Genomic DNA, 51,407 nt, shown 5'->3' on the forward strand with positions numbered 1-51,407 from the left:
GTCTCTCCCGATCCTCCCCCCGGAAACAGTGCTCAAGAGCCTGGTACAAAACTTCCGGGTCGATAGGCTTGGACAAAAACAGATTCATCCCGGCCTCCCGGGACTTTTCCTCGTTCTCTTCAAAAACATTCGCACTCATGCCAAGGATCGGGACTGTCTGCGCCTTCTCTTTTTTCAACTGGCGGATGGCCCGCGCGGCAGTTAGCCCATCCATGACAGGCATCACAACGTCCATTAAAACCGCATCAAAAAATCCCGGCGGAGACAGAGTGATCGCCTCAATCGCCTCCACTCCGTTTTTTGCACGTTCCACCGTACAGCCCTTCATGGCCAAAAGGCGGCTGGCAACCTCTGCATTCAACGCATGATCCTCCACCAGCAGAATCCTGCGATCCCTGAAATCATACTTTCTGGGCCCACACTCCTGCCGCTCCCGCTCCTTTCGAAGGTAAAACTGTTCCAGCGCCATACCCAGTGTCGCCTTAAAGATCGGCTTGGTGATCACCTGATCGATTCCGGACTCCCAGCTCTCCTCCGCCAAATCGTCTCTATCGTACGCAGTCATCAAAAGAATGGCTGTCCCGGAGCCTGTGATCGGTCTAATCCGGCGAGCGGCTTCCTGCCCGTTCATCCCAGGCATTTGCCAGTCCATCAGGATGAGGTCATACGGCTTCCCCTGCCCCCCGCGGAGCTCTACTTTTTTCAGCGCATCAAAGCCGCTGGCCACACACTCTGTCTGAAAACCCAACTGGGAAAGGAGGCCTACGGCCTGCTCACAGATGACGGCCTCGTCATCGGCCACCAGAGCCGAAAAGCCATCCCAACATTTTTTTCCCGCCTGATTGGCCCGACGGAGTGCCTTCATGCCGGAACTCAGCGTGACCTCCACGGTAAATTTGCTTCCCACCCCTTCAATACTGCTGACTCCAATCGTCCCGTCCATCATTTCCACAAAACATTTGCAGATCGCCAGTCCCAGGCCGGTCCCACCGCAGGTCCCAGTCCGCTTGGGGCCCTCCTGTTCAAAGGGTTCGAAAAGCTTGGGGAGAAACGCCTCTTCTATCCCAACGCCGGTGTCGCTTACCGTAAAGCACATGCGGGCTTTCCCTTCTTTTTCGGCTTCCTTTTGAAAAACCAGAAGCTGTACTTTACCACCCTGCGGCGTAAACTTGATGGCGTTTGACAGCAGATTGAGCAGTATCTGCTGCAATTTGAGCACATCGCCCCCATATGTCTCTTCCAGAAACCCCACCTGAAGGCAGGTGTATGCCACGCCCTTCTCCTCTGCCAGCTCCAAAGCAATATCGTTGACCCCGCGCAGGAAAGACCTAAAGTTGAATTCCTCACTTTTCAACAGGACTTTCCCGCTTTCAATCCTGCTCATATCCAGAATGTCATTGATGAGGGCAAGCAGGAGATGCGCAGACATCTTCACCTTGTCCAGACAGGCTCCAGCCCGTTTGGGATCGTTGAGCGTATGAGCCGCCACCTCAGACATCCCGATGATGGTATTCATAGGCGTGCGCAGCTCGTGGCTCATGCGGGAAAGGAACTGGGTCTTTGCCCTGCTGGCCTGCTTTGCCTGGATCAGGGCTTCCCGCAGCGCCTGCTGCTGCCGTTCCTGTTCCAAAGTAATATCAGTAATATCGGTCCTTATCACCACGATCACCGTGCGGCTTTGATCTAAGTACATGTATTGCCACTTTTTAATTCTTCTTACACTTTGTTCGCAGGCAGGAAAGACGATACTGTGAGAATCTTGATCCGCCAGCGCCTGGCACAGCTGGGGAATGCTGAAAGCAGTGAATGCATCTTTTCGAAGTTCGGGCGGCAAAAACCGCTCTACAAAGTCGGAGACATCCTTGAAGTAATCGACGTCCCGGCTGCTCCCCAGCGGCGCTCCCAATTTTGAATGGTGATAATTGGTAATCTGCTGTGTGGACAGATCCAGCAGTCCCAGGAATTCGAAGTGCAGGTCCAGGATCCGATTGATGATCATCTCCATTTGCTTTTCCCCATTGATGTCACAGGTACTCATAAAACCCATGAGGTCGCCTGTCTCAGGGTCCTTTTCGCACCGCACTGTGGTTCTGACCCAGGAATATCGTCCATCCGCCATTTGGAGCCGGTATTCCGCCTGAAGCGGTCCTGCCCCCATCTCGTGCAGCCAGGTGAGGTTTTGCGGACTCAGCTTCCAGCGCAGCGCGTCCCGCATTTCCTGAGTCTCACCCCGAACTGCCGCCGACTCCACCCACTCGGTATAACCGTTTTCCGGGCGGAGGGGAATCAGCCGGTCGCTGTGCATGCAGTTTTCCAAAGTATTCTTCGTAAGATTGATCTTGTACTTGCTGAGCAGCGTGTCGCTTTGGAGCCCTTCCAGCTCCCGTTTCTCCCATTCGAACTTTCGGCGGGCACACATCAGTTCGGTGATATCTTCGCCCACAGCTACCCCCATCTCGACATGGCCCTTGCTGTCATAAATTGCGGAATAATTCAGTTTCAGCCACTCTATGCCGCTCGTCTTTGCAGGGTCGTAGTGGATCACGGCGGAAGCCGTCTTCTCCCCCCGTCCCAGCGCCTGATATAGATGGATATAGTCCTGGACACTGTCGGGCATCACATATCCTCTCTTCACCCGATCCATATATCCTTCTCCAGGCCGGGTCCCCAACCCGATCCGTTCCGCTCCGGGGCTGAAGCTGGTAAATACATCCCGCTTGACATTATAAGAGCACAGCACAATGGAAGTAAAGGAAAGCGCCATCTCCATCTGCTGCCGCTCCGCCTTGTTTCGCAGAACATCCGTAATGTTTTTCCCAACGCCGATCGAGAGGGAGCAGTTTCCCTTGTCGTCCAGCAGGTTCGTATACCAGATCCGTTCGCACCACCAGCCGCTGCCGTCACGCCGGGCGAACCAGATGTCCCCGGAGACCTCCGGCTCCCCCGCCTCGACCCGGCGGTACAATTCCCGAAACGCGTCCACGCTCTCCGCTTTGACGACGCCGCTCCGAATGGACTGCTCCACAAAATCCGGGGTCTCCATTGCTGTCCCCGGGTGCACCGCTCGGGAGCTCTCCGTCTCATACAGAGTGTGCGTAGCAGGATTGTACGTCCAGACAATCACATCCTCACTGTTCACCGCCAGGTCAAAGATCACCTGATGCGTCAAAATGTTCTGCTTCATTTTATTTGGCAGCGCAACATTTCGGAAGTTGAATTGAAGCAGCGGCGCCTTTCCGTCTGTTCCAATCACTCTTCCTCTGGCCTGAACCCAGACCGGCGTCCCATTCCGGTGCCGCAGCCAAAGCACGGCCCCCGTATGCGGAGGCTCTTCCCCACAAGCATCCATCAGGAAGCTCTCGGCCGTCTCCCGTTCTCCGGGCCAGCAGGAAAAAAGTGCATCCTCTTTTGCCAAGCACTGGTATTCCTTTGGCGTATGCCCGGTCAGCGCAGCCGCACCGGGAGAGATATAGATCAGCTCCGGCCGTTCCCCGACCCGATAGACCGCTGTACCTCCGTCCGCCGCGCCCGGCTGATTCTGATCCGGCTCCTCCCCGTCCACTTCCAGACAACACGCGCAGCTGCCCGGTGCAGGCTGGTAGCAGCGCATCCGCACCCGCTGTCCGGGCAGGATCGTATAGTCGGTCAGCCGCCCTTCTGTCCCCTCCGCCGCCGTCTTTCCGCACAGCTCCTGCCACGCAAGTCCGGCCGCAGGAAAAAAGGTACGGAAAAAACCACCGCAGAGCTGGGATGCAGGCAGGCCCGCCAAAGCCGCCATTGCCTGATTTGCGTACTGGATCCGAAGTTTTCCCTTTTCTCCGGGCTCTGGGATCAAAACACAAAACGCCCAGGGGCACTTACCGAAACACGCTTCATAATTTTTCCAGTTTTCTATTTTTTCCATATTTTTCACCCGTTGTACCCGATCCGGGTCCTGCGGATCAACCTTCTACCGTCTTTGCCAAAGACATCGTCCGTTCCTTTGAGCCCTCCGCTCTTGTGCAGAAATCTCCGGCAGCCCACAATGACTGTTGAATATTTAAAATAGACTTATGGATTCTCTTCTTCGAGCATGATTTCCCGGCCGTAGACCGCCACACGGTTTTTCCCCCGCCGCTTTGCATGATACAAAGCCTGATCTGCTTTTTGGTACAGCTTGTCAAAGCTGTTTTCTCCCTGACTGGAGAGCGCCGCCCCAACGGAGACGGTGATCGGCACGGGGAGCCCGTCAGCCGGTTCCGAGGCCAACATCCGGCAAAATGCGGCGCATTTTGCCGCGACCAGCTCCGGCGATGGAATTCCGACCATAAACACGCAGAATTCATCTCCGCCAAAGCGGCCGATAATGTCTCCCTTCCGGAAAAACGCGGTCAGTTTTCCAGCCAGATAAGACAGGGCTTCATCTCCACAGGCGTGGCCGTATGTGTCGTTGATGCTCTTAAAATTGTCAACATCCAGCATCAAAAGCGCATGGAGCTTCCCCGGCTGGTTGAAAAGGACGTGGCCAATCAGCTGCTCGGCAATGGTGCGATTGCTGATGCCGGTGAGTGGATCTGTCCGGGCCTGCTTGGCCACCGTGTCGTACTCCCGCAAAATTTCCCGAAACCTTCGGTTGGACTCCAGAACGTTGTTGACCCGGCGCACCACAATCTCCTCCACAAAGGGTTCAATGATGTAGTCGTTGGCGCCCAGAGCCAGCATATTTACCTGACGTTCCGCGGTCTCGTCGGCGGTAATAATAATGATTGGAATTTCTGAAAGCTCCGGGCTGACCCGTTTCACTTTTAAAAACTCCGTGCCGTCCATTACAGGCATCACCAGATTCAGAAGGATGATGTCCACATAATTTCCATTTTCCTTTAAAACGCTCAGTGCTTCCCTGCCATTTTCCGCTTCCAGAATCGTAAAACGCTCCTGAAAGATCATCCGCAGAATATCCCGGTTGATCTCCTTGCCATCCACGATCAGCATTTTCCCGGAATCACTGTAATTGGAGCGGACGATCATCCGATATTTCTGCAGCTCCAAATCGAGTTCCTTCTGTGTGCTGATATCTGAAAGGCTCCCAAAGAGGATATGCTTTTCCCCGACCCGGCTGATGTATTTCAGTTTAAGATCCACCCACATCGGTTTTTCCGCGGCGTTTTTCTGCAGGTATTCACACTCCGCGGCCCCCTTTGTGCCCACTGCCTGCCGGAAAGCCCCCATAACGTGATCCCGATATTCTCCGCGCACCAGACACAGGGGATCCCGGCTGTCCTCGGAAGGGCGTTCGGGTCCCATCAGCTCCTGATAGGCCCGGTTGCTCCGGAGCAACTCCGGCCCACGCTCGGAAAATTCATAGATGGCCACTGCCTGCAGCGCATTAAAAAACAGATCTTCCACCTGCGGATCCGGCTTCCAGAGCTCCTTCCCGGCAAAAACTTTCTTCTCTTCCATAGTCGGAAGCCGCATGCCCCCTTTAAGCAGGCTTTCATACTCCTCCACCGGCATCGGTCTGGCAAAATAGTAGCCCTGCACATAATCGCAGCCGATCTCCCGAAGAAATTCCACCTGCTCCCCCTTCTCCACTCCCTCGGCAACTACGGGGAGACACAGGCGCTTGGACATGCGGATCACCGAAGAGACGATGTCCTCCCCACGCCCCGGGATCTCCGCATCGGCCAAAAACTTCATGTCAAGCTTTAGAATATCAACATTCAGGTTCTTGAGCACATTGAGAGAGGAGTATCCGCTTCCAAAGTCGTCCATCAGGATCAAAAACCCCTGCTCCTGAAGACCTTTTATGGTATCCATCATGACTTCGGGATCATCGGTATAGGCGCTCTCCGTCAGCTCAAGCTGGAGAAGCCGGTTGGGAATCCCATACTTTTCCGTAAGCGCACAGATGCGCTCCACCAGATTTGGAGTATAGATATTCACCCGGGAGACATTGACCGAAATTGGGAGAGGCTGGATCCCCGCCTCGATCCACCTGCGCAGCAAAGCACAGACCTGTTCCCAGACATAAAAGTCCAGATGGGAAACAAACCCATTTCGCTCAAAAATCGGGATAAACACTCCGGGAAGCGTCTTGCCCTTCAGCGGATCCATCCAGCGAACCAACGCCTCGGCCCCCTCCGGACGGTTTGTGGTCAGATTGTATTTCGGCTGAAAATAGATTTGAAATTCTCCCCGGCTGAGTGCGGAGGCCATCTTGTTGGTGATCTCCTGCTCCTCCCGAATGGCACGGCTCATTTCCGGCTCATAAAAGGCGTAATTCTTGATGTAGTTGCCCTTGACCCGTTTGGCTGCCAGCCCGGCTTTATCCAGCATCATGCTGGGTTCTTCCCGGGGATCCCGGATCCAATAGATCCCGCAGGTAAGCATCAAATTGAAATCCAGCTCAAACTTTCTCAATTCCGTTTTGCACCGCTCAACAAACTCGATGGCCTCTCTTTCTCCGGGACATGAAATACACGCGGCAAACACATCCGCCTCCATTCTTCCGTAAGTCCCCTTTGTACTCCCGGAAACCGTCTCCCGCAGCCTTTGAGCCATAAATTTGAGCAGCCGGTTCCCTGTCTGCGTCCCATAAAATGAATTGACCAGTTGAAACCGCTCAATATCCATACGAAAAAAAGCAAAACGCTCCGCATGGCCCGCGCAAAGCATTGCACGGGTCATCGCAAAGAATTTTGCTTTCTGATAGATCCCAGTCATGGGATCAAACTCTGTTATGTACTTCAACTGGTGAAACAGAGCTATCTGGCTCCGCTCGATCGCATTTTTCAGCCGAAATTTCAAAATCTCCGGCTCGTAGGGCTTGGGCACAAAATCCCAGGCCCCCAGTTGAAGCGCACGCCTCTCCGCCTCGCCATCCTCCGCGCCGGTGGAGACAATGATTGGCAGGCTCCGCCCCTCCGCCTCTCCCCGAACCTCCGACAAAAAGGAGTATCCATCCATAATGGGCATCACAAGGTCCAGGACGACGGCTTTAACCCGATCACCCTGGTTCCTCAGACATTCCAGTCCTTCTCTGCCGTTTTCAGCCTCCAAAACATCGTAGTCGTCCTGCAAAATCTGTCTCAGGAGCCTGCGGCTGACCAGATTGTCCTCCACAATAAGGACTGTTTTTCTGGAAGTCATTTCCTCACCCGCAATCCAGGGATTCTCCCGGGCTCTGCCCCAGGCAAATTCCCAACTCTTTCTCTCTGGCGGTTTGCATGCTGAAAAACAGAAAATTTAGCAAGGTTAACATACCACATTTTGGTCAAAAAGGCAAGAAAAAGCCAGTTAAATTACATCTCTAGAGCGCTGTCATCCATTAAAAGGCACGGCCTGCGGCCTCCCGCACAAAACGGAAAGCCGCAGGCCGTGCCTTACGCCCCATACAAATCAGTCAGTTCTCAACGAGAATTCCGGTCAGATCCAGGGGAATCGCGTCGTTCCAAAGGCGCTCCAGATCGTAGAACTCCCGGGCTTCCTCGTTGAAAATGTGGACTACGACCGCGGAGAAATCCAGCAAAACCCAGGTGCCCCCGCGATGGCCTTCCACGTGATGAGGATCCTCCCCCGCCTGCTCCTTCATGGCCTTTTCACAGGCCCCTGCCAGAGCATTGATCTGCGTGGTGGAGGTGGCGGAGCAAATCACAAAATAGTCGGCCAGCGTGGTCAAACGGCCGGTCTCCAGGACTTTGATATCCATACCCTTTTTGCTGTCCAGAGCTTTCGCCAGGAGCAGGGCTGTTTCTTTCGGTGTCATACAGGCATTCTTCCTTTCTTCTTATGCGCCGGGCGGCAGAAGAGGTTCCTCCTCCGCAGGCGCGGTTGCCGGTGGCGCGGTGGGAGCAGCTGTGGGTGCAGCTGTGGGTGCAGCTGTGGGTGCCGGGGTAGTCGCCGCAGGCGCACTGACCTCCGGAGCCTGACTCTCCACCACCGGGTCCTGACTGGGTGAGACGCTGTGGCTGGCCTCCGGCGGGGCCACAGCTCCCCCATCCCCTGTCCCTGCGGAATGGACGGGCTTTTCCTCAGGCGTGGGGGTGGGCGTCACCACAATATCCTTTTCGTCCTCCACAGGCTTGGCCGAGCCGTCGCTGGGCGCGCGCTGGCCCCCGGAGTTGGCCTTGGCGTCCTCGACCTTTCCTGTGGTGGAGCCGATGGTACCGTCCTTATTCACATACATGATGTCCAATTCACTCTTCCGCAAGTCGTCCTCATAGGGATTAAAATGCTCGTTTACCAGCGCCACCAGCTCATCCGCGTTGGGCACCACATAGGACTGGTAGCTGTGATAGCTCCGGCTCCACACCATTTTCCCCGTGTTGGGCATGGTATAGAACTCCACATTGTCCATATCAAGCCCGGTGAGGGCGGATTTTCCGAAATAAGCCAGGTTGGAGATTGTCATGTTGGTCTTGACATTCTCCTGGAAAATAGTGATATACTCCCCCAGGTTGGTCAGGAGCTTGTCCATCTTCAGGCACTGCGCGATGACCGCCTTCATAAAGGCCTGTTGGGTCTCAATGCGCCCCAGATCTCCGTTGGCGTACCCGCCGGTGACATGGCCGGAGTCGTCGCTCTGCTTGCGGTACCGGATCAGGCCCATGGCCTGGTCGCCGTTGAGGAGCTGATAGCCCTTCTGAAGATCGATCTTCAGGTTTTGAGAGGGGTCGTTGTAGTACATGCGGAAAGGCACGTCAAAATTGACCCCGCCGATGGCATCCACCAGCTTGCCGAAGGCCTCCCATTCCACCACCACCTGGAAATCGGGCTGAAAGCCCACCAACTGGCTGATCTCCCGGTCCAGCGCCTCGATCCCCTTGTCGCCGCCGCCGGCGTAGTTGTATACGCCGTTGAGCCGCTTGATGTCATAGGGTATGTTCACCATGGTGTCCCGTGGGAGAGACAGCACGCTCAGTTTCTGGCTGGGCACGTCGTAAGCCACCAGCATCATGGTGTCCGTGTTGCCGCCGCCGCCCGTGTCACGTCCTACCAGAAGGAAGGTATAAAACTGCTTCTTCCGTCCGGCGGAAAGACCGGGGATCTCCACCTCGACCTCGTGTCCCTCCTCATCCACCATGGTGGTGGTCATGGGACGGCTGGGGGTGTTGACTTCGGGCGGCGTAAAGAAAATATTCCAAAGGACAAACCCCGCCACGATCACAGCCGCCGCGATGGTCAGCCCCACATAGACCCGGTGGAGGACCAGCTCCCTCCCCGTACGCTGCGGTTTCGCCTTTTTGGGGGCCGTTCCGTTGTCGCTTCCGCTTCCCGTCAGGCGTTTCCCGCCTTTGTTTTCTCTCTGTTGACTCATAGTCGGTCAATTATCCTTTCCGATGTTCCAGCAGCCACTCCAGTGCCCCCTGGGTGTTCCTGTGGATGGGTACGCCCCGCTCTCTGAGTTCCTCGATGCTCATCTCCAGCCCCATCTGCAGGGCGGCGTCCAAGTCCTCATAACAGAGCTTTCTCAGCTCCTCCACGCCGGGAAAATCCCGGTTGGGCTCCATGTAGTCGGCCAGATAAATAATTTTTTCCAGCCGGGTCATATCCGCTTTCCCGGTGGTATGCCAAAAAATGGCCTGGCAGATTTCTTCGGGCTGCCCGTAGAGATGCCTGGCCAGTGCCGCCCCGGTCTTGGAGTGGAGGAGCTTTACCGAGATCCGCTCCAAATCATCCAAAACAATACCATATTCGTCGCAGATTTGCAACTGCTGTTCCAGCTCCAGATACTTGGTGCAGTCGTGCAGAATGCCCGCACGGCGGGCCAGCTCCTCGTCGGCTCCCCAGCGCCGAGCCAGCCGGACCGCCTCCTCCTCCACCCCCAGGATGTGGGCGTGGCGCTTGGCGTAGACCATGGAGAGAGAGCAGGCGCGCAGTTCTGCATCGGTGAGGTGCCTCAGGTCCTTATGGGTGCCGTAAAGTCCCATGCGCAGAATGTATCCGTACACGGAGGGCGGCAGAAACTCCGCCCCTTCCCCCCCGGCCAGCTGCGCCCGGAGCCGGGTGGACGACACCTCCACCACCTCGGGCAGCCGCAGCACCGTCACCCTGGCCCCGTAGTCCGCCCGCAGCTGCTCCGCCTGTACCTCCATCCGCTCCGGTTCGTCTCCCTCCGACCGGGCAAAGGCTGCCAGGCCGGCCAAGGCACAGATCTCTTCCGGCAGGTGCCAGTCCGGCAGGGAAAAGAGCATGTCGGAGCCCATGAGGAACCAGAGCTCGTCGCCGGGGTACTCCTCCCGGAACTGGCGCAGGGTGTCCACCGTAAAGCTCTTTCCCTCCCGGCGCAGCTCCAGGTCGTCCACCGCAACCTTGTCCCGCAGCAGCAGACTGTCGGCGGCGATCACGGTCATCGCCAGCCGGTCCTCGGGGGAGGGCGATCCCTCCGGCAGCGCCTTGTGCGGCGGAATGGCCGCCGGAACAAACAGGAGCCGATCCAGGCCCAGCATCTCCATCGCCAGTCTGGCTGAAGTCATGTGCCCCAAATGGGGTGGATTGAAGGTTCCTCCGTAAATACCGATCTTCATTTCCGGCACTCCTCCCGTCCGATTTCAGTCCGCCCGTTTATTTACACAGCACGATCTTATCCTTTTTATCCTTTTTGTGACTTTGACGATACAGAACAAATTTTGTTCCGATCACCTGGACGACCTCACTGCGGGTGGCCCGGCCCAATGCCTCGGCAGCCTCCCGGGGTGAGAACCCCGAGGTCTCCAGCACCCGGCATTTGATGAGCTCCCTGGCCTCCAGGGCCTCATCGGTCTGGCGGATCAGGTTTTCTCCCAGATCCCCCTTGCCGATGTGGACCACAGCTTCCATGCTGTTGGCCATGCTCCTGAGCTGAGCGCGCTGTTTACTGGTCAGTTCCATGCAGATAATTCTCCAATTCTGTTTTGAATTTTGCGAGCGCCCGTCCCCGGTGGGATACGGCGTTCTTCTCCTCCGCCGTCATCTGGGCGAAGGTCTTTTTATACTCCGGCAGGAAGAAAACTGGGTCGTAGCCGAAGCCCTCCTCTCCCCGGGGGGCGTAGGTAATGACGCCGGGGCACTCCCCCCGGGCCGTGATCGTGTCCCCGCCGGGAAATGCGCAGCAGATGCAGGAGACGAACTTCGCGCTCCGGTCCAGCTCTCCCCGCAGGCCGTCCAGCACCAGCTGATAACGGTCCGCGTCGGTGAGCCCCTCGCCGCCGTAGCGGGCGGAGTAGACCCCCGGTCCGCCCCCCAGGGCGGCGACGCACAGGCCGGAATCATCGGCAATGGCGGGTAACCCCGTGGCCTCCATCACCGCCCTGGCCTTGAGGGCGGCGTTCTCCTCAAAGGTCTCCCCCGTCTCCTCCACGTCCACATCCACGCCCACGTCGGACTCCAGTACCACCTCGACCCCCAGCTGGCCGAGGATGGCTTTCATCTCCATCAGCTTATGGGTGTTCTTGCTGGCCAATACCATCTTCATGATCTCAACCTCCCAGGGCCGCTTTCTGAGCGGTCTGAAGCTCCCGGATCCCCTTGGCGCACAACTCCACAAGGGCCCGCTGCTCCTCCACGGTGAAGGCCCTGCCCTCACCCGTGCCCTGGAGCTCCACCAGCTTTCCCCCGCCGGTCATCACGCAGTTCAGGTCCACCTGGGCGGAGGAGTCCTCCTCATAACAGAGGTCCAGCAGCAGCTCGTCGTCCACGATGCCCGCCGAGACGGCGGTCACCGTACCCACCAGGGGGCTCTCCGTCAGCACGCCGTTCGCCACCAGCTTCCGGCAGGCCAGCGCCAGGGCCACATAACCGCCGGTGACGCTGGCGGTGCGGGTGCCGCCGTCACCCTGGAGCACGTCGCAGTCCACCGTGATGGACCGCTCCCCCAGCTTTTTCATGTCCACGCACGCCCGGAGAGAGCGCCCCACCAGCCGCTGGATCTCGGCGCTCCGCGGGGAGAGCTTCAGCTTGGCGATGTCCCGCTTGGAGCGCTCCCGGTTGGCCCGGGGCAGCATGGAGTACTCGGCGGTCACCCAGCCCTCCCCCTCGGGGACGTGGGGCGGCGTGCGCTCCTCCACGCTGGCGCAGCAGAGCACATGGGTGTTACCGCAGCGGATCAGGCAGGAGCCCTCCGCAAATTTGTTGATCCCCGGGGTGATCTCCACGGGGCGCAGCTCATCATTTTTTCTTCCGTCAATGCGGGACATGTCAAATTCCTCCTAACAGCCGGTTGCCCGGCACGGTGGTTTTGGTTCAGATCAGGGCCTCCACGAATTTCTCCGGCTCGAAGGGCATGAGATCATCCACGCTCTCCCCCACGCCGATGAACTTCACGGGCACCCCCAGCTCCCTGGCGATTGCCACCACGATGCCGCCCTTGGCGGTGCCGTCCAGCTTGGTGAGCACCACGCCGGTGAGCCCGGCGCTCTCCTGGAACTGGCGGGCCTGGATGAGACCGTTCTGCCCAGTGGTGGCGTCCAGCACCAGCAGCGTCTCCCGGCTGGCCCCCGGCAGCTCCCGGTCGATGACCCGGCTGATCTTGTTGAGCTCATTCATGAGGTTCTGCTTGTTGTGCAGCCGTCCGGCCGTGTCCACCAGCACCACGTCGGCGGAGCGGGCCTTGGCGGCGGTGAGGGCATCAAAGACTACGGCGGCGGGGTCGGCCCCCTCGTTTTGGCGGACGATTTCCACCCCCGCCCGCTGGGACCAGATCTCCAGCTGGTCGGCCGCTGCGGCACGGAAGGTGTCCCCCGCCGCCATGAGCACCCGCCTGCCGTCCCCCTTGAGCCGGGCGGCCAGCTTGCCGATGGTGGTGGTCTTTCCCACGCCGTTGACCCCGATGAAGAGGCAGACGGCAGGGGGCTTGTCCAGAGCCAGGTCTCCGTCTCCCACGGTGAGCAGGTCAGTGAGGATCTCCCGCAGGGCCCGCCGGGCCTCCTGGGCGGACTTGATCTTCTCCTCCTTCGCCCGGCGGCGAAGGGTCTCGCTGACCTCCAAAGCGGTATCCACCCCCATGTCGGAGAGGATCAGCGTCTCCTCCAGCTCGTCGTAAAAGTCATCGTTCAGCTCTCCGGCAAAAAGCTGATCGAAGGAGTGGCCGATGTTCTCTTTGGTGCGGGCCAGGCCCGCTTTGATCTTCTCAAAAAAACCCATTGATTGATTCCTTTCCCGGCTGAGCTCTGGTTTTCAGGGCTGATCCAGCTCTGCGCCGCAGTGAGGGCACTTCTGCCCCCCGCCGTAGCGATCGGTTGCCACGCCCCGGCCGCAGCGGGGACAGCGGAACCGGAATGCCTGAAGCACCAGCCCCGAAAAGCACACCAAAATTCCCGTCACCAGCAGCGGCCTGTGTTCAAAAAATCCGCCCGCCAGGCCCAGCATAATTCCCGCGCCCAGCATGATCCACCCAATTTTTTGATTGTTGCCCCATTTCATTTTCATACGCCTCTCTCATTGCGGCGTCTCTCTTTTTGGAAGGCCGCGCCGCTTCGGCCCGGATCGCGCTATTGAATTTCCAGTTCCTTCTCCATGCTGCCCAGGTCAATGGTGAGAATCCGGCTCACGCCCTGCTCCTGCATGGTGACCCCGTAGAGCACGTCGGACTCCTCCATAGTACCCCGGCGGTGGGTAATGACGATGAACTGGGTATGATCGCACATCTGCCGCAGATAGCGGGCAAAGCGCTCTACGTTGGCGTCGTCCAGCGCCGCTTCGATCTCGTCCATCACCACAAAGGGCGTGGGGCGGACCTTCAAAATGGCAAAGTACAGCGCAATGGCCACGAAGGCCTTCTCTCCGCCGGAAAGCAGGGTGATGACCTTCAGCGTCTTGCCCGGAGGCTGGACCCGGATCTCAATGCCGCAGTTGAGGAGATCCTCCGGATCGTCCAGCTCCAGCGCGGCCTTGCCGCCGCCGAAGAGCTCCTGGAAGGTCTGCTGAAAGGCCTCGTTGATTTTGGCAAACTGCTGGGCAAAGATCCGCTCCATCTCCCCGGTGAGCCCGGCAATGATCTTCTCCAGCTCAGTCTTGGCTTTGCGCACGTCGTCCCGCTGGTCGGTAAAGTAGGTGTATCGCTCGTTGACCCGGGCAAACTCCTCGATGGCGTCCAGATTGATGTTGCCCAGCGCGGAGATGGCCTTTTTCAGTTCCGCCACCCGGCGCTGTGCGCGGGCGACGCTCTCCAGCTCCACCTTTTGGGCCCGGGCAGCTTCGTGGGTCAGCTCGTAGCTCTCCCACAGCTTGTCCAGAAGTTGCTTTTCTTCCATTTCGGCCGCAGTCTTTTTCTGCTCGAGAACAGAGACCTCCCGCTCCATGGCCAGAAGCTCGCTGTTCTTGTCCCGGCTGGCCTTGTCCGCCTGGTTGCGCTGCCCCTCCAGTTCCAGTTTCTCCTGATTGAGCCGGGCGATCTCCGCCTGCTGGGCGTCGCTCTCGGCCCGGATGGACTGGAGCTGTTCCTCCCGATCCCGGATCTGGCCATTCAGCTCTTCGCTCCGGGCATTCAGCTCCTCGATCCGCCGGACGCGGTCGGCCCGGTCTCCGGCCAGATCGGCCCGCAGACCCTCCAGCTCCCCAAGGGCCTGCCCCAGCGCCTGCTCCTCCGCCTCCAGGGCCGCTTTGCGGGCGCTGAGTTCAGCCATGCGGGTCCCGATGGCCTCCCCCTTCTCCCGCAGCTCGCTCTGGCCTTTCGCCTTGCCCTCGGCCTCGGCCCGCAGGGCGGCGGCCAAGCCCTCCAGCTCTTCAATGCGCCGGCGGGCATTCGCCGTATCCTCCTCGGTGCGCTCTGCCCGGCGGGAGAGCTGCTCCAACTCCTCCTTCAGCCCGTCCCGGCGGAGCTGCTGGTCGGCCATCTGCCCGGTCAGGTGGCGCACCCGCTCCTCCAGCTTCAGGATGTCATCCTCATGCCGGCGCTGCTGGGCCCGGGCCGTATCCATCTCATACTGGGCTGCGGCAGCCTCCCGGCGCGCCTCCTCCAGCTTCTTCCCGGCGGATGCCAGCGCATCCCGCAGGAGCGTCTCCTGTTCCCGCTGGCGTTCCAGCTCGCCCTGGCGGCTCAGAATGCCCGCCGTGCGGGAGGCCGAACCGCCGGTCATGGAGCCGCCGGGATTCAGGACCTGCCCATCCAAGGTGACGATCTTCAGCCTGTGGTTGTATTTCCGCGCAATGGCGATGGCGGCGTCCATGTCCTGGGCCACCACCGTGCGGCCCAGCAGGGAGGAAACCACCGCCTCATAGCGGCGGTCAAATTCCACCAGCTCGCTGCCCATGCCCACAAAGCCGGGCTCCCGGGCCACGGCGGTGTCCCGAAACTCGGCGGGGCGGACGGCATTCAGCGGCAGGAAGGTACAGCGGCCCCCGTCCCGGCGCTTGAGATACTGGATGGCGGCCTTGCCGTCCTCCTCCCGATCCACCACGATATTCTGCATGGCGGTGCCCAGGGCGGTCTCGATGGCCACCGTGTAGGCGCTCTCCACCCGCACCAGTCCCGCCACCGGGCCCAAAATGCCCTTCAGCTGTCCCCGTCCGGATTCTCCCATCACCAGCTTGACGGCCTTGGAATAGCCCTCGTAGAGCTTTTCCATCTCGGCGAGCATGTGGATCCGGGACTGGAGGGCGTTTTCCTCCATCTGGAGTTTGACCTGCTGTTCCTCGGCCTCCTGAGCCTTCCGGTTCCGGCTCTCCAGGCGCATGGCATAGCCGCTGATGATGTTTTGCAGGGAGTCCCGGTCCTCCCGGGCCTGCTCCAGCTCCTTCTGAGCCCCGTCCCGCTCGGACTCGGCGGCGGTCAGACGCTCCTCGCCCGCGGCCAGTTCCTGCCGCACCGCCTCGTCCCGGTCCATGACTTCCTGGGCGGCGGCGGCCAGCGCGGAGAGCAGGGCCCTGGCCTCTGCGGCGGAGGCGGTCTCCACCGCCTCCTTCTGACGCAGGGCCTCCATCTCTCCGGCCAGCGTCCCCGCCGAACGACTCAGATCGTCGGACTCCTGCCGGAAACCCTCCAGCCGGGCGCCCAGCGCGGCCAGCTCCGTCCCGATCTCCTCCAGCCGGGCCTTGCGCTGGGCGATCTGCTGATCCACGGAGCCGGTCCGTCCCTCCTGGGCCTCCAGCTCCCGGCGGAGACGGTCCGCATTTTCCAGGTCGTTCTGAATGTTGGCCCTCAAAACGGCGATGGCGTTCTCACACTCGTTGGCGTCGGCCTGACGGCCCATCATGGTGAAGCGGACGCCCTCAGCGTCCACCTCCTTCTGGTGCATCCGGGCAGAGAGCTCCTCGGCGGCGGCGTAAAGCCGCTCTACCTCCGCCTGGGCCTCCCCCTTCTGGCGGACGGCGTTTTCATAGTCGGCGGAGAGCTTGATAGCTCCGGTGCGCACCCGCTCCAACTGCTCCAGCCAGAGGGAGATCTCCAGCCCCCGCAGCTCGTCTCGCAGGATGAGGAACTTTTTGGCCTTCTCGGCGGACGCCCGCAGCGGCTCCACCTGGAGCTCCAGTTCATCGATCTTGTCGTTGATGCGGGTGAGATTCTCCTCGGTGCGCTCCAACCTCCGCTCCGCGTCCTCCTTGCGGTGGCGGTAGCGGGAAATGCCCGCAGCTTCTTCAAAGATTTCCCGGCGGTCCCCGGACTTGACCGACAGGATCTCGTCGATCTTGCCCTGGCCGATGATAGAGTATCCCTCCCGGCCCAGGCCGGTATCCATAAACAGCTCATTGACATCCTTGAGACGGACCGAACGGCGGTTGATGTAGTACTCGCTTTCCCCAGAGCGGTAATAGCGCCGGGTGACCATGACCTCGCTCTCTTCCAGGTGGGGGAAGATATGCCCTGTGTTGTCCAGCACCAGTGAGACCTCGGCGAAACCCACCTGCTTGCGCCGGGCGGTGCCGCCGAAAATGACATCCTCCATCTTGCCGCCCCGGAGCGCCCGGGTGGACTGCTCCCCCATGACCCAGCGGATGGCGTCGGAGATATTTGATTTTCCGGAGCCGTTGGGGCCGACGATGGCGGTCACCGCCTCTCCGAAGGTCAGCACAGTCTTGTCCGGAAAGGATTTGAATCCCTGGATCTCCAGTGCTTTTAAGTACACGGTCCCACCTCGCTTCGTCAAAGGTTATGAATAAAATATTATATCAATTTTTCTCCGTCATTGCAAACTGTTTTCCCGGGTTTCTTGTCTTATTTCCATTCCTGTGGTATCATAGCCGTAAATCCACCCATTGCGGCGGGGAGGTTCGGACGTGTGACACGGTATCGGGAACAAATCTTTCCGGCGGCTGCCGAAGCTCTCTGGCTGGTCTTTCTCTTTCTGGATCTGACCCGAATGGCGGACAGCACCCCTGTCAAGTTCGCGGCCATCTGTCTTTGCCTGGCCACCGCCTGCACTGGAGCCGTCTCCTTGGACGGACGGCTGGTGGCCCTGGCCCTCGGCTTCACGGTTGGGTCAGACTGGTTTCTGCTGGTGCGGGACGACCACTACCTGCTGGGCCTGGCTCTCTTCTCCGTGGTCCAGCTTCTCTACGCTCTGCGCCTCTTACGCCTCCGTGGGAACCGTCTCTGCCCTTGGGGTCTGGCACTCCGCCTGGCCGCCTTGGCCGCTGGAGCACTGCCGGGCCGCCGGGATCCCGTGGTTGGCCTGTCCGTGTTCTACTTTGCCAACCTGGCAGTCAACACCGCCGAGGCCTTTTCCCTGCATCCCTTTGACCGCAAGCAGCGGCGCTTCGCCTTCGGCCTGCTGCTCTTTGTGGGGTGCGATCTGTGCGTGGGAGGCTGGAATTTGGGTCTTTTCCCCGCCTTCACCCGGGTGGGGATGTGGTTTTTTTACCTCCCCTCCCAAGTCCTCATCGTCCTCTCCCAGCGGCTGAAAGGAGAATCCCCATGAGACCGTCCAAATTCCTCTCCGCTCTCTGCTCCCTCCTGCTGGCTCTTTTTCTTCTGACGGCGGCCATCGCCGTCCCCATCCTCTGCCGCCCCCTCTACTACGCCCAGATCGACGCCTTGGATCTGACAGAGAACACCGGCTGGGACGAGGAGACCATCCGAGGGGCTTACGACCAGGTGATGGACTATCTGGTGGGAAATGCCCCCTTCGGCACCGGCAAATTGAAGTGGTCGGAGAGCGGAAGGGCCCACTTTGCCGACTGCCGGGTCCTGTTCCGGCTGGATTTCGCTCTTCTGGGCGTCTCCGCCGCTGGGCTGCTCCTGCTGGGTGCGCTCCGGTGGGGAAAGCGGATCTCCCTGCACCGCTTTTGCGGCCGCAGTCCCGCCTTCTGGGCCCTTGTCGGGATGACGGCGGTCCTTCTGGCCCTTCTCTGCTGGGCGCTTGTGGACTTTGAAAGCCTCTTCACCGCCTTCCACACGGTTTTTTTCCCGGGGAAGAGCAACTGGATCTTCGACTGGCGGACCGACGAGATCATCCTCATTCTCCCGGAGGCCTTTTGGGCCCGGTGCGGCGCAGTCGTCGCGGCCCTTGCCTTCGGCGAAGGCGCGCTTCTGACGGCGGTGTGCGAATGGCTCCACTGGCGGCGCTCGCCGAAATCGGTCTATGAATCGGCAAAACTCCTGTAAACACGCAGGAAGGGCCGGGGACACCGTGGTGTCCCCGGCCCTGTTATTATGCTCCCAAATGGGCGATGGCCGCCTTGGCCGCCATCTGCTCGGCCTCTTTCTTGCTGTGCCCCGAGCCCGCGCCCACAGCTTTTCCGTTGAGCTCCACCTCCACAGAAAAGGTCTTGGCGTGGTCTGGGCCGCTCTCGCCGGTGAGGCGGTAAGTCAGCACACGGCCGCTCTCCCGCTGTACCAGCTCCTGAAGCGCAGTCTTGTAGTCCCGGCTGGCGCTCTTCTCGCTCTCCTTGTCCAGGATAAAGCGCTGCACGATCTTCCGGGCCTCGGCCAGTCCCCCGTCCAGGTAGACGGCGGCCAGCACGGCCTCTACGGCGTCGGCGCGGATGGAGGGGCGCTCCCGGCCTCCGCCGGCCTCTTCCCCCCGGCCCAGCTTCAGGTAAGCCCCCAGATCCAGCAGGTCGGCCACCTCCACCAGGCTCTCCTCACACACCAGAGCAGCCCGGGTGCGGGTCAGATCTCCCTCCGGGAGATCCGGATGCTCTTTGTAAAGAAAATCAGCCGTCACCATGCCCAGCACGGAGTCGCCCAGAAACTCCAGGCGCTCATTGCTGCCCAGACTGCCCCGGTTCTCGTTGGCAAAGGAACTGTGGGTGAGGGCGTTTTCCAGCAGGGTGCGGTCCCGGAAGGAGTAGCCCAGCTTGGCCTCCAATGTCTTCATATTCACTCGTCCAGTTTGTTCCGGAGGTAATTCACCAAATCACCCACGGTGAGGATGGTGTTCAGGTCTTCCTCTCCCATCTCCTCGATGTCGAACTCCTCTTCCAGAGCCATGGACAGCTCCACGATATCCACAGAATCGGCGCCCAGATCCTCGAAGCTGGTCTCCTCAGTGATCTCGTCAGCCTCCAGGCCGAACTGTTCGGCCAAAAGTTTGGCCACTTTCTCAAAAATCATTGCAAATCGAACTCCCATCTTGTCGTACTGCTTCTAAGCATTATGATAATAGGCAATCTCTCCCTGCCTGTCAAGGGGAAAATCAAATTTTCTCGGTCACTTCGTCCGTCTTGTTCACCGGCAGGCGCATATACGCCACGTTTTCCGTAATATTTTCGATGGTGCCGGAGGCGGCAAATTTAGCCGCCTGCGCGATGGCGTTTTTAATGGCGTAGTCGTCGGAGGAACCGTGGGCCTTGATGACGGGCCGGGAGATCCCGATGAGCGGGGTACCTCCGACCTCTCGGGAGTCCATCAGCTTCTTGAAGTCCCGCAGGCCGCCGGAGACCAGTACCGCCCCCAGCTTGGTGCCCACGTTCTTCTTAAACATCTTTTTCAGCTCCCCGGACAGGAACAGCGCCGTCCCCTCCAGAGTCTTGAGGAAGATATTTCCGGAATAGCCGTCGCAGACGATGACGTCCGCCGCGCCCAGAACCGCGTCCCGGGCCTCCACATTGCCGATGAAGTGGATGCGGCCCTCATCCGCCGCCTTTTTCAGCAGGGCGTAGCTCTCCCGCTGAAGCGCACCCCCTTTGCTCTCCTCGGCGCCGATGTTCAGCAGACCCACCCGGGGCTCCGGGCGGCCCAGAATGTGCTCGGCGTAGTAAGAGCCCATGAAGGCAAACTGGAGCAGATACTCCGGCGTGCACTCGGCGGTCGCCCCGGCGTCGATGAGAAGGGCCCCGCCGCTGGGGGTGGGGATCTGGGGGGCCAGGGCGGCCCGGCGGATGCCCCGGATGCGTTTGGTCAACAGGGTGGCTCCCGACAGGAGCGCCCCGGTGGAACCAGCGGAGACAAAGGCGTCTCCCTTCCCGTCCTTCACCAGATTGAGTCCCACAGTGAGGGAGGAGTCCTTCTTCTCCTTGAAGGCAGTGGCGGGGTTGTCCTCCATCTCCACCACTTCGGAGGCGTGGACGATCTCAATGCCCGGGGGCGGGGCGTCGCACCCCAGGTCCTGGAGCACGGCGAGGATCTCATCTCCCCGGCCCACCAGAGCCACCTCCACTCCCAGCTCCCGGACGGCCTCCACGGCCCCCTTGACGTTGGATACAGGGGCGTTGTCGCCGCCCATAGCGTCTACAATGATCTTCATGCTTCTTTTCCTCCTTGGCGTTTTCCCGGTTCCCTCACTCTGTGTCCAGCCCGGCCAGCGCTTCCAGGGCCCGCTGGGAAATGGCGGCGTTCTTTTCCCGTTTGCCCTTGATGCGGATCTCCAGTGGGGGGATGATGCCGAAATTCACGTTCATGGGCTGAAAATCTGTGATGCTCTCATTGGAAACATAGAGGGCCAGGGCCCCGATGGCGGTCTCCCGTGGGAAGTCCACGGGGGCCTTCCCCGTCAGGCGGCGGGCCAGCTCGATGGCGCACAGCGCCCCGGAGGCGGTTGACTCCACATAGCCCTCCACGCCGGTGATCTGTCCGGCAAAGGCCAGCCTGGGCTCCTCCTTCACCCGGTAGTACCGGTCCAGGAACCCGGGGGAACGGAGATAGGTATTCCGGTGCATCACGCCGTAGCGCAGAAACTCGGCGTGGGACAGGGCTGGGATCATGGAAAAGACCCGCTTCTGCTCCGGCCACTTCAGATGGGTCTGGAAGCCCACCAGATTGTAGACGCTCCCCTCCGCGTTGTCCCGGCGCAGCTGGATCACGGCATAGGGCTCCCGCCCGGTGCGGGGGTCCCGCAGCCCCTTGGGCTTGAGCGGGCCATAGCGCAGCGTGTCCTCCCCACGCCGGGCCATGACCTCCACCGGCATACAGCCTTCAAAGACACTCTTGTCCTCAAAGCCGTGGACGTCGGCCTCCTCGGCCTCGGTCAAAGCCTTCCAGAAGTCAAAATACTCCTCCCGGGAGAGGGCGCAGTTGATGTAGTCCGCAGTCCCCTTGTCGTAGCGGGAGGCGAACCACGCCTGATCCATGTCCACGCTCTCAAAGGAGACGAGGGGCGCGGCGGCGTCAAAGAAATTCAGGGTCCCGCTGTCGGGGAACCGGCGGCGGATGGCATCGGTCAATCCCTCAGAAGCCAGGGGCCCTGCAGCGACGATCACCTGTCCCTCCTCCGGGAGCTCAGTGACCTCCTCTTCCCGGACCGTGATGAGGGGATGGCGGCGGATCTGTTCGGTGACGGCGGCGGAAAAGGCGTTGCGGTCTACCGCCAGCGCTCCGCCCGCCTCTACCCGATGGGCATCGGCACAGGCGAGGATGAGGCTGTCCAGGCGGCGCAGCTCCTCCTTCAGAAGGCCTGCCGCATTCTCCAGCTGGTCGGAACGCAGGGAGTTGGAGCAGACGAGCTCCGCAAAATCGGCGCTGTGATGGGCGGGGGTGCTCTGATGCGGCTTCATCTCCCGCAGCTCCACGGGGATGCCGCGTTTGGCCAGCTGCCAGGCGGCCTCGCAGCCGGCCAGGCCGGCGCCGATGATGATGACGGGATCCATAGCGCGCTCTCCTTTCAGGGGTCATTCACAGGCGCGGCGCGCCTGTGATTCAAGTCTCTTCCGCAGGCTTTTTCGCCGCGGATCTCCTCGCGGCCGGTTTTTGGGCCGCAGGCTTCTTTTCGGCGGCTTTCTTGGCCGGTGCCTTCTTCGCCGTTGGTTTCTTTTCAGCGGCTTTCTTAACGGGCATCTTTTTAGCAGCCGGTTTTTTCGCCGTTGTCTTCTTCCCGGCCGGCTTCTCTTCCGTAGGCGTCCCCTCCGCCGGGGCGGCAGTGTTCTCCCCTTCTCCGGCGGTCTTTTTCTTATAGTAGCCCCGCTGATCCTCCGGGAGAAACTCGGGACAGTCCGGGTTGGCGCAGAAGGGCTTGCGGGCCCCCCGTCCGGAGCGCTTGAACAGGGTCTTGCCGCAGGCGGCGCACACGTCCGCCGTGGGCACGTCCCAGGTCATAAAGTCGCATTTGGCATGGGGGTTCCCCTCCCGGACCACGTTGAACTCACAGCCGTAGTAGGGATATCCCCGCTTGGAGGTCTTTTTCAAAATGCGGCCGCCGCACTTGGGGCACTTGCCCGGCATCTCCACCACGATGGGCTGCGTATAGCCGCACTCCGGCCAGCCGGGGCAGGCCAGGAACCGGCCGAACCGGCCGGATTTAAACACCAGATTCCGTCCGCACAAGGGGCAGATCTCCTCGGAGACCTCGTCGGGAACCTTGATGCGCTCCCCGTCCAGATCGCTCTCCGCCCGCTCCAGCTCCTGGGAAAAATCCTCGTAAAAACGGCGGAGCAGCGCCTTCCAGTTCTCCTTTCCGTTCTCCACCCCATCCAGGTTTTCCTCCATCTGGGCGGTGAACGCATAGTCCACGATGTCGGGGAACTTGTCCTTCATCAGGCCGGTGACCACCTCGCCCAGGGGCGTGGTGCGCAGGTACTTGCCCTCCTTCACCACATACTCCCGGCCCTCGATGGTGGAGATGGTGGGGGCGTAGGTGGAGGGCCGGCCGATCCCCTTTTCCTCCAGGGCCTTGATGAGGCTGGCCTCGGTGTATCGTGCGGGGGGCTGGGTGAAGTGTTGCTCGGGCTTGAGCCCCTTGAGCTCCAGCGGCTCCCCCTCCTTCAGATCAGGCAGGGGGGACTGGTGGAGCTCCTCCTCCTCGTCCTTTCCCTCCACGTAGACCGCCGTGTAACCGGCGAACTTCAGCGCGGTGTGGTTGGCCCGGAAGCGGTACCCGGCGGAGGCCGCCTCGATGGTGACCGAGTCGTAGATGGCGGAAGCCATCTGGCAGGCCAGGAAGCGGCTCCAGATGAGCTTATAAAGGCGGAACTGCTCCGCAGTCAGGTCCTTTTTGATGTTCTCGGGGACCAACTCCACGCTGGAGGGGCGGATGGCCTCGTGGGCGTCCTGTGCGCCGGACTTGGTCTTATAGCGCCGGGTCTCCGGGGGATAGTAGTCCTTCCCGTAGCGGCCCAGGATAAACTGTTTGGCGGCATCCACCGCCTCGTCCGACAGGCGCAGGGAGTCGGTTCTCATGTAGGTGATGAGACCCACCGTGCCCTCTCCGGTAATGTCCACGCCCTCGTAGAGCTGCTGGGCGATGGCCATGGTCCGCCGGGGCGCCATACCCAGCTTCCGGCTGGCCTCCTGTTGGAGGGTAGAGGTGGTGAAGGGGGGCGCGGGATTGCGGGTCTTGTCCTGCCGTTTGACCCCTGTAACAGTAAAGGTACCCGCCTTTACCTCGGACATGACGGCATTTACCTCTTCCTCGCTGTGGAGCTCCTGCTTTTTCTCCTTGCCGTAAAAGCCTGCGGTGAATCGGCCCATGTTGGGGCGCACCCGCTCCAGATCGGCGTCCAGAGACCAGTACTCCTGGGGAACAAAGGCCCGGATCTCCTCCTCCCGCTCGCACACCAGCCGGGTGGCCACGGACTGGACCCGTCCGGCGGAGAGGCCCCGGCGGATCTTCCGCCACAGCAGCGGGGAGATCTGGTAGCCCACCACCCGGTCCAGCACCCGCCGGGCCTGCTGTGCGTCCACCAGATCCATATCCAGCTGCCGGGGGGCAGCAATGGACTCGTTGACCACCTTCCTGGTGATCTCATTGAAGGTGACCCGGAAGGTCCGGTCGTCCGGCAGCTCCAACATCTCCTTCAGGTGCCACGAAATGGCCTCTCCCTCTCGGTCAGGGTCGGTGGCGAGAAAGACTTTGTCACTTTTCCTGGCGGACTTTTTCAGGTCGGAGATGATCTCCTCCTTGCCCTTGATGGGCTGATAGTCCACGGCAAAGTCGTGTTCCACGTCCACGCCCAGCTTGCTCTTGGGCAGGTCCCGGACATGGCCCATGGACGCCACGACCTCATAGCCGGGGCCCAGATATTTGGTTATGGTCTTCGCCTTGGCAGGCGATTCCACAATCACCAGGTTGTTCTTTGTTTTGGAAGCCACAGTATCCCTCCGCGGTTCGTATTTAAGAAGTGAGAATGACACAAGCGGCGTACCGCTTCCCCGGGCGTTCCTCCACCATGCCCCGGATCTGGAGCATGGTCAAGGCGGAAAGCACTCTCCGGGCCGGAATTTGGGCCGCTTCGGACAGATCGTCGGCGGTCAGGATTCGGCGCTGAAGCGCCAAGAGGAGGTCTCGCTCGTCGTCCGTAAAGGCCTCAGGGTCGTCTGATAAAGAAATATATGCCCGCTGAGGCCCCTTGTCAACCTCTTTTTCCTCGGCTTTTTCCGCTTTGGGCGGTTCCGGAACCACTTCAAGCCGGCTTTGCGCCTCTTTTTCCGGGAGTGGCGGCCGGGGGTGGAGCCGCCCCGGGAAGAGGGGCGCGAACTCCTCCAGCACGTCGGCGGCCGAGAGAATGAGCTTGGCCTCTCCCCGCTGAATGAGCCGGTTGGCCCCCAGGCTGGCCGGGGCGTCTGCCGGACCCGGGAAGGCAAAAACCTCCCGATCCTGCTCCAGCGCCAGCCGAGCAGTGATGAGCGCGCCGCTCGGCTGTCCGGCCTCCACCACCGCCACTCCCATGGACAGTCCGCTGAGGATGCGGTTGCGGATGGGAAAATGAAACGCCTCATGCCGGGTCCCCGGGGGATACTCGCTCACCAGAGTTCCCGCGGCGGCCACATCCTCATAGAGCCATCGGTTACCGCTGGGATAAAAGACATCGATTCCCCCGCCCAGCACGCTGATGACGGTGCCGCCGCCCTGAAGCGCTCCCTTCAGTCCGGCAGTGTCGATGCCCTGGGCCATTCCGGAGACCAGAACGGCCCCCGACCGGGCCAGCTCCAGGCCCAGTTTCCCCGCCAGATTCGTCCCGTAGGGGGTACAGGAGCGGGTGCCCACCACGCCGACGGTCAGCGTCCCGTCCACCTGAAGTGATTTTCCACGCCAATAGAGGACACAGGGCGGATCGTAGATCTGGGCCAGCCGCTCAGGGTACTCGGCGTCTTGGATGGTGAGGATCCGGATGCCCAGACGATCGCAGTCGGCCAAGATTTTCTCGGCCCCTGACAGATCCTTGTCCTCCAGAACCTTGGCCTTGGCCGGAGAGAGCCCCGCCAGAGCGTATTCCTCCGGCGCGGCGAAGTAGATCGCCTCGGGCGTACCGAAGCGCTGAAGGAGCTTCCACGGATCTCCGGGCTGAAAGCCCTTGCGGGTGGTGAGCCACAGAAAATAGTTGAGGTTTGCCATGGCGGAAGCTCCTTCCTTAATTATAATAGGGACTGCGGCGCTTTGCGTCGAAAGCAGTCGGCAGCCCTATCTCATTCCCCGCCGTCCCTCCCAGAGGACTACGGCAGCCGCCACTGCGGCATTCAGAGACTCACAGCGGTCCTCCATGGGAATTCTCAAAGACTTTTGGCATAGGGAGAGCATCTTCTCCGAGATTCCCTTCCCCTCACTGCCGATCACCACCGCCGCCCCGGACAGATCCACGTCCCGGAGATCCTCGGTGTCCTCCCGCAAGGCGGTGGCGTAGAGTGGGATACCGGAGCGCTCCAGGAGCCGCTGGATCTCTTCCGGCTCTCCACGCCAGACAGGCAGCTCCCGGAAACAGGCTCCCATGGTAGAGCGCACCGCTTTGGGGGAATAGGGGTCTGCACAGGCTCCAGTGAGCAGGAGGCCGCCGGCGCCCATGGCATCAGCGGTCCTCCAGACGGTGCCCAGATTCCCCGGATCCTGCACGCCGTCCAAAATCAGATAGCGACCGGGCTCCAACCGCTGGGGCAGGACGGTGTCCGGCAGAGCGCAGACAAAGACCACGCCCTGGGGCGTCTCCGTGTCGGCCAGAGTCCCCAGCACATCCGCCGGAGTGGTCACCACACGTCCCGTGACCCCCGGAGGAAGCTCTCTCCCCTCGGCAGACACCACCGTTCGGATCTCTGCGCCCCACCTGAGCGCTTCCTCCAGCAGCTTGGGCCCCTCGCCCAGAAACTCCCCCGCCTGTCTGCGGTAGCCGCCGGAGTTGCGGAGCTTCCGGATGTGCTGAAAAAGCGGATTCTGGCGGCTGGTGATGAGCTCCATTACTTCACCTCATGGAGGTGGTTGATGTCCTCACTGCGGCCCAGCACCACCAAATTGTCCTTCTCCTCCAGCACATAGTCCGCTCCGGGGGCGACATCCAGATCCCGGTCGGCCTTGGCCTTCCGAACGGCGATGACATTGACGTGGTAGCGGTTGCGCACGTCCAGCTCCCGAATGGTGTGGTAGCGCCAGGATTTGGGCGCGGCCAGCTCCACGATCCCATAGTCGTCCGAGACCTCAATGAAGTTGAGCACGTTGGAAGAGGACAGGCCCTGGGCCAGTTTCACCCCCATCTCGTGTTCGGGGAACACCACCCGGTCGGCGCCGATCTTCTCCAGTACCTTCCGGTGGACGTGGCTCTGGGCCTTGCAGATGACCTCCCGCATGCCCAGCTCCTTCAAATTCAGAGTGATCAGGGCGGAATTTCCCACATCGTCTCCCACGGCCACGATGGCGCAGTCATAGTTGCGCACTCCCATGGCCCGCAGTACGGCGGGGTCCCGGGCGTCGCCGGTGACCGCATGGGTCACCTGGTCGGCAACCTTTTGAACGCTGTCCTCCCGGCCGTCGATGGCCAGCACCTCATGGCCCAGAGCGGACAACTCCGTGGCCACCGCCGTTCCAAAACGGCCCAGACCGATCACTACAAAAGTTTTCATACGCGCAGCAGACCTCCTTACCGGCGTCCCGGGCGGCAGCGCTGCCGGACGCTTCGGTCAAAAATCATCTCAAGATTTTCCCACTAACCGATCATAATGCTGAATTCCGGGTATTTGATATGGAGAGAACTTTTCCCGCCGATCAGGAAGGCGATGGAGACCGAGAGCACACCCACCCGCCCCGTGTACATGAGCGCAATGAGCAGCATTCGGGACAACGGGGAGAGCGTGGGGGTGATCCCGGTGGTCAGGCCCACGGTTCCCAGGGCCGATGCCGTTTCAAAGGCAGCGTGGAGGAAGGGCACTCCGTCGGCCAGAGACAGCACCATAGCGCCGCCCATCTGGAGAAGGAGCACCATGAGAAACATGGTCACCGCGTTCATGGCCCGCCGGGCCGGAAGGGTGCGGCCCAGGAAAGTGATAGATTCCCGCCCCCGCAGGTTGGTGAACAGCACCATGAACAGCACCCAGGCCGTCACAGTCTTGATACCGCCGGCGGTGGAGCCGGAAGAGCCGCCGATCAGCATGAGGATACATCCCATAACCTGGGAATTGTCCCGCATGGCCCCCTGGTCGATCACATTGAACCCCGCCGTGCGGAGCGTGACGGACTGAAAGACAGCGTTGAGCCACTTCTCCCCCGCAGGCATTTCCCCCAGGGTGGCCGGATTGTCCCCCTCTGTGGCCATAAAAAAGACTGCGCCAAAGAGAATGAGAAACGCGGTGAGCCCCAGCACCAGGCGGCTGTACAGCGTCAGCTTCCCCCAGCGCCGGTTCCTGGCCACATCCTCCCAGACGAAAAAGCCCAGACCGCCCATTACGATCAGCCCGGCAGTGGTGAGCAGCACCAGCGGGTCTGCATGGAAATCAGCCAGGCTGGAAAAAGCGCCGGTATCCCCGCCCTGGAGGTCAAAGCCCGCGTTACAAAAAGCGGATACCGAATGGAACAGGGCGTGCCAAAGCCCCCGGATCAGGCCGAACCGGGGGATCATGCGGATGGAGAGCAGCACAGTGCCCAGCAGTTCCAAAAAGGCGGTGCCCATCAGGGCCCGGCGCACCACCCGCACCACACCGTCCAGGTCGTTGAGGTTCAGCGTAGAGACCATAATGAGCCGCTCAGACAGGCCGATGTGCCGGTGGGCCACCAGGGAGATCAGGGTGATCACCGTCATAAAACCCAGTCCGCCCAGTTGAATGAGCAAAAGAATCACCGCCTGACCAAAAGGCGACCAGGTCAGCCAGGTATCCACTACGATCAGTCCCGTGACGCAGGTGGCGGAGGTGGCGGTAAACAGTGCGGAAAAAAAGCCGATACTCTCTCCGCTTCTGGTTGCAATGGGGAGAGTGAGCAGCAGTGCTCCCACCAGGATAATCATGCCGAAAGACTGCGCCACCAGCCGGGTGGAGTTGAGCCTCCGGCCACGAATAAAATGATCCTGGATAAAATGAGCCAAACGTTCCAGCAAACAGCCTTCTCCTTTCCGTTCAAACACAGCGCAAAAAGGGGGACTCCCCCCGGGGAACGCAGAAAGGCATACCGGCGAGGAAATGTCACCGGTATGCCCATCTGGGAGATCCGATCAAAGGGGCTTCATCGTGGGGAAGAGAATCACATCCCGAATGGTGTCCGCCCCGGTGAGGAGCATGACGGCCCGGTCCACCCCGATGCCCATGCCGCCCGTGGGGGGCATGCCGTAAGACAGTGCGTTGAGGAAGTCCTCATCCAGCATCTCGGCCTCGTCGTCTCCCCGATTCCGGAGCTCCACCTGCTTTTCAAAGCGCCGGCGTTGATCGATGGGATCGTTGAGTTCGGAATAGGCGTTGGCCAGCTCGGAGCGACAGACGAACAGCTCAAACCGCTCAGTCAGTCGGGGGTCGGCGGGACTCCGCTTGGTCAGCGTGGAAACCTCCACAGGATACATGGTAATAAAGGTGGGCTGGATCAGCTTCTCTTCCACCTTCTGGTCAAAGCAGGCATACAGGGCATTGCCCCAGGTCTTGTCGGCTGTCTCGGCCAGCTCTACGCCCTTGGCCTTGGCGGCGGCCACCGCCTCGGCGTCGTCAGAGATCGCGCCGAAGTCGATGCCCACATATTCCTTGACGGCATCGATCATGGTCAGGCGGCGCCAGCCGGGAGTCAGGTCCACCTGCTCCCCCATCCACTCCACTTGATAGCCGCCCAGGATCTCCTTGGCGGCGCCGGAGATGATGCCCTCGGCCACATCCATCATGTCGTGGAAGTCGGCGTAGGCCTGGTAGAGCTCCACGGAGGTGAACTCCGGATTGTGCTTGGGATCCATGCCCTCGTTGCGGAAAATGCGGCCGATCTCATACACCCGGTCCATGCCGCCCACGATGAGCCTCTTCAGGGGCAGCTCGGTGGCGATACGCATATACATGTCGATGTCCAGCGTATTGTGATGGGTCACGAAGGGCCGGGCGGAGGCGCCGCCGGAAATGGTGTTCAGGACCGGGGTCTCCACCTCGATATAGCCCCGCTCGTCCAGGTAGCGGCGCATAAACTGGATGAACTGGGAGCGGATGATAAAGTTGCGCTTGACCTCCGGGTTCATGATGAGGTCCACATACCGCTGCCGGTAGCGCAGTTCCTTGTCCTGAAGGCCGTGGAACTTCTCCGGCAGGGGGAGAAGCGACTTGCTGAGCAGCGTGATGTTCTTGGCCCGGACGCTCATCTCGCCCCGCTGGGTACGAAAGACCTCGCCATCCACGCCCACGATGTCGCCGATGTCGTACTTTTTAAACTTCTTATAGGCCGCCTCGTCCATCTCGTCCTGGCGGGCGTAGAGCTGGATGCGGCCATCCCGGTCCTGGAGGTCGCAGAAGCTGACCTTGCCCATGCCCCGCTTGGACATGAGCCGTCCGGCCACCTTGACTTCTTTACCCTCCATGGCGTCAAAATTGTCCTTGATCTGCTGAGACGTGGTATCCCAGGCAAAGCGGGTCTGCTGGAAGGGATCCTCCCCCGCCTCCTGCAACGCGGCGAGCTTTTCCCGCCGCAGGCGCAGCAGCTCGGAGAGCTCCTGCTCCCCAGTGCCGTTCTTCTGTTCCTCTGCCATTTTCCTCTCTCCTGTTCCCGGGGAGCTGAAGCCCCCTTCTTCTCTCCGTTACGCCTTCTGGATATCCAACAGTTTGTAGCGCAGAGTCCCCGCGGGGGCCTCCACCTCCACGTGGTCTCCCACCACCTTGCCCAGCAGGGCCCGGCCGAAGGGAGAATCCTCGGAGATCCGTCCGTTCATGGGGTCGGCCTCCTGGGAACCCACGATGCGGTAAGTCTCCTCCTCGTTGAACTCCTCATCCAGCACCTTTACCAGGCTGCCCAAACCGACGGCGTTGGCGTCGAAGTGCTGATCTTCAATGATCACATAGTTGGCGAGAACCGCCTCCACCTCCGCAATGCGGGAGTAAAGCTTGCCCTGCTCATTCTTGGCCTCGTCATATTCGCTGTTCTCGGACAGGTCGCCGAAAGACCGGGCCTCCTTGATCTGCTCGGCCACCTCGCGCTCCCGCACCGTCTTTAGATAGACCAGTTCCTCCTGCAGCTCCTGCAGGCGCTGCGGAGTCAGTTTATACTGTTTCGCCATAGCTGTAAATCACCTTTCGTTCTTATTCTATCGATGAGAAACAGACCGTTTCCAGCCCGATGGGTTTCAATACATACTCCTGCTTTTACATTATCCTGTATTATATGTATTTTCCATCGTCCTGTCAAGGACATTCCTCTGGCACACCACGCCGATGCCCTCCGCCTCGGCCCGTCCGGTCTCCCACAAAACCTCCAGCAGCATCAGGGGATCGACTCCCTCCGGCATCGGCGCTTTCTTCCACTGCAATTCCAGCCCCGCCAGATCAGGACTGCCCCAGAGCCGCAGTACTTCTCCCCCCAGGGTCTGACAGGGGGAAAGCTCTACTGTCACTTGGGGCCGCAGGCCTTGTCCCAGTCCCGGCGGCGCGGCTCCATAGGCCCGGCGCAGATGCCCGGCCAGCTCCTCCCCACCCTGGTGAAAATCCAAAAGCAACACCCCGGTCTGCGGACAAAGACTGTCGGCCAGCGCCCACGCTGTCCGGTCCGCCACTGCTCCGCAAAGCGCGGCGACCCGGTTCTTCAGAGGGTATTTTTCCAGCAGGGCCAGCGCAAGTTCCCCACCCTTGGCCTGACAGAGCGGCAGTGGATCCACCGGTGCGATCCCCCAGTGGGCCAGCTCGGGCCAGCCGTCAAAGGACACATCCGCCATGACCCGGCGAACTCCCATCCGCCCAAGGACCCTTCCCGCCTGGGCCAGACGCCGCCGCCTGTTTCCGGGGGGCAGCGTGACTGAGACCAGCGGCAACCCCAGCAGCCGGCACTCCTCTACCTCGGGACGCCAGTGCCATTGCCCGGAAGAAATAAGCCGTCCAACCATCTCCATTTTCCCCCCTTGGGGGATGGTATGCATATCCTGTCTCCGTCATACCCAAACCATCCAAACAGATTTTTCACCGCCATCTCCCCATCCGCCCCGGCAAAAAGCAGGCCGCAGGCGCCCGAGGGCATCCTGCGGCCAAATGAACTTACTGCCCCAGCAGTTCCAGCGCCTTTTGCAGCTGCTCATCATCGGCGTGGGCCAGGGTCCCGGCCCGGAGGGCCGCCTCCTTTTCCGCTGTGAGCGCCACTTCAGCATCCAGACTCACTCCGGTCCCGATGAGGGAAATACCGTTGCCCGTATAATACCGGGCAGTGGAAATATTCATGGCTCCGCCGCCCAGCAGCGGAATGGCCTGCTGAGAATACCCCTTTCCGGAGGTCTCCACCCCCACCACCGCGGCCCCGGCTGCTTCCCGAAGTTCGGCGGCGAAAAATTCCGCGGCAGAGTAGGTGTCCGCGTTCACCAGCACAGCCATGGGGATCTCCACACACTGCGCATCGGACTCCACGCGCTCCTCCGGCCCGTCCCGGCTTTGGGTCCGGAAGATGACCCCCTCGGGCAGCAGGCGGTCCAGCATATCCGTGAGTTCCCCCACATAGCCGCCGCCGTTGTCCCGCATGTCGAACACCAGGGCCTTCGCCCCCTGCCGCGTCAGATCGTCCACCGCCCCAATGAGCTTTTCGGCGCTGTGGCTGTAAAAGTTCTCCAGCTTTACATAGCCCACGCCGCCATCCAGCAACTCATAGTGCACCGGCTCGGTCTCCAAAGCGGCCCGGGTCAGGGATACCTCCCGTACCGCCCCCACGGGTGTTTCTACCGTGAGAGAGACAGGAGTCCCCTCCTCCCCCAGGATGGCCTGACCCCCTTCGTAGCGGTCCTCCCCCGCAATGGATTGCCCATCCACAGCGGTGATGATCTCCCCTGCCGCCAAGCCGGCCTCAGCGGCCGGAGAGGCCTCCAGCACCGCGAGAATGACCAACCCTTTTGGATCTTCATATCCCACGGTGACCCCGACCCCCACATAGGAGTTGGTCCGGCGCTGGTTCTGCGCCTCATACTCCTCCGCGGTCAGGTAGTGGCTCCACCGGTCGCCCAGTCCGTCCACCATGCCTGCCAGCGCGCTGTCCACGGCCGCCGCAGGGTCGTAATCCCCCACAAAGCGGGTACGAACCACTCCAAGCCCCTGAAGCAGCGTAAGGGCCTGAGGGCCTATAAGCAGATAGGCCGCCAGAGCGGCAGCAGCCAAAGCAGCCAGGGCTCCGCCCAGAACCGCCGCAATGAGCTGCCAGCGGGAAAATCGTTTTTCTCTCACGTCTTGGTGCCCCTTCCCAGAAAGACGGGCGGAGAATCTCTCTCCGCCCGTCTCCTGTCGCTTAATGGAAATTGACGCCGGGGAACATACTTCTGGGATCCTGGCGGACACCGTTGACCCGCAGTTCCAGATGAAGGTGGTTTCCGGTAGAGGAACCGGTGGTCCCCACGTAGCCGATGACCTGTCCCTGGCTCACCACCTGGCCCTCGCTCACCGCCCGGGAGCGCATGTGAGCATAGAGCGTGCTCCTCCCGTTTCCGTGGCTGATGACCACATAGTTGCCGTAGGAGCTGGGCGCATAACCAGAAATCGTAACTACGCCGCCCTGGACAGCATAGATGGAAGTTCCTCCAGGGGCAGGCAGATCGATGCCGGTGTGATTGTTCGGCTTTCCTGTAATGGGGTGGGTCCGCCAGCCAAAATAAGAAGTGATGTGGGTATAGCTGCTGGGCAGCGGATAAGCATACCCGGAGCCGGTATGAAAGGTGATCTTCTGGGAGGCAATGAGCTTCTCCAACTCCTTCTGCTTGGCGGCGATCTTGGCGGCGATCTTCTCCTCCTCCGCCTCCTCGGCCGCCACCAGCGCCTCAGCGGCGTCAGCCTGGCCCTTCAACTCATCAAAGAGGGCCTGGGCCTCCCGCACCTTTGCGGCCTGCTCAGTCCGCTTGGCGTCCAGCTGGGCCTTCTGCTCGTCCAGTCCAGCCTTGGACTCGTTGAGCCCGGCCAGAGTGTCCTCCACCTCTTTGCGAGCCGCCGCCAGCTCTTCCACCACACCGTTGTCGTACTCCATGATCTCATCCACCAGAGCCAGCCGGTCCAGAAGGTCAGAGTAGTCGCTGGCGTCAAAAAGGACCGACCAATAAGAGACGGTCCCCGCCTCCTCCATAGACCGGGCCCGCTGGCAGAATCGGTCGTACGCGGCGCTCTCCTTGGCCTGGGCCTCGGTCAGCGCCGTCTCCTGCGCTGCAATGAGCGCGGTATAGGTGTCGATCTGGCTCTGGGTGTTGGCCACCTCGGTGTCGATGGCGGCCAGCTCCTGATCCAGAAGTTTCTTCCGCTCCAGTGCCTTGGCCTTGTCGTTTTCGAGAGCCTTCAGCTGTGCCTGGAGCTCCTTCTTTCGAGCGCTGGCCTCGGCCGCGTCATCCTTCAGCCCGGAGATCTGATCCTTCAACTCACTCTGGCTGACGGCGTGGGCCGAGGTAAGCGCGCTGCCCAGCAGCGGCAGCAAAAGGGCCAGCACCATGACCAGTGCCAAAAGTGCAGTGACAATCCGCCGCCAGTCCGGCTTTTTCCCCTGTTTTTTCGTCTGTGCTTGCTGTTTCAATTTGATTCCCTCCGGATTCGTCGTCAAACCTGCAGGAACTTCCGAATGGCCAGCACGCTGCCCCCGGTACCCACCACCAGTCCGGTGACGGAGAAAATGCCCAGCACCCTGAGAGCGATGCTCTGGAACGGGATTATTGTCAGCAGCTGGATGGTCTGCCCGGTACTGATGGCCTGGGCAATCAGTGTGTAGATCCCCCACTGGAGGAAGAAAGCGCACACCGCGCCCGCCAGGCCCAGGATCATCCCCTCAAAGATAAAGGGGCCCCGGACGAAACCGTTGGTGGCGCCGCACATCTTCATGATGGCGATCTCCTCCCGGCGGGTGAAGGTACCCAGCTTGATGGTGTTATAGATGATGAACAAGGAGATGAGCAGCAGCAGCGCAATGAGGATCAACGCCACGCCGGTGGCCACATTCCGCACCATCACAAACCCCTGCGCCACCTCGGGGGCGGCCTGGAGATTGACGATTCCCGGCACGGCGGACACCCCGTCCATGGTCTCCTGGATCCGGCTGATGTCCGTCATATGGACAGAGTACCGATCCCGAAACACCTCGTCGGGCAGATCGGCGTACAGTCCGGCGTTCTTGTCCCCGGCAAACTGATCGGCGTAGTTGGCCTTGGCCTCCTCCTTGGTGGTGAAGGACACCGAGGCCACGTTGGGCAGGGCCTCCAGCTGGCTTTGCAGCGCCAGGGCCTGCTCCCGGGAATAGCTCTCATCCACAAAGGCCAGAAACTCATTGTCCCGCTCCAGGTCGCCCAGCTTGTTCTCCAGGTTGAGGGCCACCAGAGAAAAGGATCCCATAATGAGCAAGCAGGCCACGATCATGAACACGGCGGCAAAAGACATGAGGCCGTGGGTAAAAATGGAGTGAAACCCCTCCGAAAGGTAATAGCCCAGGTCAAATTGTTTCTTCATTGTTATAATACCCGCCTGTCTCGTCGCTGATGATCCGTCCGTTCTCAATGGCGATCACCCGCTTGGAAAAGCGGTTGACCAGTTCCTTCTCGTGGGTGACCACCAGCATGGTAGTGCCCAGCTCGTTGATTTTTTCCAGCAGCAGCATAATCTCCAGGGAACGCTGCGGGTCCAGGTTTCCCGTGGGCTCATCGGCGATGATCATCTGGGGGTTGTTCACCAAAGCCCGGGCAATGGCCACACGCTGCTGCTCTCCGCCGGAGAGCTGCGTGGGATAGCGGCTCCCCTTCCTGGCCAGGCCCACCAGATCCAGCACATAGGGGATGCGCTTGCGGACCTCCCTTGGAGAGGCTCCCACCGCCCGCATGGCGAAAGTGAGATTCTCCCACACTGTCTTTTTTTCGATCAGACGGAAATCCTGAAAGATGACCCCCAGCGTGCGGCGCATATAAGGCACCTGATTGGGGCGAATGCTCCCCAGATTGTACCCGTTGACCATGATGCGCCCGCCGGAGGGCTGGACTTCGCCGGTAATGAGCTTGATGATGGTGGATTTTCCGGAACCGGAAGGCCCCACCAAAAAGGCAAACTCCCCATCGTCAATGCGCATGGAGACCCCTTTCAGAGCCTTGGTGCCGTTATCGTATGTCTTTTGAATATCTAAGAGGCGTATCATTCCCTTGCTCCTCATAAAGCGATTGACAATCAGACACAGGCGGCGGACCGCTGGGTTCGATTGTCAATCACGTTTACTCTTTTATGTATGATGCGTAAGGATCTTCTATCAAAGTTCTCTTTGCCGGTTTCCCGTTTCGCGTCGGCTGTCCGCAGGCCCTTCTATCAAGGTTCTCTTTGCTGACTTTCTCTTGAAAGAGAAAGTCAGTTGTCGATCCCCCGGGAGACCAGGTATTTCTTGACCATCAGAGCCACCTTGAAGGTGATGGCGTCGTCAAACTCCCGCAGATCCAGCCCCGTGAGTTTTTTGATCTTCTCCAGCCGGTAAACCAGAGTGTTCCGGTGGACAAAGAGCTTTCGGGCGGTCTCGGACACATTCAGATTGTTCTCAAAGAATTTGTTGATGGTGAACAGCGTCTCCTGATCCAGCGCGTCGATTGGGTTTTTCTTAAAGACCTCTTGGAGGAACATCTCACACAGGGTGGTGGGCAGCTGATAGATCAGCCGGCCAATGCCCAGATTGTCGTAGTTGATGACGCTGCGCTCGGTATCAAAAACCTTTCCCACCTCAATGGCCATCTGGGCTTCCTTATAGGAGCGGGCCAGATCCCGGATGTTGGTGACCACCGTACCGATACCCACCACCGGCTTCAAATCCAGTTCGGACATAAGCCCATCCTCGATCTGGCGGGCGATTTTGTCCAGCCGCTTGCTCTCGGTCCCCTCCGGCATCTGCTTGATGACCGCCACATCGGTCTCACTGATGGAGAGGACGAAATCGATCTGCTTGTCGGGGAACATGGCCTGGATCGTGTCGATCATTGCAGGATCGGCAGGCTCCGGCTGCCGCACCAGAAAAACGCCCCGGGGCACGTCGCAGACAAAATGGAGCTCCTTGGCCCGAACGTAAATATCCCCCAGCAGAATGTTGTCTGAGATGATGTTCTTGACAAAAGTCCCCTTGTCGTGCTTTTCCTCATAGCTCTGCTTGGCCCCATTAAAAGCCACTGCCGACAGGCAGCACAGCCCCTTCGCCACGTCGTCCTCGCCCTGAACAAAACCCGCGTAGTCGAACTGGGTGCCCCAGCTTGCCAGAGCCTTAAAAGTGCGCCCCTCAAAGCGGACCATGCCGTTTTCCGCCGCATTGAGCTGCCCCACTACTTCGCCCCAACGCTCTCCGATCAAAGAGAGCTCATCGCAGGCCACCACGGTCCCCTCGGCGTCGATCACGCCGATCACCCGGTCAGTCCCTTCCTTCATCTGTAACACGACACTCTGAAAAATCCGATTGGACATCTGGAATGCCTCCTTACCTTAATTCCCATCCGGGTGGTCACGCGTACATTTTCAATGACCTGCGTCCATTTCTGCACAAAGTATACAATTTCGCACAGATAGATCCCCGTGGCGCAGGCGATTCACACGAATATTATTATAGCGGCTTTTTTCTCCCTTTTCAATAGCAAATTTCACTTTTTTTGTGGAAAATGCCGAATCCTCTCAGATCCCGTCGTTCCCGCCCGCCGCAGTGCCTCCAATTCAAGGTCCGACAGCGGCCTCCACGAACCGGGAACCAACTGTTCGTCCAGCGTCAGAGGTCCGAAGGTGAGGCGTTTCAGGAAGGTCACAGGCTTCCCCCGGGCGGCCAGCATCCGTTTGATCTGGTGGTACTTCCCCTCCCGCAGCGTCACCAAGGCCTCCCCGTCCCCCCGCGGCTCCAGCACGGCCGGAAGGCAGTGGAGCCCGCTGGCCAGGACCATTCCCGCCTGGAACGCGGCCGCATCGCCCTCATCCAGCACTCCGTCCACCCGTACCAGATAGGTCTTGTCCACATGCCGCCTGGGCGACAGCAGTCCGTGGGCCAGCGGTCCGTCGTTTGTGAGCAGGAGCAGGCCCACCGTGTCCTTGTCCAGCCGCCCGGCCGGGAACAGCCCGACCCGCCTCAGGTGCTCGGGCAGCAGAGAGAGCACGGTGGGCTGCCGTGGGTCATCCGTAGCCGAGACCAGCCCGGCCGGCTTGTTGAGCATGAGATAGACCCGGGCGCTTCCGGAGATGTCCTCCCCATCCACCTGGAAGCAGGCGGTCTCCGGGAATTTTGCCTCCCGGCTCCCGGCCACCGCACCATCCACTGTCACCCGCCCTGTGCGGATCAGCTCTGCCGCCTCCCGGCGGGACCAGCGCCCGGTCCCGGCTAAAATTTTATCCAGACGCTCCATCCGCGTCCCCCTCTCTTTGTACTCTCTTTTGCTAAGCCTATCATATTTTTCCACCGCCTACCATAGAATTTGATCAGAGGTCAAAGGGCAAAGGGGAGATCATTGTGTTCATCTGGACGGCAAAAGTCAATCGGCGCAAGATATATCTGGTTTTGGCAGCAGCGGTGATCGTCTGCGGCGCGGTGCTGGCCGCCACGGTGCTGGGCGGTCGGGGTGCCGAGGCCTCCGCCTCGATCAGCCCGAAGGGAATCAAGACAGAGGAAGATCGAATCGCCTATCTGGGGGCCTGGGGCTGGCAGGTCTCTCCGGATGCCGTCACTGTGGAGGAGCTGGAGCTTCCGAAGGACTTCGGTCCGGAGTACTCCGAGTACCTCTCGCTCCAGTCCGGTCAGGGCTTTGACCTGACCAAATACGCAGGGAAAAGGGTCAAACGGTACACATACAGCGTGGGGAACTACCCCACGGGAGATGCCGGTGTGAAGGCTCACCTTCTGCTCTTCCGCAACACTGTGGTGGGAGGAGAGATCCTGGGGGACGGCTTTCTCCACGGCCTGGAAATGCCCACCTGAGCGGGTATAGGAGGCAAATTGCCCTGAACGCGGAGACTGGCGTCAGAGAGCCTGACGCCAGTCTGCTTCCTTCCCTTTCCTTTCTCAGCCCGTCCAGCACACTCAACGGATGAGCTTGTCCCGTCCCACATGCAGAAAATAGATGTAGTAAATCGTCCCTACTGCCTGGAGGAAGCGAGAGACCAGGTTCATAAATCCACCCATGTCGCTCAGGGCGGTCACCATGGAGAGACCCTGGCAGAGCACCGCGATCGCCGTACAGCCCAGGTAGAGCTTGCGGGCGCTTTCTTCCAGCTTCGCGACCTCCCGCTCCCCCTTGCACAGCCGGGTGGTGGTATCGCAGACATAGGCCATCCCCATATAGGACAAGATCAAGGAAATTGCCCGCAGAAGCAGGAAGATCCAACTTCCGGTGATGGCGGTCAGGATATCACACACCAGCACACTCAGCGCAAAAAACAGGGCCACGCGATATCCGCTGTCTGCCCTCATGGCAACGCTCAGGCCAACCGCTGTCAGCGCCAGACTGATCACATCGGTGGCCACATACAGAATGGTGACCACAGGCCCCAGTGCGGTCAGGCACACCAGAACCACCGAAACAACGTAGAGGATCTGTGCGATGAATACCAGCCGCAGCCCCTTGACCGCGGCGCTCCGAGTCTCTCCCATGTTACGATTACCCCTTTACTTCATCAGATGAACGTTCAGATGTTCGTATGTCATCTCGACACCGGCAGCGTCAAAAGCCCCCTTCACCTGTTCCAAAAGGTCATAGTGGACCTCCCAGTAGTCTTCCGTGGCACACCAGACCCGCAGAATATACTCCACGGAGCTCTCCTTGTAGGCGCTGACCCGGATGAGCGGCGCCGGAGTGGGCAGCGTCCGGGGATGCTCCCCCACCACTTTGGCGATGCAGCGTCTCACCGCCTCCTGAGGCGCCTCGTAAGAGGCCGTAAACTTCAGTTCCACCTGCCGCTTATCGGCTGCGGTAAAGTTGACGATGGTCTTGCCGGAGATCTCCCCGTTGGGCACAAAGATCGTCTTGTTGTCCACCGTATTCAGCTTGGTGTAGACCAGTCCCACCTCGCTCACCGTTCCACTCACACCGCCGGCCTCCACAAAGTCCCCGGCAGAAAAAGGGCGGGCTGTCAACAGCATGATCCCGCCCGCCAAATTGGACAAGGTACCCTGCACGGCCAGGGAAATGGCCAGGCCCAGCACGCTGAGCACCGCCACCAGCGAGGTCATGGGCACACCCAGATAGCCCAGCAGGACACAGAGCGCCACCAGCCACAGGATGGCCTTCAGCCCGGAGCGGAGAAACGTCCGCACGCCCCGATCCAGTTTGGAACGCACCATGGCCCGGTCCGCCAGCTTCATAATCACTTTGATGATCACCAGGCAGGCCACCAGCAGCCCGACAAGCACCAGTGCTTTTTCCCAGGAAAAGTTCTTCAAGACCCGGTTGATCTGTCCCCAAGCCTCCTGCGCAGCCTCGGTATCCACGCTCGTGGGCATGGCATCTCCCCCTATTCCCCGAAAACGGGGCATTATTTTATTTATTTTATTATATATTTGGAAAAAAAGCAACGCCTTTTCTTGTGTAAAGAGTCCCCCGTCTCCCTCACGCCGTATCAAAAAGCTGCTCCGGGGTGCTTGCATCGCAAGCACCCCGGAGCAGCGCTCGGTCTATCAAAAAAATCGTTTGATGGTCATGACCGCAACATAAAGTCCGCTCCCCTTTTATTGCCCCTCGGCCAGCAGTTGTTTTCCTTTCTTCTCATAGGACAGCCAGTCCGCTTCCGGTACCATACTCCCGCCGGTGGCCCACACGATGTGGGTACTGTCGGACATTTTATCCGTCAGCCCTTCCTGACGCTGATATGAAAGGCCCGCCTCTGTATGAAGGATCCACTGCGGGCCAGTCATTCCGGCCAGGGCACTGGGTTCCAGGCGGATTCCCTCCCGCTCCGCCAGCAGGGTAAGCAGACGATACAGGTGCTCGTCGGAGATGGTGTAGCACCCGGACAGGAAGGGTTCCATCAACTTGCCCACAAATTGGGAGGGACGGCCCACCGCCAAGCCATCGGCGGCGGTGCGGTTGTCGATGCCGAAGTCCCCCACGCACACCTGCGCGTGCAGCCGGGTAGCCATGCCCAGAATCATACAGGGCGCATGGGTAGGCTCGGCAAAAAAGCAGTGGACGGCATCCCCAAAGACCTGCTTAAGGCCAAATGCCACTCCACCCGGGCCTCCGCCCACCCCACAGGGCAAGTAGACAAACAGAGGGTGTTCCTCATCCACCGGGACATTCTGTTCCATCAACTGCTTTTGGAGCCGGAGGGCGGCCACTCCATAGCCCAGAAAAAGGTTTTTGGAGTTTTCATCGTCTACGAAGTGGCACCAAGGATCCTTCTCTGCCTGACGGCGCCCCTCGCTGATCGCCTTACTGTAGTCTTCGGCGTACTCGATCACCGTAACTCCTTTTTCCCGCAGCAGATCCTTTTTCCACTGACGTGCGTCGGCCGACATGTGAACCGTGACCTGAAAACCCAGTTTGGCGCTCATGATACCGATGGACAGTCCCAGATTGCCGGTGGAGCCCACAGCGATCGTATATTTGGAAAAGAGCTCCCAAAAACGGGGCTCCGCCAGAACAGCATAGTCAGTGTCCAAGGTGAGCATTCCGCTTTCCAGGGCTATTTTTTCCGCCACGCACAGCACCTCATAAATGCCCCCCCTGGCCTTGATAGAGCCAGAGACCGGCAGATGGCTGTCACACTTTAGGATGAGGCGCTCTTTCACGCCCAGTGCCTCGGCCATGGAAGGAATTTCCCGCAGCGGGGACTCCAAAATCCCTCCCGCTCGGGCTGTCTCCGGAAACACCCGGGCCAGGTATGGGGCAAAGCGCCTCAGCCGGGCCTCTGCGTCTCGAATATCTTCCATCCCCAGTGAGCAGGCCGAGATGCCCTGCTCCGCCGGACGCTTGCGGGGATTGCGCCACATTGTCTCCCGCAAGGCTGTCAGGTCCTCGAGAACCGGGACCGCCTTCTTCCATTCCTCCGGCGTCTTATCTTGAATAACCTTCATTGGCTCTGTTCTCCTTACGTGAACCCCCGGACTCTCCTTGCCAGCGGTTCAGACCTTTGCTACTTTTTTACCCTTTTTCCAAAGGGGATTGCCCTCCCTGTCCCACATGCCGATTCCAGTGACGGCACAGAGGATGGAGAAAATCGGAACAATAAAAATAAACCAAGCAAATTTGATGTACTCGGTACCGCAGCCCAGAGTACTCATCACAAACAGCGTTGCGACACCCCAAGGTACGACAGGAGCGCTCAAGGTACCCGCATCCTCCAGTGTTCTGGACAGAACCCGGCGGTGAATATTCATTCGATCAAACGCGTCCTCAAAGGTCTGCTCCGTGACAATAATGGACACGGTTTGTCCGCCGGCAGTGAGGAAATTGACGATATAGCAGTAAATCAAGGTAGTGATGACCAGAACCGATTTATTTTTAATGAATTTCAGCAGCACGTCCTTGGCCAGCACGTCCAGAATACCGGTAGCCGTAATAATGCCGCCCATCACGCTGGCGATCATAAAGGTGACCAGCAGACCGGTCATGCTGGTAATGCCCCCTCGATTCAGCATGGGGTCTACCAGCGCCACGCCGGTTTCAATAGAGAACCCGTTGGCGGCGCAGTTCATCAGTTTTACCAGACCCACTCCTTGAAATACCATGGCGAAAATTACGCTCACCACCACCGTGATGCCCATTCCCAGGAGGGCCGGCAGCTTGAACACAGAAACCAGCAGCACCAAAATGGCGGGCAGAATCAAAATCGGGTTAATTTTGAAGTGGGCAGTGAGGGTGCTGCAAATCAGCTCGGCCTTACTGGCATCCATCTCGCCTCCGCTGTACACCAGGCCCGCCACGGTAAACAGCACCAGGGCCACCACAGCAGCCGGAATAGTAGTGTACAGCATGGAGTTGATGTGTTCATACAGCGGCACTTTGCTAACGCCGGAGGCCAGATTGGTTGTGTCGGACAGCGGGGACATTTTATCTCCAAACCAGGCTCCGCAGACCACCGCGCCTATCACCAGGGGCACAGGAACGGAGGTAGTAGAGGCCACCCCCACCATAGCAAGTCCCATGGTGGCCACACTGCCGAAGGAGGTTCCGGTAAACTCAGCGCTCAGAGCGCACAGGACAAAGGACAGGGGCACCAAAATTTTGGGGGAGATCAGCTTCATGCCGTAATACATTAGGGAGGGCACCGTACCGCCGGCCATCCAGATTCCCACCAGCATTCCTACCATAATCACAATGAGGAAAGTGGGAATACAGTCTGACACCACTCTCAGCAAGGTCCTTTCAATCTCCTCCCAGGGGATTCTCAGTGCAAAGGCGCAGCCAGCAGCAATAATGGCCGCGGCGAACACAGACATAGTGGTATCCACATTTAAGTTGATGAGTACAACCAGCACAGTGATGATGACGACAAAAGACACGACGGCAAACGCCGGGGAAGGGATTTTTCGCTCTTTCATTATTTTCCCGTTTTCCATGCTTCTCTTCCTTTCAACTCAAGTTCTGGCTATTCCGCGTTTTCTATATACGGGCTCACCCCCTTTTCCTCTCCCAACAGTTCTCTGGTCAAAAACCGCACAGCGGAATCCATTCTGGCCCAACGGTAGAAAAAGGACTTAAACCGGTGCTCCGCCCCCGGAATCAAGAGCAGATTGGCTCGGTCACCGTAAATCTCCTTGTACCGCTTAGAGCATTCCGGGGACGCTGTGATATCTGCGTCCCCATGGACCAGATTGACTCGCTTGGTAAATTTCGCGGCCACGGTGAAGGGATCCAGCTTGAGTGCATCATAGTAAAACCCAACACCCAGCTTGACCCCCTCCACATCCGCGCATCCCAGCGCCTCAATGTCAGAAACATCCTGCCCGCACAAGGTTTTCTCCCTCATATGGTAGATCACATCTGGTGCCGGGCACCACAAGCTGAGGGCACACACGTCGGCGTCCCGTTCCCCCGCCACCATAGAGGCCACACAGCCTCCCATACTTAAGCCGTGGATGGCCACCCGACTGGTATCCACGAACTCCAAAGTCCTTACGTAGTCCAGAATGGCAATGCCATCGGCCACCTCGCGGGAAACGGTCATGTCCTCAAAGCGTCCGTCGCTTTCGCCGCTGCCGGCAAAATCAAAGCGGACACTGGCAATCCCAGCCCGGCAAAGGTGCCGGGACAGCTCCGTATGAACAAAATTAATCTCCGCCCGATCGTCGCACAGCCCATGAAACAGAATCACCATGGGCAGCTTTTTTCCGCTTCCCTCAGGTATGTGGAGCATCCCCCGCAGAGTCAGTCCACCACTTTCACATGTCACATAGCGTTCCAACAGTTATCCTCCCTTTTTGCTTCCTTAGTTAGGAATTAATCTTTCGGAAATTAATTATTCCTTTTTCTTTGTTTAGTATAATTTAATATTCCGCATGTGTCAACTCTTTTAGTTAAATAAAATAAGTGTAATTTATTTTTGTTAATTATATATAATTTTCGCTGAAGCATTTTGTTACTTTGACAAATAAAAGAGCCGCTCTGCAAAAAGCAGAGCGGCTCTAAGCGTCAAAAAAGTAGAATGGATCGGCAACTGACACAAAGTAACCGGACGGTTGCTCCATAATACCTCAAAAGCTGGGGGGGGATAGTGCAAAAATAACTTTTACTGTCTGATCGGTCTTATTTCTCCAAGTGTGCTCAGTGAGCTGGGGGATACGGATGCTGTCTCCGGCATGAAGCTCATACGGCACCCCGGCTATCACTACCTCCACGTCTCCCTCATCTACATAGGCAACCTCTTCCCCTGTATGAGTTTGAGACACATCGGCACTGTTGCTGTCGGGCGGAATACACATCAGACAAAACTCAATGCTCCCTAAAGTGTCGGGCGTAAGAAGGTCGTAACTTACGTCCTTGTGCTCTGGCCGTCCGATCGTCTTTCTCATATCCCGGCGCACAACCAAGTCCTGAACTGGCATATCCTCCTTAAAAAAGCGGAACATCGGCACACCCAGCACTCCAGCAATCAATTTCATTGTATTAATGGATGGATTCACCAAATCCCGTTCAATCTGACTGAGCATAGAGGCAGTAAGACCTGTTTGCTGAGCCAGCTCCCGGATTGTCATTTTTCGCTCCGTCCGGTAATTCCGCACCTTTTTCCCAATTTCCAGTTCATCCATCTTGCGCCCTCGATTACTTTTACAAATTTTGCAGGAGCCTTACGTTGGAATTTGCCTCATAGCTCTCGGCGGGGCCGGGAACCAATCGCGTTAAATGCGGCATAACTGCTGTTTCGCAATTATTGTACCACATCCACCTTTCCCTTGCAAGTCGCCGATAAAGCGGCAGCCCTTCACCCCAGAAGCAAAAAAGGGCCCCGCCGCATTGCGGCGAGGCCCCTTCTCTTGTCTTAATTACTCGTTGATCTCAATGACAACGCCGGAACCCACGGTGTGGCCACCCTCACGGATAGCGAAACGCAGGCCCTTCTCAATGGCGATGGGGGTGATCAGCTCCACGTCCATGTCGACGTTATCGCCAGGCATGCACATCTCAACGCCCTCGGGCAGGGAGATGACACCGGTAACGTCGGTGGTACGGAAGTAGAACTGAGGACGATAGTTGTTGAAGAAGGGGGTGTGACGGCCGCCCTCGTCCTTGGACAGGACGTAGACCTGACCCTTGAACTTGGTGTGGGGATGGATGGAGCCGGGCTTGGAGATGACCTGGCCGCGCTCAATGTCGGTCTTGGCGATGCCGCGCAGCAGAGAGCCGATGTTGTCGCCGGCCTGAGCCTCGTCCATCATCTTGTGGAACATTTCGATGCCGGTGATGGTGGTCTTCTTCTTCTCATCCATCAGGCCCACGATCTCAACTTCGTCGCCCATCTTCACCAAGCCACGCTCGACACGGCCAGTGGCCACGGTGCCGCGGCCGGAGATGGTGAAGACGTCCTCAACGGGCATCAGGAAGGGCTGGTCGACCTTGCGGTCAGGAGTGGGGATATAGTTGTCGACAGCGTCCATCAGCTCCTTGATGCAGGCATACTCGGGAGCGTTGGGATCGGTGTTCTCGCAGATCAGGGCGTTCAGAGCGGAGCCCTTGATGATGGGGATGTCGTCGCCGGGGAACTCGTACTTGGAGAGCAGCTCACGCACTTCCATCTCCACCAGCTCGAGCAGCTCGGGATCGTCCAGCTGGTCGCACTTGTTCAGGAACACAACGATGGCGGGCACGCCCACCTGGCGGGCCAGCAGGATGTGCTCACGGGTCTGAGCCATGGGGCCGTCGGTGGCGGCGATGACCAGGATGGCGCCGTCCATCTGAGCAGCGCCGGTGATCATGTTCTTGATATAGTCGGCGTGGCCCGGGCAGTCGACGTGGGCATAGTGACGAGCTTCGGTCTCGTACTCCACGTGAGCGGTGTTGATGGTGATGCCGCGCTCCTTCTCCTCGGGAGCCTTATCAATGGCGTCATAAGCCTCGAACTGGGCCTTGCCCTGGAGGGACAGCCAGCGGGTGATGGCGGCGGTCAGGGTGGTCTTGCCGTGGTCGACGTGGCCAATGGTGCCGATGTTAACGTGGGGCTTCGTGCGTTCAAACTTCTGCTTACCCATGTTGAATATCCTCCTTATAATACACGTTTCGTGTTTTATGATTTTGCAAATAGTGGGGAAATGCAGGACTATTTTACCGTATCAGCAGGAAAAAAGCAACAACAAAATTGCTTATTCCCCGTCCTTGCGGCCACGCTCGGCAATGATCTTGTCGGCGATGTTCTTGGGGATCTCCACATAGCTGTGGGGCTCCATGGAATACTGGCCGCGGCCCTGGGTGCGGGAACGCAGGTCCGTGGCATAGCCAAACATCTCGCTCAGAGGCACCAGTGCGTCGATCTGCTCGGCGCCGGGGCGGGAAGTCATGCCCTGGATCTGGCCGCGGCGGCTGTTCAGGTCGCCGATGACGTCGCCCATATAGTCGGAGGGGACAATGACGTCCACCTTCATGATGGGCTCCAGCAGGCAGGGATTTGCCTTGCGCATGGCCTCCTTAAAAGCCATGGAACCGGCGATCTTAAAGGCCATTTCAGAGGAGTCCACCTCGTGGTAGGAGCCGTAGGTCAGGCTGACCTTGACGTCCACCACGGGATAGCCGGCAAGAACACCGGCCTGCATGGCACCCTGAATGCCCTGATCGACCGCGGGGATATATTCCTTGGGAATGACACCGCCGGTGATGGCGTTGACGAACTCGTAACCTTTGCCGGACTCGTTGGGTTCCACAGTGATGCGGACGTGGCCGTACTGGCCCTTGCCGCCGGACTGGCGGGCATACTTGGTCTCCTGCTCGGTGACCTTCTTGATGGTCTCCTTGTAGGCGACCTGGGGAGCGCCCACGTTGGCCTCCACCTTGAACTCGCGGAGCAGACGGTCCACAATGATCTCCAGATGGAGCTCGCCCATGCCGGCGATGATGGTCTGGCCAGTCTCTTCGTCGGTCCAGGTCTTAAAGGTGGGGTCCTCTTCTGCCAGCTTCATCAGGGCCACGCCCATCTTCTCCTGGCCGGCCTTGGTCTTGGGCTCGATGGCCACCCGGATAACGGGGTCGGGGAACTCCATGGACTCCAGAATGATGGGGTGCTTCTCATCACACAGGGTGTCGCCGGTGGTGGTGTTCTTCAGGCCCACGGCGGCGGCGATGTCGCCGGCGTAGACCTCCTCGATATCCTCCCGGTGGTTGGCGTGCATCTGCAGGATGCGGCCCATGCGCTCCTTGTTGTTCTTCGTGGCATTGAGCACGGAAGAACCGGTGGCCAGCATGCCGGAATAGACGCGGAAGAAGGACAGACGGCCCACGAAGGGGTCGGTCATGATCTTGAACGCCAGGGCGGAGAAGGGGGCATTGTCATCGGCGGGACGCTCGTCCTCTTCACCGGTCTCGGGATTGGTACCCTTGATGGCCGGGATGTCCAGCGGAGAGGGCATATAATCCACGATCGCGTCCAACAGCTTCTGTACGCCCTTGTTCCTATAAGAGGTGCCGCAGGTGACGGGCACCAGTTTGTTGGCGATGGTGCCCTTGCGGATGGCCTTGCGGATCATATCCTGAGGCACATCCTTCTCTTCCAGCACCAACTCCATGATCTCGTCGTCGATGTCGGCCACGGCGTCGAGCAGCTTGGAACGGTACTCCCGGGCCAGCTCAAGCATGTCGGCGGGGATCTCCTCCACGCGCATGTCCTTGCCCATCTCGTCGTAGTAAATGTCCGCATCCATCTCCACCAGGTCGATGATGCCCTTGAAGGTATCCTCCCGGCCAATGGGAAGCTGGATGGGCACGGCATTACACTTCAGACGGTCATGGATCATGTTCAGCACGTTGAAGAAATCAGCGCCCATGATGTCCATCTTGTTGACGTAGATCATGCGGGGGACCTGATAGTGGTCGGCCTGACGCCACACAGTCTCGGACTGGGGCTCCACGCCGCCCTTGGCGCACATGACGGTCACAGAGCCGTCCAGCACGCGCAGAGAGCGCTCCACCTCGACAGTGAAATCCACGTGGCCCGGGGTGTCGATGATGTTGATTCTGGTCTGGGGGAACTGATCCTTGGTCCCCTTCCAGTAACAGGTGGTGGCGGCGGAAGTGATGGTGATGCCACGCTCCTGCTCCTGGGCCATCCAGTCCATGGTGGCGGTGCCGTCGTGGGTCTCGCCGATCTTATAGTTGACGCCGGTGTAGTAAAGGATACGCTCGGTCGTCGTGGTCTTGCCGGCATCGATATGGGCCATGATCCCGATATTTCGGGTATCATGCAGGGATACTTTTCTAGGCATATTCCAAACTCCTCAATCTTACCAGCGATAGTGAGCGAACGCCTGGTTGGACTGCGCCATCTTGTGCACGTCTTCGCGCTTCTTGACAGCGCCGCCGACACCGTTGGACGCGTCCATGATCTCGCCGGCAAGCCGCTCCTTCATGGTCTTCTCGCTCCGGTTGCGGGCGTAGCTGGTCAGCCAGCGCAGCCCCAGGGTCTGCCGCCGCTCAGGGCGAACCTCGATAGGCACCTGGTAGGTGGCGCCGCCCACGCGGCGGGCCTTGACCTCCAGAGACGGCATGATATTCTCCATGGCGGTGTTAAACGCCTCCAGGGGGTCCTTGCCGGACTTCTCCTGGATCAGATCAAAGGCGCCGTAGACGACCTTCTGTGCCACGCCCTTTTTACCATCGAGCATGATGCTGTTGGTGAGCTTGGTCACCAGGACAGAATTGTACATAGGATCAGGGAGAATCTCCCGCTTGGATACATTTCCTCTTCTGGGCACTTTGCTTCCCTCCTTCATAGTATGATTTCATAGGTACTCGAAACGCCGGACGCTTCCGGCGTCCCGTGTAAGACAAGTGCCTGCTTGTCCAGTGCCCGCCGAAGAAACGAATATCTATATGATAAACGCTTCCGGGCAAGGCTGCTGCCTTGCGCACTGTGCGCAACAGTTCACTTTAGTTAGAGCAATTTTCCCGCAGAAAAATCACTTCTTGGCGGCGGTTTTTCCGGCCTTGGGCCGCTTGGCGCCGTACTTGGAACGGGCCTGCATACGGCCGTTGACGCCCTGAGTATCCAAAGAGCCGCGGATGATGTGGTAACGAACGCCGGGCAGATCCTTGACACGGCCGCCGCGGATCATGACCACAGAGTGCTCCTGCAGGTTGTGGCCCACACCGGGGATATAGGCGGTGACCTCGTAGCCGTTGGTCAGCTTGACACGGGCGATCTTCCGCAGAGCGGAGTTCGGCTTCTTCGGGGTGGAGGTACGAACCGCGGTGCACACACCTCTCTTCTGGGGAGAAGGCAGATCGGTCTCCTTGTTCTTCAGGGTGTTCAGACCGAACTGCATGGCGGGGGAATTGGATTTGTAAGTCGCCTGCTGACGGCCCTTGCGAACGAGCTGGTTAAACGTAGGCATAATTTTCCTCCTTTCTTTCTTGGTCAATACTATATTTTAACAGGATCATCCGAAAATTATCCCGCTAAAATCAAAGAAACAGCTCAAGCCAGAAGAGCTGCTACGGCGGAACCCACAGCCAGACCGCAGGCGCGGCCCAGATCCTTCATGGTATATCCGCGCTCCACGCCCACACTTTGCGCTTCGCAAAGGCGGACAATGGGCTCCGTCACCCGGGGATCGGCGTCATCAGCCAGCAGCACCACCTGGGCTGTCCCGGCTTCCAGAGCCCGTCTGACCTGCTTGGCGCCCACGACTTTTGATTGTCCGGAGAGATCCGAGCGCATTGGTCAGCCTCCTATTCTGGAAATGGGCATAATGGTGCCCTCTTAATGGGGATACCCACACAAGAAGGGATTATATCATACCGCTATTATGAAGTCAAGAAATTTTTCACGTCAAAAAGTCTTTTCCCCTTACGGCCCCAAAGGAAGCGGGCGGCCCTTCAGCCGCCCGCTCCTACCTTATAAAAGATGCATGCACTCACAGTCTGACGGGGACCCGCCTCGTCAGCGTGACCTCCTCCGGCGTAACAGCGCACTCATAAGCCAGCACATCTACTCCCGCCTGTTCCGCCTGGCGGAGTGCTGCGCCAAAAGCCGGGTGGGTACGGTCATTGGGCGAGAAGCCTGAGACGCCCTCCATCTGGATGACAAAACAGACGGCGGCCTCATACCCCTCTGTCCGGGCCCGGATGAGCTCCTCCAGATGCTTCACCCCACGTTGCGTGGGCGCGTCCGGAAACCAGGCCCACCCCTCTTCCTCCAGCGTACAGCCCTTCACTTCCACAAACCCCCGGGCAGGGGGCCCGTCGGGCAAAGGGCTGTTCCCTTCCCAATAAAAATCAAACCTGGAATTTCCCCAGACAGTTTCGGGTCGAAGCAGTGTCAATCCAGAGCGGAACTTTCCGCTCTCGGCCCACTCTCGAAAAAGTTGGTTGGGCGCCTGAGCGTCCATGTTGATCAGTCTCTTCCCCTTCTCTACCGCCACCAAATCAAATTGAGTCTTACGGGCAGGGTTGTCCGCTTTTGCCAGATATACGGAAGCCCCCGGCACCAGCAGTTCCCGGCAGCGCCCCGTATTCTTCACATGGACGGCAAGCTCCTCCCCGTTCAGAGCGACCCGGGCAATAAAACGGTTCGGCCGCGTCAAAAAAGTTGCCTTTTGAATGGTGTGATATCTCATGTTCTCTCCCCTGCCCTTTGACTTTTCATTCTATTACAAATCTCTCCACCTGTATTCATCACATGCCTCCGCGCATCTCAAAACCCGTTGCCCACCGGCCGCGGTTGTGCTATGATACAGGAAACTGCAAATAAGGAGGGACCCTTCTATGGTTACTATGGCACAGCGAATCGAGGCACTGCGCACTGAGCGGAATCTGAGCCGCCCGGCCCTGGCTGCCTCTCTTGGCTTCCCCAGGCTGTCGATTGAAAAATTTGAGACGGGGCGTCAGACGCCCACGCAGGAGCAGCAGAGCAAAATCGCTGCCTTTTTTGATGTCTCTCTGTTCTATCTCCGGGGTGAGAGCAACGACCGCACCACCATGGACAACTGGATGAACGCAGACTTTTCCGATACGGCGGCCAACGCGCCGGTCCCCGCATCCAAACGCCCGGCGTCCCAGGCCGCCACCACCCCTTCCGGCGAACAGGGAACCATGTTTGACGCGCTCCTCTCCGGCCGAAAGTTTCAGGATGCGCTGCGCGCCGCGGTATTGGACGCCCTGCGTTCCTCTGAGGGACAGGCACTTCTGTCCCAGGCCATTCGGAAAGAGCTCAGGAC

General features: G+C 59.6%; 45 protein-coding genes. 4 read left to right on the forward strand and 41 right to left on the reverse strand.

The genetic code is table 11. The features are described from left to right. The 11 genes from ACQRD3_RS08730 to smc all read right to left on the reverse strand — a co-directional run. Positions 1 to 3,778 (reverse strand): response regulator (locus ACQRD3_RS08730; RefSeq protein WP_427781037.1); only part of this gene is annotated, 3,778 nt, incomplete at its 3' end. Between the two features lie 272 nt (positions 3,779 to 4,050). Further along, positions 4,051 to 7,128: an EAL domain-containing protein gene (locus tag ACQRD3_RS08735; protein WP_427781039.1), complete on the reverse strand. Its 3,078-nt coding sequence runs from the start codon at positions 7,126 to 7,128 to the stop codon at positions 4,051 to 4,053. Positions 7,129 to 7,381: 253 nt separating this feature from the next. After that, on the reverse strand, positions 7,382 to 7,744 hold the full coding sequence (rsfS, locus tag ACQRD3_RS08740) for a ribosome silencing factor (RefSeq protein WP_080908556.1): 363 nt from the start codon (positions 7,742 to 7,744) through the stop codon (positions 7,382 to 7,384). A 21-nt stretch (positions 7,745 to 7,765) separates the two neighbouring features. After that, complete coding sequence (locus ACQRD3_RS08745) at positions 7,766 to 9,295, reverse strand: LCP family protein (protein WP_427781042.1); 1,530 nt, start codon at positions 9,293 to 9,295, stop codon at positions 7,766 to 7,768. Positions 9,296 to 9,305: 10 nt separating this feature from the next. Beyond that, positions 9,306 to 10,505 carry a nicotinate (nicotinamide) nucleotide adenylyltransferase gene (nadD, locus tag ACQRD3_RS08750; protein WP_427781044.1) on the reverse strand — a complete coding sequence of 400 codons (1,200 nt, stop codon included), beginning with the start codon at positions 10,503 to 10,505 and terminating at the stop codon, positions 9,306 to 9,308. 37 nt (positions 10,506 to 10,542) lie between these two features. After that, the gene (gene yhbY / locus ACQRD3_RS08755) at positions 10,543 to 10,848 is read right to left on the reverse strand and encodes a ribosome assembly RNA-binding protein YhbY (RefSeq protein ID WP_143476730.1); all 306 of its coding nucleotides are present in this window, start codon (positions 10,846 to 10,848) and stop codon (positions 10,543 to 10,545) included. Further along, positions 10,832 to 11,431 (reverse strand): XTP/dITP diphosphatase, encoded by a 600-nt coding sequence (locus ACQRD3_RS08760; protein ID WP_427781046.1) that lies wholly within the window; start codon positions 11,429 to 11,431, stop codon positions 10,832 to 10,834. Before ACQRD3_RS08760 ends, yhbY begins: the two co-directional genes overlap by 17 nt. Positions 11,432 to 11,435: 4 nt before the next feature. Then, a complete protein-coding gene (gene rph / locus ACQRD3_RS08765) occupies positions 11,436 to 12,152 on the reverse strand; it encodes a ribonuclease PH (RefSeq protein WP_080908560.1) in 717 nt (238 codons plus the stop codon). A 46-nt stretch (positions 12,153 to 12,198) separates the two neighbouring features. Beyond that, on the reverse strand, positions 12,199 to 13,098 hold the full coding sequence (gene ftsY / locus ACQRD3_RS08770) for a signal recognition particle-docking protein FtsY (protein WP_080908561.1): 900 nt from the start codon (positions 13,096 to 13,098) through the stop codon (positions 12,199 to 12,201). Positions 13,099 to 13,131: 33 nt separating this feature from the next. Next, positions 13,132 to 13,383 carry a hypothetical protein gene (locus tag ACQRD3_RS08775; RefSeq protein ID WP_080908562.1) on the reverse strand — a complete coding sequence of 84 codons (252 nt, stop codon included), beginning with the start codon at positions 13,381 to 13,383 and terminating at the stop codon, positions 13,132 to 13,134. A gap of 62 nt (positions 13,384 to 13,445) precedes the next feature. Beyond that, positions 13,446 to 17,039, reverse strand: coding sequence for a chromosome segregation protein SMC (gene smc / locus ACQRD3_RS08780; protein ID WP_427781049.1), 3,594 nt, complete (start codon positions 17,037 to 17,039; stop codon positions 13,446 to 13,448). 132 nt (positions 17,040 to 17,171) lie between these two features. On the opposite strand from smc, the gene ACQRD3_RS08785 reads away from it, so the two are divergent. Together ACQRD3_RS08785 and ACQRD3_RS08790 are read left to right on the forward strand one after the other, a co-directional pair. Beyond that, complete coding sequence (locus ACQRD3_RS08785; RefSeq protein ID WP_427781051.1) at positions 17,172 to 17,810, forward strand: lysoplasmalogenase family protein; 639 nt, start codon at positions 17,172 to 17,174, stop codon at positions 17,808 to 17,810. Then, complete coding sequence (locus ACQRD3_RS08790; RefSeq protein WP_427781053.1) at positions 17,807 to 18,496, forward strand: TIGR01906 family membrane protein; 690 nt, start codon at positions 17,807 to 17,809, stop codon at positions 18,494 to 18,496. The genes ACQRD3_RS08785 and ACQRD3_RS08790 overlap by 4 nt, the downstream gene beginning before the upstream one ends. A 46-nt stretch (positions 18,497 to 18,542) precedes the next feature. Here the strand turns inward: ACQRD3_RS08790 and rnc are convergent, their stop codons facing one another. The 18 genes from rnc to ACQRD3_RS08880 form a co-directional block, all read right to left on the reverse strand. Beyond that, positions 18,543 to 19,211, reverse strand: coding sequence for a ribonuclease III (gene rnc / locus ACQRD3_RS08795; protein WP_427781055.1), 669 nt, complete (start codon positions 19,209 to 19,211; stop codon positions 18,543 to 18,545). 2 nt (positions 19,212 to 19,213) lie between these two features. Next, on the reverse strand, positions 19,214 to 19,447 hold the full coding sequence (gene acpP, locus ACQRD3_RS08800; protein WP_080908566.1) for an acyl carrier protein: 234 nt from the start codon (positions 19,445 to 19,447) through the stop codon (positions 19,214 to 19,216). An 82-nt stretch (positions 19,448 to 19,529) separates the two neighbouring features. Further along, positions 19,530 to 20,579: a phosphate acyltransferase PlsX gene (plsX, locus tag ACQRD3_RS08805; RefSeq protein WP_427781057.1), complete on the reverse strand. Its 1,050-nt coding sequence runs from the start codon at positions 20,577 to 20,579 to the stop codon at positions 19,530 to 19,532. Between the two features lie 34 nt (positions 20,580 to 20,613). Further along, positions 20,614 to 21,918, reverse strand: a complete 1,305-nt coding sequence (gene trmFO / locus ACQRD3_RS08810) for a methylenetetrahydrofolate--tRNA-(uracil(54)-C(5))-methyltransferase (FADH(2)-oxidizing) TrmFO (RefSeq protein ID WP_427781059.1) — start codon at positions 21,916 to 21,918, stop codon at positions 20,614 to 20,616. 49 nt (positions 21,919 to 21,967) lie between these two features. Next, positions 21,968 to 24,355, reverse strand: a complete 2,388-nt coding sequence (gene topA / locus ACQRD3_RS08815; protein WP_427781061.1) for a type I DNA topoisomerase — start codon at positions 24,353 to 24,355, stop codon at positions 21,968 to 21,970. 22 nt (positions 24,356 to 24,377) lie between these two features. After that, positions 24,378 to 25,598, reverse strand: coding sequence for a DNA-processing protein DprA (gene dprA / locus ACQRD3_RS08820; protein WP_427781063.1), 1,221 nt, complete (start codon positions 25,596 to 25,598; stop codon positions 24,378 to 24,380). Between the two features lie 66 nt (positions 25,599 to 25,664). Continuing rightward, positions 25,665 to 26,429, reverse strand: a complete 765-nt coding sequence (locus tag ACQRD3_RS08825) for a TrmH family RNA methyltransferase (protein WP_080908570.1) — start codon at positions 26,427 to 26,429, stop codon at positions 25,665 to 25,667. Then, entirely contained in the window at positions 26,429 to 27,088 is a 660-nt protein-coding gene (locus ACQRD3_RS08830) for a potassium channel family protein (RefSeq protein WP_080908571.1), read from the reverse strand. The genes ACQRD3_RS08825 and ACQRD3_RS08830 overlap by 1 nt, the downstream gene beginning before the upstream one ends. 83 nt (positions 27,089 to 27,171) lie before the next feature. Next, on the reverse strand, positions 27,172 to 28,554 hold the full coding sequence (locus ACQRD3_RS08835; RefSeq protein ID WP_080908572.1) for a potassium transporter TrkG: 1,383 nt from the start codon (positions 28,552 to 28,554) through the stop codon (positions 27,172 to 27,174). Between the two features lie 114 nt (positions 28,555 to 28,668). Next, positions 28,669 to 30,165 carry a lysine--tRNA ligase gene (gene lysS / locus ACQRD3_RS08840; RefSeq protein WP_427781065.1) on the reverse strand — a complete coding sequence of 499 codons (1,497 nt, stop codon included), beginning with the start codon at positions 30,163 to 30,165 and terminating at the stop codon, positions 28,669 to 28,671. A gap of 48 nt (positions 30,166 to 30,213) precedes the next feature. After that, positions 30,214 to 30,690, reverse strand: a complete 477-nt coding sequence (gene greA, locus ACQRD3_RS08845) for a transcription elongation factor GreA (RefSeq protein ID WP_080908680.1) — start codon at positions 30,688 to 30,690, stop codon at positions 30,214 to 30,216. Between the two features lie 90 nt (positions 30,691 to 30,780). Next, positions 30,781 to 31,515, reverse strand: coding sequence for a hypothetical protein (locus tag ACQRD3_RS08850; protein WP_427781067.1), 735 nt, complete (start codon positions 31,513 to 31,515; stop codon positions 30,781 to 30,783). A 142-nt stretch (positions 31,516 to 31,657) separates the two neighbouring features. Then, the gene (locus ACQRD3_RS08855; RefSeq protein ID WP_427781069.1) at positions 31,658 to 32,824 is read right to left on the reverse strand and encodes a S41 family peptidase; all 1,167 of its coding nucleotides are present in this window, start codon (positions 32,822 to 32,824) and stop codon (positions 31,658 to 31,660) included. A gap of 61 nt (positions 32,825 to 32,885) precedes the next feature. Further along, a complete protein-coding gene (locus ACQRD3_RS08860; protein WP_427781071.1) occupies positions 32,886 to 34,148 on the reverse strand; it encodes a peptidoglycan DD-metalloendopeptidase family protein in 1,263 nt (420 codons plus the stop codon). A gap of 23 nt (positions 34,149 to 34,171) precedes the next feature. Then, positions 34,172 to 35,071 (reverse strand): permease-like cell division protein FtsX, encoded by a 900-nt coding sequence (ftsX, locus tag ACQRD3_RS08865; RefSeq protein WP_080908683.1) that lies wholly within the window; start codon positions 35,069 to 35,071, stop codon positions 34,172 to 34,174. Then, complete coding sequence (locus ACQRD3_RS08870; protein ID WP_080908684.1) at positions 35,055 to 35,747, reverse strand: ATP-binding cassette domain-containing protein; 693 nt, start codon at positions 35,745 to 35,747, stop codon at positions 35,055 to 35,057. Before ACQRD3_RS08870 ends, ftsX begins: the two co-directional genes overlap by 17 nt. 203 nt (positions 35,748 to 35,950) lie before the next feature. Further along, positions 35,951 to 37,042: a helix-turn-helix domain-containing protein gene (locus tag ACQRD3_RS08875; protein ID WP_080908685.1), complete on the reverse strand. Its 1,092-nt coding sequence runs from the start codon at positions 37,040 to 37,042 to the stop codon at positions 35,951 to 35,953. Between the two features lie 173 nt (positions 37,043 to 37,215). Beyond that, a complete protein-coding gene (locus tag ACQRD3_RS08880; RefSeq protein ID WP_080908686.1) occupies positions 37,216 to 37,962 on the reverse strand; it encodes a pseudouridine synthase in 747 nt (248 codons plus the stop codon). Between the two features lie 104 nt (positions 37,963 to 38,066). On the opposite strand from ACQRD3_RS08880, the gene ACQRD3_RS08885 reads away from it, so the two are divergent. Further along, entirely contained in the window at positions 38,067 to 38,531 is a 465-nt protein-coding gene (locus tag ACQRD3_RS08885) for a DUF4830 domain-containing protein (protein ID WP_080908687.1), read from the forward strand. A 102-nt stretch (positions 38,532 to 38,633) separates the two neighbouring features. Here ACQRD3_RS08885 and ACQRD3_RS08890 read toward each other — a convergent pair whose 3' ends face one another. From ACQRD3_RS08890 to sfsA, 12 genes are all read right to left on the reverse strand, one after another. Continuing rightward, positions 38,634 to 39,203, reverse strand: a complete 570-nt coding sequence (locus ACQRD3_RS08890; RefSeq protein ID WP_080908688.1) for a hypothetical protein — start codon at positions 39,201 to 39,203, stop codon at positions 38,634 to 38,636. Positions 39,204 to 39,218: 15 nt separating this feature from the next. Continuing rightward, positions 39,219 to 40,052, reverse strand: coding sequence for a mechanosensitive ion channel domain-containing protein (locus ACQRD3_RS08895; protein ID WP_080908689.1), 834 nt, complete (start codon positions 40,050 to 40,052; stop codon positions 39,219 to 39,221). A 225-nt stretch (positions 40,053 to 40,277) separates the two neighbouring features. Then, positions 40,278 to 41,624, reverse strand: coding sequence for a D-serine ammonia-lyase (locus ACQRD3_RS08900; RefSeq protein ID WP_080908690.1), 1,347 nt, complete (start codon positions 41,622 to 41,624; stop codon positions 40,278 to 40,280). A 48-nt stretch (positions 41,625 to 41,672) separates the two neighbouring features. Next, the gene (gene nhaC, locus ACQRD3_RS08905; protein WP_198933329.1) at positions 41,673 to 43,091 is read right to left on the reverse strand and encodes a Na+/H+ antiporter NhaC; all 1,419 of its coding nucleotides are present in this window, start codon (positions 43,089 to 43,091) and stop codon (positions 41,673 to 41,675) included. Between the two features lie 47 nt (positions 43,092 to 43,138). Continuing rightward, complete coding sequence (locus ACQRD3_RS08910) at positions 43,139 to 43,954, reverse strand: alpha/beta hydrolase (protein WP_080908692.1); 816 nt, start codon at positions 43,952 to 43,954, stop codon at positions 43,139 to 43,141. A gap of 289 nt (positions 43,955 to 44,243) precedes the next feature. Continuing rightward, a complete protein-coding gene (locus ACQRD3_RS08915) occupies positions 44,244 to 44,798 on the reverse strand; it encodes a cupin domain-containing protein (RefSeq protein ID WP_080908693.1) in 555 nt (184 codons plus the stop codon). A gap of 234 nt (positions 44,799 to 45,032) precedes the next feature. Next, complete coding sequence (gene tuf, locus ACQRD3_RS08920; protein ID WP_080908694.1) at positions 45,033 to 46,235, reverse strand: elongation factor Tu; 1,203 nt, start codon at positions 46,233 to 46,235, stop codon at positions 45,033 to 45,035. A gap of 111 nt (positions 46,236 to 46,346) precedes the next feature. Next, positions 46,347 to 48,455, reverse strand: coding sequence for an elongation factor G (fusA, locus tag ACQRD3_RS08925; RefSeq protein WP_080908695.1), 2,109 nt, complete (start codon positions 48,453 to 48,455; stop codon positions 46,347 to 46,349). Between the two features lie 18 nt (positions 48,456 to 48,473). Continuing rightward, complete coding sequence (gene rpsG / locus ACQRD3_RS08930) at positions 48,474 to 48,944, reverse strand: 30S ribosomal protein S7 (RefSeq protein WP_198933331.1); 471 nt, start codon at positions 48,942 to 48,944, stop codon at positions 48,474 to 48,476. Between the two features lie 204 nt (positions 48,945 to 49,148). After that, positions 49,149 to 49,583: a 30S ribosomal protein S12 gene (gene rpsL, locus ACQRD3_RS08935; protein WP_080908697.1), complete on the reverse strand. Its 435-nt coding sequence runs from the start codon at positions 49,581 to 49,583 to the stop codon at positions 49,149 to 49,151. Between the two features lie 83 nt (positions 49,584 to 49,666). Then, a complete protein-coding gene (locus ACQRD3_RS08940) occupies positions 49,667 to 49,909 on the reverse strand; it encodes a ribosomal L7Ae/L30e/S12e/Gadd45 family protein (RefSeq protein ID WP_080908698.1) in 243 nt (80 codons plus the stop codon). Between the two features lie 196 nt (positions 49,910 to 50,105). After that, the gene (gene sfsA / locus ACQRD3_RS08945) at positions 50,106 to 50,807 is read right to left on the reverse strand and encodes a DNA/RNA nuclease SfsA (RefSeq protein WP_427781078.1); all 702 of its coding nucleotides are present in this window, start codon (positions 50,805 to 50,807) and stop codon (positions 50,106 to 50,108) included. Between the two features lie 148 nt (positions 50,808 to 50,955). Here sfsA and ACQRD3_RS08950 point away from each other — a divergent pair. Continuing rightward, the coding region (locus ACQRD3_RS08950; protein ID WP_427781080.1) for a helix-turn-helix transcriptional regulator at positions 50,956 to 51,407 on the forward strand (452 nt) is incomplete at its 3' end.

The sequence above is a fragment of the Candidatus Pseudoscillospira sp. SGI.172 genome (assembly GCF_050313575.1).
Lineage (GTDB): Bacteria > Bacillota > Clostridia > Oscillospirales > Oscillospiraceae > Vermiculatibacterium.

Coding starts and splice junctions, on each gene's coding strand:
- ACQRD3_RS08735 (WP_427781039.1), bottom strand. CDS start 7,128: ATGACTTCCAGAAAAACAGTCCTTATTGTGGAGGACAATCTGGTCAGC.
- rsfS (WP_080908556.1), bottom strand. CDS start 7,744: ATGACACCGAAAGAAACAGCCCTGCTCCTGGCGAAAGCTCTGGACAGC.
- ACQRD3_RS08745 (WP_427781042.1), bottom strand. CDS start 9,295: ATGAGTCAACAGAGAGAAAACAAAGGCGGGAAACGCCTGACGGGAAGC.
- nadD (WP_427781044.1), bottom strand. CDS start 10,505: ATGAAGATCGGTATTTACGGAGGAACCTTCAATCCACCCCATTTGGGG.
- yhbY (WP_143476730.1), bottom strand. CDS start 10,848: ATGGAACTGACCAGTAAACAGCGCGCTCAGCTCAGGAGCATGGCCAAC.
- ACQRD3_RS08760 (WP_427781046.1), bottom strand. CDS start 11,431: ATGAAGATGGTATTGGCCAGCAAGAACACCCATAAGCTGATGGAGATG.
- rph (WP_080908560.1), bottom strand. CDS start 12,152: ATGTCCCGCATTGACGGAAGAAAAAATGATGAGCTGCGCCCCGTGGAG.
- ftsY (WP_080908561.1), bottom strand. CDS start 13,098: ATGGGTTTTTTTGAGAAGATCAAAGCGGGCCTGGCCCGCACCAAAGAG.
- ACQRD3_RS08775 (WP_080908562.1), bottom strand. CDS start 13,383: ATGAAAATGAAATGGGGCAACAATCAAAAAATTGGGTGGATCATGCTG.
- ACQRD3_RS08790 (WP_427781053.1), top strand. CDS start 17,807: ATGAGACCGTCCAAATTCCTCTCCGCTCTCTGCTCCCTCCTGCTGGCT.
- rnc (WP_427781055.1), bottom strand. CDS start 19,211: ATGAAGACATTGGAGGCCAAGCTGGGCTACTCCTTCCGGGACCGCACC.
- acpP (WP_080908566.1), bottom strand. CDS start 19,447: ATGATTTTTGAGAAAGTGGCCAAACTTTTGGCCGAACAGTTCGGCCTG.
- plsX (WP_427781057.1), bottom strand. CDS start 20,579: ATGAAGATCATTGTAGACGCTATGGGCGGCGACAACGCCCCTGTATCC.
- trmFO (WP_427781059.1), bottom strand. CDS start 21,918: ATGGATCCCGTCATCATCATCGGCGCCGGCCTGGCCGGCTGCGAGGCC.
- dprA (WP_427781063.1), bottom strand. CDS start 25,598: ATGGCAAACCTCAACTATTTTCTGTGGCTCACCACCCGCAAGGGCTTT.
- ACQRD3_RS08825 (WP_080908570.1), bottom strand. CDS start 26,429: ATGGAGCTCATCACCAGCCGCCAGAATCCGCTTTTTCAGCACATCCGG.
- ACQRD3_RS08830 (WP_080908571.1), bottom strand. CDS start 27,088: ATGAAAACTTTTGTAGTGATCGGTCTGGGCCGTTTTGGAACGGCGGTG.
- lysS (WP_427781065.1), bottom strand. CDS start 30,165: ATGGCAGAGGAACAGAAGAACGGCACTGGGGAGCAGGAGCTCTCCGAG.
- greA (WP_080908680.1), bottom strand. CDS start 30,690: ATGGCGAAACAGTATAAACTGACTCCGCAGCGCCTGCAGGAGCTGCAG.
- ACQRD3_RS08850 (WP_427781067.1), bottom strand. CDS start 31,515: ATGGAGATGGTTGGACGGCTTATTTCTTCCGGGCAATGGCACTGGCGT.
- ftsX (WP_080908683.1), bottom strand. CDS start 35,071: ATGAAGAAACAATTTGACCTGGGCTATTACCTTTCGGAGGGGTTTCAC.
- ACQRD3_RS08870 (WP_080908684.1), bottom strand. CDS start 35,747: ATGATACGCCTCTTAGATATTCAAAAGACATACGATAACGGCACCAAG.
- ACQRD3_RS08875 (WP_080908685.1), bottom strand. CDS start 37,042: ATGTCCAATCGGATTTTTCAGAGTGTCGTGTTACAGATGAAGGAAGGG.
- ACQRD3_RS08880 (WP_080908686.1), bottom strand. CDS start 37,962: ATGGAGCGTCTGGATAAAATTTTAGCCGGGACCGGGCGCTGGTCCCGC.
- ACQRD3_RS08890 (WP_080908688.1), bottom strand. CDS start 39,203: ATGGGAGAGACTCGGAGCGCCGCGGTCAAGGGGCTGCGGCTGGTATTC.
- ACQRD3_RS08895 (WP_080908689.1), bottom strand. CDS start 40,052: ATGCCCACGAGCGTGGATACCGAGGCTGCGCAGGAGGCTTGGGGACAG.
- ACQRD3_RS08900 (WP_080908690.1), bottom strand. CDS start 41,624: ATGAAGGTTATTCAAGATAAGACGCCGGAGGAATGGAAGAAGGCGGTC.
- nhaC (WP_198933329.1), bottom strand. CDS start 43,091: ATGAAAGAGCGAAAAATCCCTTCCCCGGCGTTTGCCGTCGTGTCTTTT.
- ACQRD3_RS08915 (WP_080908693.1), bottom strand. CDS start 44,798: ATGGATGAACTGGAAATTGGGAAAAAGGTGCGGAATTACCGGACGGAG.
- tuf (WP_080908694.1), bottom strand. CDS start 46,235: ATGGGTAAGCAGAAGTTTGAACGCACGAAGCCCCACGTTAACATCGGC.
- fusA (WP_080908695.1), bottom strand. CDS start 48,455: ATGCCTAGAAAAGTATCCCTGCATGATACCCGAAATATCGGGATCATG.
- rpsL (WP_080908697.1), bottom strand. CDS start 49,583: ATGCCTACGTTTAACCAGCTCGTTCGCAAGGGCCGTCAGCAGGCGACT.
- ACQRD3_RS08940 (WP_080908698.1), bottom strand. CDS start 49,909: ATGCGCTCGGATCTCTCCGGACAATCAAAAGTCGTGGGCGCCAAGCAG.
- sfsA (WP_427781078.1), bottom strand. CDS start 50,807: ATGAGATATCACACCATTCAAAAGGCAACTTTTTTGACGCGGCCGAAC.